Genomic DNA, 57,671 nt, shown 5'->3' with positions numbered 1-57,671 from the left:
ATGAAAAGCATCACCAAAGCCTTCGGGGCGGTGAAAGCAGTCGATAACGTAAGCCTGCGGCTGAATCCCGGCGAAGTGATGTCGCTGTGCGGCGAAAATGGCTCGGGAAAATCCACGCTGATGAAAGTGTTGTGCGGGATCTATCCGCACGGCAGCTACGAGGGCGAAATCGTCTTTGCCGGCGAGGTGCTCCAGGCCACGCACATTCGCGATACCGAACGTAAAGGCATCGCTATTATTCACCAGGAGCTGGCGCTGGTGAAGCACCTTACCGTGCTGGAAAATATTTTTCTCGGCGCCGAACTCTCACGCCACGGCGTACTGGATTACGACACCATGACGCTGCGCTGCGAAAAACTGCTGGCCCAGGTGAGCCTGGCTATCTCACCGGATACGCGCGTGGGCGACTTAGGTTTGGGCCAGCAGCAGCTGGTGGAGATCGCCAAGGCGCTGAACAAGCAGGTACGCCTGCTGATCCTCGACGAGCCAACCGCCTCGCTCACCGAACAGGAAACCGCCGTTCTGCTCAATATCATCCGCGACCTGCAAAACCACGGTATCGCCTGCATCTATATTTCGCACAAGCTCAATGAGGTGAAAGCTATTTCCGACACCATCTGCGTCATCCGCGACGGGCAGCACATTGGCACGCGTGAAGCAGAAGGCATGAGCGAAGATGACATCATCACCATGATGGTGGGTCGCGAACTCACCGCACTGTATCCCAACGAACCACACACCATAGGCGAAGAACTCCTGCGCGTGGAAAACCTGACGGCGTGGCATCCCGTTAACCGCCACATCAAGCGCGTGGATAACCTCTCCTTCTCGCTGCACCGCGGCGAAATTCTCGGTATTGCGGGTTTAGTGGGTGCCGGAAGAACCGAGGCCGTGCAGTGTCTGTTTGGCGTCTGGCCGGGGCGCTGGGAAGGCAAAATTTATATCGACGGTCAGCCGGTAAAAATCGACAACTGCCAGCAGGCCATTGCCAAAGGCATTGCTATGGTGCCCGAAGACCGCAAAAAAGACGGCATCGTGCCGGTCATGGCGGTGGGAAAAAATATCACGCTGGCGGCGCTCAGCCAGTTTTCCGGCGCGCTGAGCAGCCTGGATGATGCCGCAGAACAGCAGTGTATTCTTCAGTCACTTGCCAGGCTCAAGGTGAAAACCTCCTCGCCGGAACTGGCGATAGGTCGCCTGAGCGGCGGCAACCAGCAGAAAGCGATTCTGGCGCGCTGCCTGTTGCTTAATCCGCGCATTTTAATTCTGGACGAACCCACGCGCGGGATCGATATCGGCGCGAAGTATGAAATCTACAAGCTGATCAACCAGCTTGTGCAGCAAGGGATTGCCGTCATTGTTATCTCGTCCGAATTGCCTGAAGTGCTGGGGCTGAGCGACCGCGTGCTGGTCATGCATGAAGGGAAACTCAAAGCCAACCTGAACAACCAGAACCTGACGCAAGAGCAGGTGATGGAAGCTGCCTTAAGGAGCGAACGCCATGTCGAAAAGCAACCCGTCTGATATCAAAGTCGCTGTTCCGACGCCCGGTGCGTTCGCAGGACTTAAATCGCTGAATCTGCAAGTTTTTGTAATGATTGCCGCCATTATCGTGATCATGTTGTTCTTTACCTTGATGACCGATGGCTCCTATTTGAGCGCACGTAACGTTTCTAACCTGCTGCGTCAGACCGCCATCACCGGGATCCTGGCGGTGGGGATGGTCTTTGTGATTATCTCAGCGGAAATTGACCTGTCAGTAGGGTCGATGATGGGTCTGCTCGGCGGCGTGGCGGCAATTTTTGACGTCTGGCTCGGCTGGCCGCTGCCGCTGACGATTGCGGTCACGCTGGTACTGGGTCTGCTGCTCGGGGCGTGGAATGGCTGGTGGGTGGCCTACCGTAAGGTCCCGTCGTTTATCGTCACCTTAGCGGGGATGCTGGCCTTCCGCGGCATTCTGATTGGGATCACCAACGGCACTACCGTCTCCCCGACCAGCGCCTCGATGTCCCAGATTGGCCAAAGCTACCTCTCTGATGGCGTCGGTTTTACGATCGGCGTGGTTGGGCTGATGGCGTTTGTCGCGTGGCAATGGCGAGGACGCATGCGTCGCCAGGCGCTGGGGCTGGCCTCGCCTGCTTCAACCTCGGTTGTCGGCCGTCAGGCGCTTACTGCGGTGATTGTACTGGGCGCCATCTGGCTGTTAAACGATTATCGCGGCGTCCCAACGCCCGTTCTGCTGCTGGCGCTGTTGCTGTTAGGTGGGATGTTTATGGCCACGCGTACCGCATTCGGTCGCCGTATTTATGCCATCGGTGGCAATCTCGAAGCCGCGCGTTTGTCCGGCATTAACGTAGAACGCACCAAACTCGCCGTCTTTGCCATCAACGGCCTGATGGTGGCCATCGCGGGGCTGATCCTCAGCTCACGTTTGGGGGCGGGCTCCCCCTCTGCCGGTAATATTGCCGAGCTGGACGCCATCGCCGCCTGCGTGATTGGCGGGACCAGCCTCGCCGGGGGCATTGGCAGCGTGGCGGGGGCGGTGATGGGCGCATTTATTATGGCTTCGCTGGATAACGGGATGAGTATGATGGACGTGCCGACGTTTTGGCAGTATATCGTCAAGGGTGCCATTCTTTTGCTGGCAGTCTGGATGGACTCTGCCACCAAGCGGCGCGCCTGATAACAGTATCGTGACTAATTTGGGAAATAAGCCATGTTTGAAAAGCGTCACCGCATTACGTTGTTATTCAATGCCAACAAAGCCTATGACCGGCAGGTGGTTGAAGGGGTTGGCGAATATTTGCAGGCGTCGCAATCCGAATGGGATATTTTCATCGAAGAAGATTTCCGTACCCGTCTGGAGAACATCAAAGACTGGCTGGGCGACGGGGTCATCGCTGACTTTGACGACCCCGTGATTGAACAGTTGCTGAGTGGCGTTGACGTGCCTATCGTGGGCGTTGGCGGCTCTTATCATACACCGGAACATTATCCTCCCGTTCACTACATCGCCACGGATAACCATGCTCTGGTCGAGACTGCCTTCCTCCATTTAAAGGAGAAAGGCGTCCATCGTTTTGCGTTTTACGGATTGCCCGCCACGAGCGGAAAGCGCTGGGCGATGGAGCGTGAGTATGCCTTCTGCCAGCTGGTTGCCCAGGAGAAGTATCGCGGCGTCGTTTATCAGGGGCTGGAAACCGCGCCAGAAAACTGGCAGCACGCACAAAATCGTCTGGCTGACTGGCTGCAAACGCTGCCGCCCCAGACAGGGATTATCGCCGTGACGGACGCCCGCGCCCGCCACGTATTACAGGTGTGCGAACATTTGCATATTCCGGTGCCTGAAAAGCTGTGCGTGATTGGTATTGATAACGAAGAGCTTACGCGCTATCTGTCGCGCGTGGCGCTCTCATCCGTGGCTCAGGGTACCCGTCAGATGGGCTATCAGGCCGCAAAGCTGCTGCACAGACTGTTAGACAACGAATCCCTGCCGCTCCAGCGTCTGCTGGTTCCTCCCGTTCGCGTGGTCGAACGTCGCTCAACTGACTACCGCTCATTAAACGATCCGGCCGTGATTCAGGCGATGCACTACATTCGCAATCATGCCTGCAAAGGGATTAAGGTCGATCAGGTGCTCGATTCGGTCGGCATATCACGTTCGAATCTGGAGAAGCGGTTTAAAGAGGAAGTGGGTGAGACGATCCACGCCGTGATCCATGCGGAAAAGCTGGAGAAAGCGCGCAGTCTGCTGATCTCCACCTCGCTGTCGATCAACGAGATTTCACAGATGTGTGGCTATCCGTCGCTTCAGTATTTCTATTCGGTGTTCAGGAAAGAGTATGACACCACGCCGAAGGAGTACCGGGAACGGTACAGTGAAGTCCTGCTCTAGAAAAAAGAACGCCTTCCAGTGGAAGGCGTTTTTCATTACATATGTGCGGCAATCAGACGCTGGTTATCCTGGTACATGGAGAACAGGTAATTGTTATAACGCTGTCCCTGAGTGGAATAACCTTTCAGCTTATGGATCATCGCCGTGGCCGTCACTTCCTGATCCGCCTTACGCAGCTGAGCGCGTGACTTACGGAACGAGGAATAGGCCGGGTGGGTGTTCAGGTTCACCACGTAGGCATTCACGGAATCTTTCACCGATTCAAACTGTGAATAGCCCTTCACCTTGCCGGGCGCGTTAGTACAACGACCTTTTACGCATTTCATGCCAAACAGATTGTTGTTGTTGCGCGCCAGCTTCGAGGTGCCCCAACCGCTTTCGGCGGCGGCCATTGTCGCGACCATACTGCCTGGAATGATGTCCACACGTTCTAACAGTGAGTTCCAAGGCACGCGACGAGTGTTCCCGCTCCACTTCACTTTATAGCGTTTGGCGATATCTTTCAGGCGAGTGCGCTCAGACGGCGACCAGCGGCTGTCGTACTGTTTGGAGATCAGCCAGTTACGATCCGCAGTAATCGCGGCATTTTGGCTTTTAATGTAAGGCATTACCGTCCGGAGAAACGCTTTTTTCCTTGGTGTCCCGGAAGGGTATTTTCGCAAATCAGGAAGTGAACTACTCTTTGCACTATTGCGAGAATACTCTTGTTTACTGCTAACCTTACTGCTTGTCGTCTTTATTACGTGGGCTTTCTTACTCGTTGTATCCGTGTGCGTCTTTGCAAGCACCTCACCTGAAAATGCCATGGTGAGTAACATGAGTATCGCGGCCCCATATCGTCGAATGGGAGTCGATATCATTAGGTCTCCTGGTCGGATATAAACATTCCAACACCTTATTTTCTTCAAAAATTTGAGAGCGGAATCTCAAATCGTACCAAAAATAGTCTTCAAGAGCACGTCTATAAATAGTCCAATTCCGAAACTATGTCATCCGGAACATGCTCATTAAAGCATCAACGCTGGAAAAATGTGCGCGATATCGCAGATAACTGCCTAATTTTGCGCGGGATCACTCATCCCTTCGCGTCCTCCTTGCAGAAAGCCGTAGAGGAGGAGTTTTTCCCCTGAGCCGAATGGCACACTGGTCAAAAATGCCGCGACAGGAAAATGGAATGAAACGCACTGCATTAGCTGTTCTGATGTTACCCGCATTCGCGCATGCCGACTGGTCATCGCCGGGATTTAACGCGTTTAGCGCTGAAGGTACCGGCGTCTTTACCAGCCAGGCAACGCTTGCGAAGGGTACCCGCCCGCTGACGTTGAGTCTTGACAACGCGTGCTGGCAGCCGACAGGTGCCATTAAGCTCAACGAGATGCTGTCGCTCAAACCGTGCGAAGGCACCCCACCGCAGTGGCGGTTATTCCGTGACGGCGTTTATCAGATGCGTATTGATACGCGCTCGGGAACGCCGACGCTGATGTTGACGGTGCAAAGTGCGGCGCCACAGCCTGTCGCAAACGTTACCCGCCAGTGCCCGAAGTGGGACGGCAAACCGCTCACGATCGATGTCGTTAACACCTTTCCGGAAGGCACGGTGGTGCGTGATTTTTACAGCAAACAGACCGCGACCGTTCAAAACGGCAAAGTAACTCTTCAGCCAGCCGCCAACAGCAATGGCCTGCTGCTGCTTGAACGCGCCGAGACGGACAAACCCGCGCCGTTCAGCTGGCAAAACGCCACCGTCTATTTCGTGCTGACCGATCGCTTCGTAAATGGCGACCCCACCAACGACAACAGCTATGGCCGCCATAAAGACGGTATGCAGGAGATTGGTACTTTCCATGGCGGCGATCTGAAAGGGCTTACCAGCAAACTGGATTACCTTCAGCAACTGGGCGTGAATGCGCTCTGGATAAGCTCGCCGCTGGAACAGATCCACGGCTGGGTGGGCGGCGGCACCAAGGGGGATTTCCCTCACTACGCCTATCACGGCTATTACACTCAGGACTGGACGAAGCTCGACGCCAACATGGGCAGAGAAGATGATTTACGCCAGCTTGTCGACGACGCGCACAGGCGCGGTATCCGCGTCCTGTTTGACATTATCATGAACCACGCGGGTTATGCGACGCTTGCAGATATGCAGGAATATCAGTTTGGCGCGCTCTATTTACAGGGCGATGAGCTGAAAAAAACCCTCGGCGAGCGCTGGACTGACTGGAAGCCAGGCGCGGGTCAAAGCTGGCACAGCTTCAACGATTACATCAACTTCAGTGACAAAGCCGCATGGGAAAAATGGTGGGGTAAAAAATGGATCCGTACCGATATCGGTGATTATGACAACCCGGGCTTTGACGATCTGACCATGTCGCTGGCCTTCCTGCCGGATCTGAAAACGGAATCTAAGATCCCGTCAGGTTTGCCGAACTTTTATCAACACAAGCCCGACACCAACGCGAAAGTGATGACGAATTTCACGCCGCGAGATTACCTGACCCACTGGCTTAGCCAGTGGGTACGTGACTACGGCATCGACGGTTTCCGGGTCGATACCGCTAAGCACGTTGAGCCTGAAGCCTGGCAGCAACTGAAAAACCAGGCCAGCCAGGCGCTGGCCGCGTGGAAAGCCGCCAACCCGGACAAAAAACTCGACGATGCGCCGTTCTGGATGACCGGTGAATCCTGGGGCCACGGCGTGATGCAGAGCGATTATTACCGCCACGGCTTCGATGCGATGATCAATTTTGACTATCAGGAGCAGGCGGCAAAAGCGGTGGACTGCCTGGCCGATATGGATTTGACCTGGCAGCAAATGGCAGAAAAGCTGCAAAGTTTTAATGTGCTGAGCTATCTCTCCTCCCATGATACGCGTCTGTTCCGTGAAGGGGGCCAGCGCGCCGCTGAGTTACTGCTGCTGGCGCCGGGAAGCGTACAGATCTATTACGGCGATGAATCAGAGCGTCCATTCGGCCCTACGGGCTCCGATCCGCTACAGGGGACCCGTTCGGATATGAACTGGCAGGACGTCACGGGTAAACAGGCGTTAACTGTCGCCCACTGGCAGCTTCTGGGGCAGTTCCGCGCCCGTCATCCGGCGGTGGGTGAAGGCAAGCAAACAACGCTGTCAATGAAAGAAGGCTACGGCTTTGTGCGCGAGCACAAGGGCGATAAGGTGATGGTGGTTTGGGCGGGTAATCAATAGACCCCCCACCCTAACCCTCTCCCCAAAGGGGAGAGGGCCGGGGTGAGGGGTATTCACCAGAACAATTCACCACACAAATACAAACCCGCCACATAAAACAACAAATCCGACCACATTCGCCGATTTGCACCAACACGGTGCTGGCGTTATGGTTACTGCCTTTCATATTAAGCCCGACAGATCACCTGCTATGACGTTTTCACTTTTCGGCGACAAATTTACCCGCCATTCAGGCATTACCCGCCTGATGGAGGACCTCAACGACGGGCTGCGCACCCCAGGCGCTATCATGCTTGGCGGCGGAAACCCGGCTCAAATTCCGGAGATGAACACCTACTTCCAGACGCTGTTGGCAGAGATGCTGGAAAACGGTAAAGCAACCGATGCGCTATGTAATTACGACGGCCCTCAGGGTAAAACAGAACTACTGACGCTTCTGGCGGCAATGCTGCGGGAAGCGCTGGGTTGGGATATCGAACCACAGAATATTGCACTGACAAACGGCAGTCAGAGCGCGTTTTTCTACTTATTCAATCTGTTCGCCGGACGCCGCGCCGATGGCACCACGAAAAAAGTGCTGTTCCCGCTGGCACCGGAATATATTGGCTATGCCGATGCCGGCCTCGAAGAAGACCTGTTTGTTTCCGCACGTCCGAATATCGAGTTGCTGCCAGAGGGCCAGTTCAAATATCACGTCGATTTTGAACATCTGCATATCGGTGAAGAGACGGGCATGATCTGCGTATCACGTCCCACCAACCCGACGGGCAACGTGATCACCGACGACGAGCTGATGAAGCTGGATGCGCTGGCGAATCAGCACGGCATCCCGCTGGTGATCGATAACGCCTATGGCGTACCGTTCCCGGGGATCATTTTCAGCGAAGCGCGTCCGCTATGGAACCCGAATATCATCCTCTGCATGAGCCTCTCCAAGCTGGGCCTGCCGGGCAGCCGTTGCGGCATTATCATTGCTAACGAGAAAATCATCACCGCCATTACCAACATGAACGGCATTATCAGCCTTTCGCCTGGCGGCATCGGTCCGGCGATGATGTGCGAGATGATCAGGCGTAACGACCTGCTGCGCCTGTCGAATGAGGTGATTAAGCCGTTTTACTCTCAGCGTGTTCAGGAAACTATAGCCATCCTTCGCCGCTACTTACCGGAAGAACGCTGCCTGATCCATAAACCGGAAGGGGCAATTTTCCTGTGGCTGTGGTTTAAGGATCTGCCCATTACGACAGAGCTGCTTTATCAGCGTCTGAAAAAACGTGGCGTACTGATGGTGCCAGGGGATTACTTCTTCCCGGGGCTGGATAAGCCGTGGCCGCACACGCACCAGTGCATGCGTATGAACTACGTCCCGGACCCGGAAAAAATCGAAGCGGGTGTGAAAATTCTCGCCGAAGAGATTGAGAACGCCTGGCGCGAGGCCGGTTAATAAAACCTCAGGCCATATTACGCAGCCGTTCCGCGCGTAAGCTGGCGGGGTCTATGCAGCGCAGCGCGTGGGTGGGACAGGCTTCGACGCAGGCGGGACCGCCCTCGCGATGCGCGCACAAATCACATTTCAGCGCCTGAACGCGATCTTCCACGACCCGAACCTGCATTGCCCCGAACGGGCACGCCACCATACAGCTTTTGCAGCCGATACAGCGCGATTGCTTAACGAGCCAGGCTCCCGCAGCGCGGTGAATGGCCCCCGTCGGGCAGACATTCGCGCAGGGCGCATCTTCACACTGGTGGCAGCCCACTGCCGTGGTGAAGGTTTCCCCCTTAACCACGCGGATCCGTGACGTAAACGCTACTGGCGTGGCGCTGCTTTGATGCGACATCATGCACGCTACCTCACAGGTACGACACCCGATACATTTTTCAGGATCCGCCAGGATAAATTGGTTCATCAGTTACGCCTCGCGCACGTTAAACCCCAGTTCTTTCGAGATAGCTTCCGCCGTGTCACGCAGCGGTTTTAGCAAGTTTTTCTCACCCACCTGCTTCATGCGCGACGTCGACAGCGAAATGGAGATGGCATAGGGTACGCGCCCGTGAATATCAAAGACCGGCACGGCGATACATGACACACCCAGCTCGTTCTCTTCTTTATCCATCGCCATACTGTGATCGCGAATTTCCGCCAGCTCATCATACATCGCGCTCAGTTCGGTGATGGTGTTGCGGGTCAAAGGTTGGATCTGTTCCTGGTGGCTTTCCCAGTAGCTCGCCACGTAATCCTGATGACCAAACGCCATATAGATTTTGCCCATTGCAGAACAATAGAGCGGCATATGCTGGCCGATATATGCGCGCGTGCGCAGCATACCGGTTGTCGGCTCAAGCTTATAAATCAGGATCGCGTGATCATCTTCACGGCTGGAGAAGTTGACCGTTTCGCCGGTGGCAATGTTCAGCGCCTCGAGGTGCGGCGCCGCCACGTGAATAATATTGAGAGATGAAAGCGCCTTTTGCCCGACGGCGATAAATTTGGTGGTCAAACGATAGCTCCCTGCCGCCGGCGCTGGCGTCACGTACCCGCACGACTGCAACCCCTGCAATAACCGGTGCACGGTACTTTTATTCAGCCCCGCCAGTTCTGATAAATGCGCAAGAGGACACCCGTTCGGATAGTTACTGAGGATTTCAATCAGCATCAGGCCGCGAAACAAGCTCTGGCTACCTGCTGGCCTCTCTTTTTCTTGCGTCATTTCGCTCTCTTTTATGCTCATCAAATAGCTCCTGTTTATTGCGCCCTGATGGTAGCGCAAAGTGTGGTTTAGTTCACGATCTCAACAGAAAAAACACAACCATTTGATTTTAATCGATTTTGAAAAACGTGAATGTCGTTGATCTGACAAAATTTGATCGTTATATTTGAAATCAGATTTCGCATAGTGAAATTTAGTGATAAAAAAGCACTCGCACTTGCCCCTAAAAAAACAGGAGAACAGGGATGAAAGTGACCTTCCAAGAGTTGAAAGCGGCGTTCAATCGGGTTCTGCTCGATCGCGGTGTAAAAGCGGATACCGCTGACGCCTGCGCCGAGATGTTCGCCCGCACCACGGAGTCCGGCGTTTATTCACACGGCGTCAACCGCTTCCCGCGATTTATTCAGCAGCTTGACGCAGGCGACATCATCCCTGACGCCCAGCCGAAACGCGTAACGACATTAGGCGCCATCGAACAGTGGGATGCGCAGCGTTCCATCGGCAACCTGACGGCGAAGAAGATGATGGACCGTGCTACCGAGCTGGCGTCCGATCACGGGATCGGCCTGGTGGCGCTGCGTAACGCGAACCACTGGATGCGCGGCGGCAGCTACGGCTGGCAGGCGGCGGAGAAAGGCTATATCGGCATCTGCTGGACCAACTCTATTGCCGTGATGCCCGCGTGGGGATCAAAAGAATGCTGCATCGGCACAAACCCGCTGATCGTCGCTATCCCGTCGAATCCAATCACCATGGTCGATATGTCGATGTCGATGTTCTCCTACGGCATGCTGGAGGTGAATCGCCTGGCCGAACGCGAATTACCGGTCGACGGCGGCTTTGACGATGAAGGTAATCTGACCAGAGAGCCGGGCGTGATTGAGAAAAACCGTCGCATTCTGCCCATGGGCTACTGGAAAGGTTCTGGCTTATCGATTGTGCTCGACATGATCGCCACCCTGCTCTCTGACGGCGCGTCCGTTGCGGAAGTGACCCAGGACAATAGCGACGAATACGGCGTATCGCAGATCTTTATCGCCGTCGAAGTGGATCGCCTGATCGACGGTCCAACCCGCGATGCCAAACTACAGCGCATCATGGACTTCATCACCACCGCAGAACGCGCTGATGAAAATGTCGCCGTCCGTCTGCCTGGCCATGAATTTACTCGCCTGCTGGAAGAAAACCGCCGGGACGGCATCACCATCGACGACAGCGTGTGGGCGAAAATCCAGTCTCTGTAAGGAGTGGGTCATGATATTCGGACATATTGCACAGCCAAATCCATGTCGCCTGCCACTGGCGATAGAAAAGGCGCTTAATTTTCTGCGTACCACGGATTTCACCACCCTGGCACCGGGCGTGATCGAAATTGAAGGCCGCAACATTTTTGCCCAGGTTCTCGACCTCACCACAAAGGAGCAGCACGAGAACCGCCCTGAAGTCCATCGCCGCTATCTGGATATCCAGTTTCTGGCCTGGGGTGAAGAAAAAATCGGTATTGCTATTGATACCGGGAATAACAAAATCAGCGAATCATTGCTGGAGCAACGGGATATTATTTTTTATCACGACAGTGAACACGAGTCGTTTATCGAAATGATACCTGGCAGCTACGCCATATTTTTCCCGCAGGATGTTCACCGTCCTGCCTGTATTAAAAACAAGGGATCCGCAATTCGTAAAATTGTGGTGAAAGTGGCCATCAGCGAATTAGATTAATTTTCTGATAAATACAGGAATGCGAAATGACCAACACCGGTTTTATTATTGGTGCGTACCCCTGCGCACCCTCGTTTCACCAGAAAGGGGAGCAGGAAGAATACACCTTCTGGCGGGAACTTTCCGACACGCCAAATATTCGCGGGCTGGAACAACCTTGCCTTGAAAATCTCCATCCGTTTGGTGATGAATGGCTGTTTCGTCATACGCCGGGCAACTGGCAGATCGTTGTCACAGCCGTTATGGAAACCATGCGCCGCCGCGGCAGCAACGGCGCGTTTGGCCTGGCGTCCGCGGACGAAGAACAGCGTAAAGCGTGCATTGAATATTACCGCCATCTGCATCAAAAGATTGATGCCGTTCACACCCGCTTTCCCGGGAAAGTGGTCGCTCTGGAAATGCAGGCCGCACCGCAGGCGGGTAATGAATCTGTCGAGCAAGCGACAGAAGCATTCTCCCGCTCGGTACGGGAAATCGCGAGCTGGGACTGGGGCTGCGATCTGGTGCTGGAACACTGTGATGCGATGAATGGCCCGGCGCCGCGTAAAGGGTTCTTGCCCTTAGAGCAGGTGCTGGAGGTAGTGAAAGAGACCGATATCAGCGTCTGTATCAACTGGGCACGTTCGGCTATTGAAGGTCGCAACACCGCCCTTCCGCTGGAACATGTTCAGGCGGCACTCGCTGCCGGGAAACTGGGGGCGCTGATGTTTTCGGGCACGACCCCTCACGGTGAGTATGGAGAATGGCAGGATCTGCACGCGCCGTTTTCTTCGTTCTGCGCCGACAGTCTCATGTCCATTGAACATGTAAAAGCGCTGTTTACTGCGGCGAGCGCCGCAACATTGAAATTCTCCGGTATTAAATTACTGGAAATAAATGCTAATGCTGACGTCAGCCATCGCATCGCTATTTTGCGCGACGGCATTAGCGCTATGAATAAAGCATCACAATAAAAATAAAGAATACATTTTCCGGTTACCTTCACTGAGATATTAACTATGAATATTTCTTCTAATGCTCTACACGCGGACATTCCGCGTCAACGCTGGCTAAGGATCATTCCCCCTATTCTTATCGCCTGCATTATTTCCTATATGGACCGCGTAAATATAGCTTTTGCGATGCCCGGCGGTATGGATGAAGAGCTGGGCATTTCCGCCACGATGGCGGGCCTGGCGGGGGGGATCTTTTTTATCGGCTATTTGTTCCTGCAAGTTCCCGGCGGCAAAATTGCCGTGCACGGCAGCGGTAAGAAGTTTATCGGCTGGTCGCTGGTTGCCTGGGCGGTGATCTCGGTTCTGACCGGGCTTGTGACCAACCAGTATCAGCTGCTGGTGCTGCGCTTCTTACTCGGTGTGGCGGAAGGCGGGATGCTGCCCGTTGTGCTCACGATGATCAGTAACTGGTTCCCGGATGCCGAGCGCGGCCGCGCCAACGCGATTGTGATCATGTTCGTGCCCATCGCCGGGATCATCACCGCCCCGCTGTCGGGCTGGATTATTACCGCTCTCGACTGGCGCTGGCTGTTCATTATTGAAGGTCTGATGTCCGTTGTTGTGCTGGTGCTGTGGGCGTTCACCGTCTACGACCGGCCTCAGGAAGCGCGCTGGATCTCTGAGGCCGAGAAAAACTACCTGGTACAAACGCTGGCGGCAGAGCAGCAGGCCATTGCGGGTAAAGAGGTGAAAAACGCCTCGCTCAGCGCGGTGCTGTCTGACAAAACCATGTGGCAGCTGATCGCCCTCAACTTCTTCTACCAGACTGGCATTTACGGTTACACCCTCTGGCTGCCCACCATTCTGAAAGAACTGACGCACACCAGCATCGGCCAGGTGGGAATGCTCGCTATTCTGCCTTACATCGGCGCCATTGCCGGTATGTTCCTGTTCTCTTCACTCTCTGACCGCACCGGCAAGCGCAAGCTGTTTGTCTCCCTGCCATTGATTGGCTTTGCGCTCTGCATGTTCCTCTCCGTGGCGCTGAAAGAGCACACCTGGCTGGCCTATGCCGCACTGGTGGGCTGTGGCTTCTTCCTGCAATCCGCAGCGGGCGTGTTCTGGACTATCCCGGCGCGTCTGTTCAGCGCTGAGATGGCGGGTGGCGCTCGCGGCGTGATCAATGCCCTGGGCAACCTCGGCGGGTTCTGCGGTCCTTATGCGGTAGGCGTACTGATCACCCTGTACAGCAAAGACGCAGGCGTTTACTGCCTGGCGGTTTCGCTGGCGCTGGCATCGCTGCTGGCCCTGCTGTTACCGGCGAAATGCGATGCCGGAGCAGAGCCTAATCCCACGGTGACTCCACATAAACGTGCGGCCTGATGCCCTCACCCCAGCCCTCTCCCACGGGGAGAGGGAGAAAACCGAACCGTAGGCCGGGTAAGCGAAGCACCCGGCAATTAAGCGAGAAGAAGATGAGTGAAAAAGAGCCCTTCTGGCTGGGTATCGATTGTGGCGGTACTTATCTGAAAGCCGGTTTATACAACAGTCAGGGCAAAGAAGTCTGTATTGAACGCCGCTCAGTGGCCACGCTCAGCCCACGCGCCGGCTACGCCGAGCGGGATATGCACCAGCTCTGGCAGCACTGCCACATAACGGTCGCCCTGCTGCTCAAAAATTCAGGCGCTGACGGCGGTCAGATCAAAGGCGTTGGCATTTCAGCCCAGGGGAAGGGGCTGTTTTTGCTCGATAAACAGGATCGCCCCCTGGGTAACGCCATACTCTCCTCCGATCGCCGTGCGCTGGAGATCGTGCAACGCTGGCAGCAGGACGGTATACCCGAAAAGCTCTATCCGCATACTCGCCAGACGCTGTGGACGGGGCATCCGGCCTCGCTCCTGCGCTGGGTTAAAGAGAACGAGCCGCAGCGGTATCAGCAAATTGGCAGCGTGATGATGGCGCACGATTACCTGCGCTGGTGTCTGACCGGGGTCAAAGGCTGCGAAGAGAGCAACATCTCGGAATCCAATCTCTACAACATGAATACCGGGCAGTACGATCCGCAGCTCACGCGCTGGCTCGGCATCAGCGACATTGACGGTGCCCTGCCGTCCATTATCGGTTCAGCAGAAATTTGCGGGGAAATCACCGCTCAGGCAGCCGCACTGACCGGTCTCACGGCGGGTACTCCCGTCGTTGGTGGACTGTTTGATGTGGTTTCCACCGCGATCTGCGCCGGGCTGCATGACGAACATACGCTGAATGCCGTAATGGGGACCTGGGCCGTGACCAGTGGGATTGCCCACGGCATCCGCGACAACGAGCCGTTCCCCTACGTCTATGGCCGCTACGTCCATCCGCAGCAGTTCATCGTTCATGAAGCCAGCCCCACGTCGTCCGGCAACCTGGAATGGCTGACGGCCCAATGGGGCGATATGTCATTTGATGAGATTAACCACGCCGTGGCCAGCCTGCCAAAAGCTGAAAGCGATGTGTTCTTCCTGCCTTTCCTCTACGGCAGCAACGCCGGGCTGGAGATGACCAGCGGTTTCTATGGTTTGCAGGCGCTGCATACCCGCGCGCACCTCCTCCAGGCGGTTTATGAAGGGGTGGTATTCAGCCACATGACCCACCTCAACCGTATGCTCGAACGCTTTCCCCACGTGCAGGCCCTGCGCGTGACGGGCGGCCCAACCCATTCGGACGTGTGGATGCAGATGCTCGCGGACGTCAGCGGCCTGGCGATTGAACTCCCGCAGGTGGAAGAGACCGGCTGTTCCGGTGCGGCGCTGGCCGCGCTCGTCGGTACAGGTCTCTATCCTGATTTTTACGCCGCTCAGCGCGCCCTCAGGCATGACATCCGGATGATTGAACCTGACATGCGTGCCCATGCCGCCTACCAGCGCAAATATCACCGTTACCAGCTACTGATTTCAGCATTACAGGGCTATCACGCCCGCGTTAAGGAGTACGACCTATGAGCCGACCATTATTGCAGCTGGCGCTCGACCACACCTCGCTTCAGGCCGCGCAGCGCGATGTCGCGACGCTTTCCGAGCACGTCGACATCGTCGAAGCTGGCACCATTCTGTGCCTGACCGAAGGGCTAAACGCCGTTCGCGCCCTGCGTGCGCAGTGTCCGGATAAAATTATCGTGGCGGACTGGAAAGTCGCCGATGCCGGAGAAACGCTGGCTGAACAGGCGTTTGGCGCAGGCGCAAACTGGATGACCATCATCTGTGCCGCCCCGCTGGCCACCGTTGAACGTGGCCACGAGGTCGCACTGCGCGGCGGCGGCGAGATCCAGATGGAGCTGTTTGGCAACTGGACGCTGGACGACGCGCGCGCGTGGCACCGCATCGGGGTGAAGCAGGCGATATACCACCGCGGGCGCGACGCACAGGCCAGCGGCCAGCAGTGGGGCGAGGCGGATCTCAGCAAAATGAAGGCGCTGTCCGATATCGGGCTACAGCTTTCCATCACTGGCGGTATCACCCCCGCTGACCTGCCGCTGTTTAAGCAGATCAACGTCAAAGCCTTCATTGCCGGTCGCGCGCTGGCTGGCGCCGATAATCCGCCGCAGGTGGCACAGGCATTCCATTCGCAAATCCGCGACATCTGGGGAGAGTAACCATGCGTCAGCATCCGTTAGGCATTTACGAAAAAGCGCTGCCAAAAGATCTCTCCTGGCCGGAGCGCCTGGTTCTGGCAAAAAGCTGCGGCTTCGATTTTGTGGAGATGTCGGTGGATGAGACCGACGAGCGTTTATCGCGCCTTGAATGGAGTACCACGCAGCGCGCCTCTCTGGTGGAAGCGATGCTGGAGACCGGCGTGGCGATCCCGTCGATGTGCTTGTCTGCCCACCGTCGCTTCCCGTTTGGCAGCCGCGAAGAAATCGTGCGCGAACGTGCCCGCGAGATCATGACCAAAGCCATCCGGCTGGCCCGTGATTTGGGTATTCGCACCATCCAGCTTGCGGGTTATGACGTGTACTACGAGGAGCACGACGAGGGCACGCAACAGCGCTTTGCCGAAGGGCTGGCGTGGGCCGTAGAGCAGGCTGCCGCCGCGCAGGTAATGCTGGCGGTAGAGATCATGGACACTGCGTTTATGAACTCCATCAGCAAGTGGAAAAAGTGGGACGACATGCTCGCCTCGCCGTGGTTCAGCGTTTACCCGGACGTCGGCAACCTGAGCGCGTGGGGCAACGACGTCACCGCCGAGCTGACGCTGGGCATTGACCGCATCGCCGCTATCCACCTGAAAGATACCCGGCCCGTTACCGAGCAAAGCCCCGGACAGTTCCGCGACGTGCCGTTTGGCGAGGGCTGCGTCGATTTCGTTGGCGTGTTTAACACGCTGAATCAACTTAATTATCGCGGCGCATTTCTGATTGAAATGTGGACCGAGAAAGCCAAAGAGCCGGTGCTGGAGATCATCCAGGCGCGCCGCTGGATTGAAGCCCGAATGCAGGAAGGAGGCATGACATGTTAGAACAACTCAAAGCCGAGGTGCTGGCGGCAAATCTCGCCCTGCCCGCCCACCAGCTGGTGACGTTCACCTGGGGCAACGTCAGCGCGGTTGACCGTGCCAGCGGCATGATGGTGATCAAACCATCCGGCGTGGAGTACGACGTGATGACCGCAGAAGATATGGTGGTGGTAAATATCGCGACGGGTAAAGTGGTCGAGGGGAGTAAAAAGCCCTCCTCCGACACCCCGACCCATCTCGCGCTGTATCGTCGTTACCCGGAAATTGGCGGCGTTGTGCATACCCATTCCCGCCACGCCACCATCTGGTCGCAGGCGGGGCAGGATTTACCCGCGTGGGGAACGACGCACGCGGACTATTTTTACGGTGCGATCCCCTGCACGCGGCTGATGACCACGGCTGAAATCGCGGGTGAATATGAATACCAGACGGGGGTAGTCATTATCAAAACCTTCGAGGAGCGCGACATAAGCCCGATGCAGGTCCCGGCGGTGCTGGTTCATTCTCACGGCCCGTTTGCCTGGGGCAAAGACGCTGCCGATGCGGTACACAATGCCGTGGTGCTGGAAGAGTGCGCCTATATGGGGCTTTTCTCGCGCCAGCTTGCACCTCAGCTTCCGGTTATGCAGCAGGAATTGCTGGATAAGCATTACCTGCGCAAGCATGGCGCAAATGCCTATTACGGCCAGTGATCATCCAGAATTAATATGCTCTTTACAGTACCGCCGTTTCCAGACGGCGGGCGTTAACCCGGTATGTTTCGAGAATATTTGCCGGAAATAACCCACGTCATTAAAACCGCACCGGGCGGCCACTTCAGTTAATGAGGCCGCATCGTTCAGCAGCAGTTTTTCAGCGGCCCTGACGCGCTGGCGGTGAATTGCCTCCGTCAGGGTTAAATGAAACGTCCGGCGAAATACTCGCCCCAGATAATCGGCGTTGCAGTGCAGCTCTTTCGCCAGCTGTGAAGTGGACAGGGGCAAATGAAAGTGCGTGCGGATAAGCTGCTTGGCCTTCCACGCCATTGCTGCGCCCGCATCATCCGCTTTATCTTCATATCCCGGCGAGAGCGATATCTGCTGCAAAATTAACAGCAAAATTATCTCCAGCGCCTGGCTACGCTGTAATTTTTCCTGCTCGCTTAAAAACTGACGGAATAACGCAATAACATATTGCGGATCCCGCACGCTACAGTGTTGCTCAATCGACAGCGGCGTCGCGCCTGGCAACACCGGCAAGCGTTCATCCACCTCAAAATGCAGCCAGTAAAATTTGAGATCGTCCGGAAAATCTTCCACGCCGACATGCCGTCGCTTCGGCCAAAGTAATAAACTCTCGCCAGCGTTTACCTCAAACAGCGTATTTTCCTCCTGGATCGTTAATGTCCCTTTTTCGACAAAAATTATCTCCCACGAAGATAATTTTCGTGCGGGATGACGGCCCACGCCCCGGGAGATAAATAACCCGCCATTTTGAACCCTGATCGGAAGTGCTATGGATAATTCAAGCATGGATATTCATTTTTCCGCTTTTATGGTGGCTAATATTGTCTTTATCCCTTGATTATTAATAAATATCAGCAGAACGGCTCGATCAAACTCACAGTTTTATCATCAGGTCGGAATTGTCACCTTTTTATACTTTTCCCTTCCCTTGTTGGTCTGCCCGTTGAATGCAGAATAAATGGGGTACCTTGCACAAATACGATAAAAAAATCGTTTATCGAGGAGTTACCCCATGACTTCCACACCGATTACAGACGCAGAAGTTGCAAAACAGGCAGCCGATGAACGGCTGTCAGTCCGCGAGAAAATTGGCTACGGCCTGGGCGACGCGGGCGGCACGGTAATTACCTGCCTGATCATGAACTTCCTGACCTTTTTCTATACCGATGTATTTGGCCTGACGCCCGCGCTGGTGGGCACGCTGTTTATTGCCCTTCGGGTATTTGACGCGATTTCCGATCCGGTGATGGGCGTGATTGCCGACCGCACGCAGAGCCGCTGGGGGCGTTTTCGTCCGTGGCAGCTGTGGGTCGCGCTTCCTATCGGGATCGTCGGCGTGCTGACCTTCACCGTCCCGGACGCCAGCATGGGCGTGAAAATCGCCTGGGCGTTCGGCACCTATCTGTTGCTTTCAGTGGGCTATACCGCCATCAACGTGCCGTATTGCGCGCTGATCAACACCATGACCACCCGCCACAACGAGGTTATATCCTGCCAGTCCTGGCGCTTCGTACTGTGCGGCGTGGCGGGCTTTCTGGTCTCCGTTGGCCTGCCGTGGCTGGTGTCAGAGCTGGGACAGGGCAATACCGCCCGGGGTTATCAGTTGGGCGTTGGCGTGCTGTGCGCCATCGCTGTGGTGATGTTCCTGTGCTGCTTCTTCTGGGTGCGCGAGCGCGTCCCGCTTGCGCTGATGGGTAAATTCACCCTGCGCGAGCACCTGGCTGGCCTGCGGAAAAACGATCAGCTGCTGCTGATGCTGGTGATGTCGTTTCTGCTGATCAACGTCTTCAACATTCGCGGCGGCGGATACATGTATTTCATCACCTACGTGCTTCAGGGCAGCACGGCGTACACCTCGCTGTTTTTCACCATGGTGACCTTTGCTGCCATTCTGGGCGCGGTGATCGTCAGCCCGCTGTCGCGGCGGATTGATACCGTCAAACTCTACTACTACACCAACCTGGTACTTGCTGCGCTTGCGGTGGGAATGTGGTTCCTGCCGGGTGGCCCGGCGCACCAGACGCTCTGGCTGATCGTGATTTTAAGTAACGGCGTGATCCTGGGCTTCACCCTGCCGCTGCACTTCTCACTGATGGCCTTTGCCGATGATTACGGCGAATGGAAAACCGGCGTGCGCTCCTCGGGGATGAACTTCGCCTTCAATCTGTTTTTCATCAAGCTCGCGTGGGCATCCAGCGCCGGGATCATCAGCCTGGTGTTTATTGCCGTGGCCTATCAGCCAGGCGCGGGTAACCAGACGCCCGCCTCATTGCAGGGCATCACCGCCATGGAGACGCTGCTCCCTGCCCTTTTCCACCTGCTGCTGGCGGTCGCTATCCGCTGGTGCAGGCTTAACAATCCCGTGATGTCGCGCATTGCCACCGATTTGCGCCAGCGTCATGTACAGTCCTGAGGAGAACGATATGACCATAATGGAAGCCGACCTGCATCAGCTGAAAATCAACGACCCGTTTCTTGGTCAGTACCAACGGCTGGTCCGCGATGTGGTGATCCCCTACCAGTGGGATGCGCTTAACGATCGCGTGGCAGAGGCCGAACCCAGCCACGCCATCGCCAACTTCCGCATCGCGGCCGGTCTGGAACAGGGGGAGTTCTACGGGATGGTCTTTCAGGACAGCGACGTGGCGAAATGGCTCGAAGCCGTGGCGTGGTCGCTGTGCCAGAAGCCGGATGCTGAACTGGAAAAAACCGCCGACGAGGTGATCGAGCTGGTCGCAGCGGCGCAGTGTGAAGATGGCTATCTCAATACCTATTTCACGGTGAAAGCACCGGCCGAGCGCTGGACCAATCTGGCCGAATGCCACGAACTGTACTGCGCCGGGCATATGATTGAAGCGGGTGTGGCGTATTTCCAGGGAACCGGAAAGCGCCGCCTGCTGGACGTGGTGTGCAGGCTGGCGGATCATATCGACAGCGTGTTTGGCCCGGGCGAAAACCAGCTGCACGGCTATCCGGGCCACCCGGAAATCGAGCTGGCGCTGATGCGGCTGTACGACGTCACGCAGGAGCCACGCTATCTCAATCTGGTGAAATACTTTATTGAGGAACGCGGCGCGCAGCCTCACTTCTACGATATCGAATACGAGAAGCGCGGCAGAACGTCATACTGGAACACCTATGGCCCGGCGTGGATGGTCAAGGACAAAGCCTACAGCCAGGCGCATCTGCCCCTTGCCGCACAACAAACGGCCATCGGCCACGCCGTGCGTTTTGTCTATCTGATGGCGGGCATGGCGCATCTGGCGCGCCTGAGCAACGACGAGGGGAAACGTCAGGATTGCCTGCGGCTGTGGAACAACATGGCACAGCGCCAGCTGTACATCACCGGCGGGATTGGCTCCCAAAGCAGCGGCGAGGCGTTCAGCAGCGATTACGATCTGCCCAACGATACGGTCTACGCCGAAAGCTGCGCCTCCATCGGCCTGATGATGTTTGCCCGCCGGATGCTGGAGATGGAGGCGGACGGCCACTACGCCGACGTGATGGAGCGCGCGCTGTACAACACGGTGCTGGGCGGCATGGCGCTGGACGGTAAGCATTTCTTTTATGTGAATCCGCTGGAAGTGCACCCGAAAACCCTGGCCTTTAACCATATCTATGACCACGTCAAACCGGTGCGCCAGCGCTGGTTCGGCTGCGCCTGTTGCCCGCCGAATATTGCGCGCGTGCTGACCTCGCTGGGGCACTACATTTATACCGTTCGCCCGGACGCGCTGTTGATCAACCTGTACGTGGGGAACGACGTCGCCATTCCGGTTGGGGATAACATCCTCCAGCTGCGGATTAGCGGGAACTATCCGTGGCATGAGCAGGTGAAAATCGAGATTACCTCACCAGTTCCGGTGACTCACACGCTGGCCCTGAGGCTGCCGGACTGGTGTGCGGAACCGGCTGTTTCGCTCAATGGTCAGGCCATTACAGGCGAGGTCTCCCGTGGATACTTATACCTCAACCGCAGCTGGCAGGAAGGCGACACGCTGACGCTGACGTTACCGATGCCGGTCCGCCGCGTGTACGGCAACCCGCAGGTGCGCCAGCAGGCGGGGAAAGTCGCATTGCAGCGTGGGCCGCTGATTTACTGCCTGGAAGAAGCCGATAACGGCGCAAATCTGCATAACCTTTCTTTGCCCCAGGACAGCGCGTTTCGGGTATTTGAAGGCAAAGGCATTTTCGCGCACAAGATGCTGATACAGGCAGAAGGGATCGGGTGTCAGGCGAAGGACACTGATGCCCTGTGGCAGTACGACCACTCACCGGTAGAACGTCAGCCCCGGACGCTGACCTTTATTCCGTGGTTCAGCTGGGCAAACCGGGGGGAAGGGGAAATGCGGATATGGGTGGATGAAAGCTGAATAACTGCGGCCTGTTGCCCTCACCCCAGCCCTCTCCCACGGGAGAGGGAGTAAAAAGTAGGCCGGGTAAGGCGAAGCCGCCACCCGGCTTTAACCCGGCTCAGGCCACCCCACTCGGGACGGCCTGAGCCCGGAGATTAAAACAACCCCAGCGGTTTATCGGAGTAGCTGACCAACAGACATTTCGTTTGCTGGTAGTGCTCCAGCATCATCTTATGGGTTTCACGCCCGATGCCCGACTGCTTGTAGCCGCCAAACGCCGCATGAGCCGGATAGGCGTGATAGCAGTTTGTCCATACGCGTCCGGCCTGAATGCCCCGGCCCATTTTATAGGCCAGATTACCGTTACGGCTCCAGACGCCCGCCCCCAGGCCATACTGCGTGTCGTTGGCGAGCTCCAGCGCCTCGTCCATGGTTTTAAACGTGGTGACGGCCAGCACCGGTCCAAAAATTTCCTCCTGGAAAACGCGCATATTGTTCTTACCGAACAGGATGGTCGGCTCAAGGTAGTAGCCCTCCTGCAAATCGCCGCCCAGCACCTTACGACGACCGCCGGTCAACACATCGGCCCCCTCTTTTTTACCGATATCAATATAGTTGAGGATGGTTTCCAGCTGGCCATGCGATACCTGCGCCCCCATCTGGGTAACGTTATCCAGCGGATTACCGCTGCGAATCGACTCCACGCGCCGGATCGCCCGCTCCATAAAGCGCTCATAAATGGATTCCTGCACCAGCGCGCGGCTCGGACAGGTGCAGACTTCGCCCTGGTTAAACGCGAACAGCGCAAACCCTTCCAGCGCTTTGTCGAAGAAGGCGTCCTCTTCGTCCATCACGTCGGCAAAGAAGATGTTCGGCGATTTGCCGCCCAGCTCGAGCGTGACCGGAATGATGTTCTGGGTCGCGTACTGCATGATCTGCTGGCCCACTTCCGTTGAGCCGGTGAACGCCACTTTGGCGATACGTTTTGAGGTAGCCAGATATTCGCCGATCTCTCCCCCGGCCCCGTTGACCACGTTAATGACCCCCGGCGGCAACAGGTCGCCAATCACCTCCATCAGCAGCAGTACCGAAAGCGGCGTTAAGCGAGCGGGTTTCAGCACAACGCAGTTACCCGCCGCCAGCGCGGGCGCCATTTTCCAGCTAGCCATCAGCAGCGGGAAGTTCCACGGAATAATTTGCCCCACCACGCCGAGCGGCTCGTGGAAGTGATACGCCACGGTATCTTTGTCAACTTCACTTATTCCCCCCTCCTGGGCACGAATGCAGGACGCAAAATAGCGGAAATGGTCAATCGCCAGCGGCACGTCCGCCGCCATGGTTTCCCGGATCGGCTTGCCGTTGTCCCACGTTTCTGCGGTCGCCAGCAGCTCCAGATTCTGCTCTATCCGATCGGCGATTTTGAACAAAATGGCCGCTCTGTCCTGAACGGACGTTTGTCCCCACTTATCTTTCGCCTTATGCGCCGCATCCAGCGCTAAATCTATATCCCGCTTGCCCGAACTGGCAATTTCACACAGCGGCTGGCCGGTAACGGGCGTCAGGTTGGAATAGTATTCACCGTCGACGGGCGCCACCCAGTCGCCGCCGATAAAGTTGTCATAGCGGGGCTTCAGCTTAAGGGGAAAACCATACTCGCCTGGCTGGATACGCGATGAGGGAGGATTGTTTGTCATGACCGTCTCCTTGCAGTAGGTGTACAACAAGGGTAGTTCCGGCTGGTGGTTTTCTCGCCAGTCGGTAACGGGTTTACGAGCCGTATCACGGATTACCGTACTTTACGTTTCGTTTCTGCCGCCAGAGCCATACTTAATAGCTCAGGGGCTCATGAGGAACGATGCAATGCAGCTATTTATCGGCTTTGACGTGGGCGGAACCCACATCAAACACGGCGTGATTAACGAAAACGGCGAAGAACTGACATCCGATGAATATGATACGCCTGACGATGAAAGCACCTTCAAACAGAAGTGGAAAGCGGTGGTGGATAAGTACCGCCAGGAGCATGAGATCGTCGGCATCGGCGTGAGTTTTCCGGGCCACATCAATCACCATACCGGCGAAGCGGCCAAGGCCGGGGCGCTGGATTACCTTGACGGTGAAAACCTGTGCGAGCTTTTCGCACAGCTGACCGATCTTCCCGTAACAACCGAAAATGACGCCAACTGCGCGGCGCTGGGCGAACGCTGGCAGGGTGCCGGTAAGGACTATGAGCATTTTGTCTGCATCACCATAGGCACCGGCATCGGCGGCGGTATCGTCATGGAGGGCGATCTCTACCGTGGATCGCACTACCGGGCGGGTGAGTTTGGCGTGCTGCCCGTTGGCAACAACGGCGAGCCGATGCACGAAGTGGCGTCAGCCAGCGGCCTGATGAAAGCCTGCCGCCGCGCGCTGGCCGTGTCGGAAGATGAGATGCCTGATGGTGAGGAGCTGTTTAGACGCATGGACAGCGACGTGCATCTGCGTGAGGCCATAGAAGAGTGGGCGCATTTCCTCTCGCGCGGCATCTACAGCGTGATCTCCATGTTTGATCCGCAGGCGGTGCTGATTGGCGGCGGCATTAGCGAGCAGGAGAAAATCTATCTCCTGCTGGATAAATACCTACAGCGATTCGAGGAGTGGGAGGCGCTCCGGGTGCCCATCCTTCCCTGCGAGCTGGGTAACCAGGCGGGAAGGCTGGGCGCGGTCTGGCTGGCTAAGCAGAAGCAGGCGCGCAGCGCTTAACGCTTACGGAAATAACTGCGCGTCGCGTAGCACATGGTCATTGCCACGACGACGCGTAAACCCGATGCGGTTGAAATACTCCAGGATCTGAATCGCCAGTTTGCGTCCCACATTCAGCCGATCGCGGAAGTCTGCGGCGCAGGTTGATCCGCGCGCCTGATCCAGCTCCCGGATCAGGTTCGCAAACGCCACGATCCGATCGTTGCGGTAATAACGATCTTTCACGATCGCCACAATCATCCCCTGCTGTGCCGCATGGCGCAGTACCTGACGCATCAGCTGCTCATCGGTATTGGTTTCACGCGCCAGATCGCGCACCCACCACGGTTCATCGCCAAACAGCGCCGCCACTTTTTGCCAGACCGCGTCCTGCTCAGCGGTAAAACCGGCCTTGTGTTCCGGCAGGTGTAGCCAGCCGTGATGACTTGCAATCACGCCGCTTTCACGCATGTTTTCAATCAGCAACAGCACCAGCGCGTCGTCTTCCATGGGCAACGCCATGCGCCGCAGACGTTCACGACCCGGACCGGGCTCATCCTGATGCTGTTCATGGTAGGTCGCCAGCGTGCTCAGCACTTTGCGCTGCCAGCGCGCCGCCACCGGCGCGTTCAGCAGGCTGTTTCCGGCCTGAATAAAACCTGGCTCCTGCGTCAGAAGACGCAATCCTTCGCCGCTGAGCTGGCGCGCCCAGGCGAACGCCGCCAGATCCACCGCGCCACGCTCAAGGTGGATATCTAACGCAGACTTATCATCGCGGGTCTGGGCCAGCGCGGCCAGCCACTGTAAATACTCGGGCTTACGCTTGCCGCGACGGGGCGGATCCAGCATGACCACGCGCGCGCCCGCCAGCGTTTCCCGCGCCGAAATATCGCGCAGAACCAGGCGGTCGTTATCCGCCAGCCAGAGCGGGGAGTCGAACACCAGTTCGGCGAGATCGTTTTCCAGCAGCGACACGCGTCCGGTGATGTGGCTGGCCGCGTGGTGGATATGCAGCGGCTGCCACTGGGTCAGCGGCGTATGGGTCTGGAGAGAAACGATAATCCGTTCAGAGGGCTCCGGCGGCGCGTCGGCCAGCAGCCAGTCGCCGCGGTTAAGCTGGTCTTTTTCGGCATCACCGGCAATATTCAGCGCGATACGCTGCCCGGCGTGGGCCTGTTCCACCGGCTGGTTTTGCGCATGAAGCCCGCGCACGCGCATCGGTTTGTTCACGCCCGTCAGCCACAGGGTATCGCCCACGTTCACTTCCCCGCTCAGCGCGGTACCGGTCACCACCAGCCCAGCCCCTTTCACGGTAAACGCCCTGTCGATCGCCAGACGGAAGCGGTGATGGCTGGCCTGTTCACGAGACGGGATCTGCTGCAAATGGTTGCGAAGAGCATCGATACCGCGGCCTTCTGTCGCTACGGTGACAAACAGTGCGACATCCTTAAAACCGTATTCACTCAGCGCCGCCAGCACCTCTTGACGCACCTCGTCGATACGCGCCTCCTCCACACGGTCCGCTTTGGTGAGGGCGACGGTCAACTGCGGGTTTCCCGTCAGCTGGAGGATCGCCAGATGCTCGCGCGTTTGCGCCATCACCCCGTCATCGCACGCGACCACCAGCAGGGCGTGATCGATCCCGCCCACGCCCGCGAGCATATTGGAAAGAAACTTCTCGTGGCCGGGCACGTCGATAAAGCCCAGCACGCGACCGTCGGGCTGCGGCCAGTAGGCGTAACCCAGGTCAATGGTCATGCCGCGCTTTTTCTCTTCCGGCAGGCGATCGGCATTCACGCCCGTAATGGCCTGCAATAACGTGGTTTTGCCGTGGTCAACGTGACCGGCGGTGGCAATAATCATTTCAACATCATCTCCAGAAACCGCACTTCATCTTCCAGACAGCGTAAATCCAGCCACATGCGCCCGTCACCGATCCGGCCAATCACCGGCGTCGGTAATGCGCGCCAGCGCGCCGACAGCGCCTCAAGCTGGCTTCCGCGTCCGTCGCGCGGGGTGAACGTCAGCGCTTCGCTCGGTAACCTGTCCACCGGCAGCGAGCCGCTGCCAATTTGCGACAGGCAAGGCTCGATACGAACTTCAAACTCAGGGTAATGAGGAGCAACCTGCGGCAGTAGCGCTTCCGCCTGCGCGCGAACAGAGGCCGCATCACGGCTCAGCAAACGCAACGTGGGCAGGCGGTCAGCCAGTTTCTCCGGGTGGAGATAGAGCCGCAGCGTGGCTTCCAGCGCGGCCAGCGTCATTTTATCGGCACGCAGGGCGCGCTTCAGCGGATGCTGCTGTAGCTGCGCAATCAGCTCGCGCCTGCCGACGATAATACCCGCCTGCGGCCCGCCCAGCAGTTTATCGCCAGAGAAACTGACCAGGCTTACGCCCGCGGCAACCATTTCCTGCACCATTGGCTCTTTTGGCAGACCATACTGGCGCATATCCACCAGCGACCCACTGCCAAGATCGGCAATCACCGGCACGTTTAGCTCGCGCCCGATGGCGGCCAGTTCAGCCTCTTCCACCGTTTTGGTGAAACCCTCAATGTGGTAATTGCTGGTATGCACTTTCATCAGCAGGGCGGTGTTTTCATTCACCGCCGTGCGATAATCTTTTGCATGGGTACGGTTGGTTGTGCCCACTTCATGCAGCGTGCAGCCCGCCTGGCGCATGACATCCGGAATACGAAACGCCCCGCCGATCTCCACCAGCTCGCCGCGAGAGACGACAACCTCTTTTCCGCTCGCGGTGGCCGCCAGCATTAATAGCACCGCCGCCGCGTTGTTATTCACAATGCAGGCATCTTCCGCGCCGGTGATCTGGCAGAGAAGATCCGCCAGCGCGCGATCGCGATGTCCGCGCCCGGCGCCGTCCAGATCGTACTCCAGCGTCACCGGCGAGCGCATGGCCCGGGTGACGGCCTCTATTGCCTCTTCTGCCTGCTGTGCCCGGCCCAGATTGGTATGCAAAACCGTGCCTGTCAGGTTAATAACCGGGCGCAACGCGCTTTGCGCGTGCTTGCTCAACCTCCTTTCAACTTCCTGCGCCCATGCCTCGCACCAGCCGGGTATCGCGTTCTCAGCCTGAATATGGCGACGCGCATCGTCCTGAAGCTGGCGTAGCATGTCGACCGTTGCAGTATGGCCAAACTGCTCCAGCACCGCAGTGATGCGCGGGTCACGAAGCAGACGATCGGTAGCGGGGATCTGGCTGTAGAGGGAATGATGAGTAGTCATGAATGCGCCTGGCGAGTAAATATCTTCCCCCCTCCCGACGGGAGAGGGAGTTAACATGTGGGGGGATTGTACCGCCTCCCGCCAGGAAGTGTTATAACCCGCATCAAGCCTTTGGTGGTTCAGTCCGGGCGAAACTTTCGCGCTGGAAGAGCGTCTCCGCCAGTTTGACCAGCAGCGGACGATCCACGCACCAGCCCGGCGAGACGCGGCGGAAATTGAGGTAGCCGATGGCGCAGGCGATGGCGATCGTCGCCAGATTCAGGCTATCGCTCTGAATTTTCCCGTCGCGGATCAGCTGTTCGCACATATCCAGGCTGCGGCTGATTTTTTCGCGCTGGCGCAGCAGCTCATTTTCTGACTGCTGGGCGGCGGGCCTTGCCTGCTCGCGTACGGACGTTAATGCCGCATCCATAATGCCATCCGCCAGGGCTTCAATTTGCTTCATCGCCAGCGCTGCTTTTGGATCCGCCGGCAGCATGGCTGGCGCAACGCCAAGCAGCTCGATGTACTCCGCAATGATCGGGGAATCAAACCAGTAGTCGCCCTCGTCCGTTACCAGCGCCGGGACTTTCCCCAGCGGGTTGTACTGCGCAACGCCGTTCTCTGCGTTGTAGGGTTGTTCATTTACGAATTCAAATTCAATCCCTTTCTCCAGCAGGAGAATCGAAATCTTACGCACGAAAGGACTTGTATAACTGCCGATGAGTTTCATTGCCTATCCTTAATGCCCACAAAGAGGTCAGTATGGATCAAGCCGTGGTAAAAGGCAGGTGTGCGTATCGCATTCCTGTCGTGAGGGGATACGGGAGAAATCTGCATAAAAATATTTTGTGAATCAAATCACAATCTGAAAACAAACAGCCAACTTAACATTGTGATATTAATCACAAAAACCCGCCCATTTTGGCGTAATTCTGAACGATGTATTTTTTTTACACACTCATTATGTGATCGCGATCACTTCATTAATGTCCTCACCCCCTACATTCATGTGATTCAGATCACACAAAATTTCGCTGTCTGGACAGTTGAACGATTCAGTGCCAGATTTCACAGCATCAGAACAGGGCCCGGCTACCTCTGCCGCCGCACATTAACGATAAACCTCGGGCCACAAGCCTAAGCGTAAACATAAGAAGGGGTGTTTTATGTCATCCGATTTCAAGATCAAAGTGCAAAGCTTTGGTCGTTTCCTCAGCAACATGGTGATGCCAAATATCGGCGCGTTTATCGCGTGGGGTATTATCACCGCATTATTTATTCCGACAGGGTGGTTGCCTAACGAAACGCTGGCGAAACTTGTTGGCCCAATGATTACGTACCTGCTGCCGCTGCTCATCGGTTATACCGGTGGTCGTCTGGTGGGCGGTGACCGTGGTGGCGTCGTGGGTGCCATCACAACCATGGGGGTGATCGTCGGTGCGGATATGCCGATGTTCCTCGGTGCGATGATTGCCGGTCCTCTGGGCGGCTGGGCGATCAAGAAATTTGACGTCTGGGTTGATGGCAAGATCAAATCCGGCTTCGAAATGCTGGTGAACAACTTCTCTGCGGGCATCATCGGGATGATCCTCGCGATTCTGGCGTTCCTCGGCATTGGCCCTGCGGTTGAAGTGCTCTCCAAGCTGCTGGCGGCGGGCGTTAACTTCATGGTGGCGCATGACATGCTGCCGCTGGCGTCAATCTTCGTTGAACCGGCGAAAATCCTGTTCCTGAACAACGCCATCAACCACGGTATCTTCTCGCCGCTGGGTATTCAGCAGTCTCACGATCTCGGCAAGTCCATCTTCTTCCTGATTGAAGCCAACCCGGGTCCGGGTATGGGCGTTCTGCTGGCATATATGTTCTTCGGTCGCGGCAGCGCGAAGCAGTCTGCTGGCGGCGCGGCAATCATCCACTTCCTGGGCGGTATTCACGAAATTTACTTCCCGTACGTGCTGATGAACCCACGCCTGATCCTGGCCGTTATCCTCGGCGGTATGACCGGCGTGTTCACCCTGAGCGTACTGGGCGGCGGTCTGGTCTCTCCTGCTTCTCCGGGCTCTATCCTGGCGGTGCTGGCGATGACCCCGAAAGGCGCCTACTTCGCGAACATCGCGGCGATCTGTGCGGCCATGGCGGTCTCCTTCGTGGCCTCCGCTATCCTGCTGAAAACCAGCAAGGTGAAAGAAGACGACGATATCGAAGCGGCAACCCGTCGTATGCATGACATGAAAGCCGAATCCAAAGGCGCAACGCCGCTGGCGGCAGGCGATGTCTCTAACGACCTGAGCCACGTTCGTAAAATCATCGTGGCCTGTGATGCCGGTATGGGCTCCAGCGCAATGGGTGCGGGCGTGCTGCGTAAGAAAGTGCAGGATGCGGGTCTGACCAACATCTCCGTCACCAACAGCGCGATTAACAACCTGCCGCCGGACGTTGACCTGGTGATCACGCACCGCGATCTGACCGAACGCGCCATGCGTCAGGTGCCGCAGGCGCAGCACATTTCCCTGACCAACTTCCTCGACAGCGGCCTGTACACGAGCCTGACCGAACGTCTGGTGGCGGCGCAGCGCCATGAAGATAACGAAGTGAAAGTACGTACCAGCCTGCAAGACAGCTTCGACGAGAGCAACGCGCATCTGTTCAAACTGGGCGCAGAAAACATCTTCCTTGGCCGCACGGCGACCAATAAAGAAGAGGCCATTCGCTTCGCCGGTGAGCAGCTGGTGAAAGGTGGCTACGTTCAGCCGGAATACGTTGAGGCGATGCTGGAGCGTGAAAAGCTGACCCCAACCTACCTGGGTGAATCCATCGCGGTTCCACACGGTACGGTGGAAGCCAAAGACCGCGTGCTGAAAACCGGCGTCGTGTTCTGTCAGTATCCTGATGGCGTGCGCTTCGGTGAAGAAGAGGACGACATCGCCCGTCTGGTGATTGGTATCGCCGCTCGCAACAACGAGCATATCCAGGTGATTACCAGCCTGACCAACGCGCTGGATGACGAAACGGTTATTGAGCGTCTGGCCAACACCACCAGCGTTGAAGAAGTTCTGGCCCTGCTTAACAAATAACGGTACTCCTCCCTCTCCCCCCCGGGGAGAGGGCTAGGGTGAGGGGAAAACGTTCCTCACCCCAGCCCTCTCGGGTAAAAACATTGATGAAGGTTAACACTATGAAAGCATTACATTTTGGCGCAGGTAATATTGGTCGTGGCTTTATCGGTAAACTGCTGGCAGACGCGGGCATTACCCTGACATTCGCCGATGTGAATCAGGTGGTTCTGGATGCCCTGAATGCCCGTCATAGCTATCAGGTTCACGTGGTGGGTGAAAACGAACAGGTTGAAACGGTCTCTGGCGTCAACGCGGTAAGCAGCATTGGCGACGATGTTATCGATCTTATTGCCAGCGTTGATCTGGTCACCACAGCCGTGGGTCCGGTGGTGCTTGAGCGTATCGCCCCGGCGGTCGCGAAAGGCCTGGCGAAGCGTAAAGCACAGGGCGTTGAAACGCCGCTGAACATCATCGCCTGTGAAAACATGGTGCGCGGCACCACGCAGCTGAAAGGCCACGTTCTTGCGGCCGTCGCCGACGAAGATAAAGCCTGGGTTGAAGCGCACGTAGGTTTTGTTGATTCCGCCGTGGATCGCATCGTTCCGCCGTCAGCATCCGCCACCAACGACCCGCTGGAAGTGACCGTGGAAACCTTCAGCGAGTGGATCGTTGATAAAACCCAGTTTAAGGGCGCGCTGCCGACCATTCCGGGAATGGAATTAACCGATAACCTGATGGCATTTGTCGAACGTAAACTCTTCACGCTGAACACCGGGCATGCTATAACCGCGTACCTCGGAAAATTGGCCGGTCATCAGACCATTCGTGACGCGATCCTCGATGAGAACATCCGTGCGGTGGTCAAAGGGGCAATGGAAGAGAGCGGCGCGGTGCTGATCAAACGCTACGGTTTTGATGCTGATAAACACGCAGCATACATCCAGAAAATCCTCGGTCGTTTTGAAAACCCGTATCTGAAAGATGACGTTGAGCGCGTGGGTCGTCAGCCGCTGCGTAAACTGAGCGCGGGCGATCGCCTGATTAAACCGCTGCTGGGCACGCTGGAATACGGCCTGCCGCACGCTAACCTGGTGAAGGGAATCGCTGCCGCCATGCACTACCGCAGCGAGCAGGACCCGCAGGCGATTGAGCTGGCTCAGCTGATTGATGACAAAGGCGCGCAGGCTGCGCTGGCGCAGATCTCCGGTCTGGATGCCAACAGTGACGTAGTTGCGGAGGCGGTCAGCGCATACAACGCAACCAAATGATGCAGAGTCCGGCGCAGGTGAGCCTGCGCCCGAATAACAGATTGTCAGATATGCAGGCAATAATGGAACAAACCCAGGCCTTTGAAAATCGTGTGCTTGAGCGTCTGAATGCTGGCAAAACCGTACGAAGTTTCCTGATTGCCGCCGTCGAGCTGTTAACCGAGGCGGTAAACATTCTGGTGCTTCAGGTGTTTCGCAAAGACGACTACGCGGTAAAGTACGCTGTAGAACCGTTACTGGACGGAGACGGACCGCTGGGCGATTTATCGGTACGGCTGAAGCTGATTTACGGTCTCGGCGTGCTGAACCGTCAGGAGTATGAAGACGCCGAGCTGTTAATGGCGCTGCGCGAAGAGCTCAATCATGACGGCAATGAGTACACCTTTACCGATGATGAGATACTGGGTCCCTTCGGCGAACTGCACTGCGTATCCGCGCTCCCTCCCGCACCTCAGTTTGATAACAGCGACCCAGAGCTGTACGCGATGCAAAAGCTGCGTTATCAACAGGTTGTGCGCTCCACCATGGTGCTTTCCCTGACTGAGCTGATTTCTAAAATCAGCTTAAAAAAAGCGTTTCAGAAGTAAGCCCGCACACATTGGTGTATCCTTCCCTGTAAATTCCCCGTTTTCAGAGTTATTTGTCATGAAAGAAGTCGAAAAGAACGAAATTAAACGCCTGAGCGACCGTCTGGATCTGATCCGCCATCAGATGGCTGGCCTCTCCCTGGTCGATTCCGCCGAGAAATATGCCGAGCTGGAAAAAGAGTCCGTGAAGCTGGAGGCGGAAATTGAACGCCTGCGCGAAGTGAAAGGCCAGAAGCTGAGTAAAGAAGCGCAGAAGCTGATGAACATGCCGCATCGCCGCGCGATCACCAAAAAAGAGCAGGCCGACATGGGCAAGCTGAAGAAAAGCGTCCGTGGCCTGGTGGTGGTGCACCCGATGACTGAGCTTGGTCGCGAAATGGGCCTGAAAGAGATGACGGGTTTTTGTAAGACCGCGTTCTGATCGTCCTCCCCTGCCGCTGCGGCAGGGGAAACTCAGTTGTAAATCAGGTTAAACGTGGCCATCGCATCCGCTTTTCCCGCCGTCACGTTCGCTTCCGTCTGAATGTAATGCGCATCAAACCAGAAGGTTTGCGTCTGGTTATCCCCTACTTGCCCAAGCGCTGATACCTGCGGGGTGTTCCACGGTACCACCTGCCCCTGAACCGAACCGGTATTGTCACCGTAAAGCAGTTCGATCCCGACACCGCTGGCGCTATCCTCCTGCTTCGTCAACGCCAGCGCCCGATCGTTGCCCGGCGTGGTATCGCCAAAGAAACCCATCTTAACCGCCGTGTTATTTTCGCAAGTCACCGGAATGCTGAAGCGTCCGCCCCCGGCGCGGGAGCCGATGCCGTGAAATTCACGCTGGCTCACGCTCCCCATGGGAACAAGAATGCTGCGAGAGCCCACTGAACAGCTGGTACGCCTGACGGTGAAGCTGGCGAGATGAATCTGTACTGGTGTCGCCACGTTGGTGGCGCTGGCTTGATTTTCTCCCGCCTGCAATATCAGCGATCCGACATTTTGCTCCTGGGAGTTGGCGTTATCGTCAGGCATGGGGCTGGTCGTCGGGATTTTGTAAAACACCACCCAGAACTGCAATTTATACGTTGGGGCGCTGGCAAAGGCAGGATTCTGTGAGGCATCACAGATACGCCGGGACTCTTTGCCATTCACCTGACTTGTGCCGTCAATATAGCGTACCGCATCGGCGCCGCAGTACTGCTGTTCCCGGAACCCCAGCGCGTAGCCGATGCCGTCAATTTGGGTTTTGTAGACGTGCCGCGACGCACCGTCTTCCCCCACCACGGTGCCGACGGGGTTATCCAGCTCGACAAATCCGATACTACGCCAGGGGTCATTCCCGCCATCACAGCTGTAGAAATCCGCCCCGGTAGACTGTATCGGCGCAGATATCGGCGTCCAGTCAGACGTGCCGGGCGCATACCCAATGGCATAAGGCACCTGAACGACCCACTGATCGCGCGTGGTGCGGCAGGTTGAAGTCTGGGCATGGGCATGAAAACTCAGCATGCCAAAAAGCGAAAGCAGACTGAGATAGAAAAACCAGTGAATAAAACGACGCATGATATTCCTCTAGTGGCACTCAAGAGACAGCGTAGCGATGCCGGGGGCCATATGAGCTTTCCCCAATCTGAAAGGTGTCTGGCATTGCTGCTGCTCCCCGTTTTCATACCAGGTGACGCGCAGGGTGCCGCGCTCGGGTACTCCGCTCAGGTAGGCCTGACCGCCGTCAGCGACCATGCTTCGGTTTGCAGAATGGCGGTTCTGCTCCACCACTTCAGCCTGCGCGCCAAACGGCAACGGTTCACCGTGGTAGCGCAGGGAAAACAGAACGCGATAACCAATGTGGGTTTTGTAATTGGCCAGCACCACCGCGCCGCTGGTGGGAATGAGCGTCAGACCGCTCTGCTCAACGTCGACGTTCTCACCCAGCGTCGCCGTATCAAGGCTGACGGTATTTTTGCGATACGCCGAGAGCGTTGGCATGACCGCATAGCCGCGGCTGTCGGTATGGATCCCGTTGTAACCCTCCGGCTCAACGTTCGCCGCACCGGGCACGCGCAGCAGGGCGACGGTATCGCCCAGCGGCTCGCTAAGCGTGACGCCATACTGCGTGGCGATAACGCCTCCGGCGAGTCCGAGGCTCGCGTTGCTACCGCTTCGGCTGTGGTCATAACCGAGGCTGACGTTGCCGTAGCCACCGTTGTATTGCAGCGCCAGGCTGGTACTGTCGGCTTGTCCCTCGCTGGCCTTACTCTGCTGAACGCTGTAATTAAGGTTGCGATTCGCCAGCGCGCTGCCGTTGAGAGACATCTGCTGCGTGGTCATTCCACGATTGTTGTGGTTGATGAAGTAACTGACCGAGCTGTCCGGTAACCAGTGGCCAAGCGGAACATTGACGTTAAACGACACGGTGCGATCGGGATGCTGCTCACGCGCTGAGTCGGTGTAGTCATATCCCGCGCCCCAGGAAATGCCCCGCCAGCTGGTGTACCAGCCAATGTGGATGGTTTTATCCTGCCCGGACGTATGCCAGTAATCCTGCATCCATGCCGAGACGCTGAGGCTGCCGAACTGACCCAGCGTCTGTGAAAAGGTGACCTGCGAGCGGCTACGGCGATTATTGAGTTGCAGCTGTTGGCTGTCAGACTGATTCAGTTCACTAAATTCAAAGTAATTGCGCGAGGCATAGCGATAACTCGCCAGGTTGAAGGCGGTGCCGGTAGCGCTGAAATCTTTCTGATACTGAATGCGCCACGCCTGCCCTATCGCGTTTTTGCCGTCGGGTAAATGGCTTTTTGCCAGCGTATCGTCAATGCCCAGCGAGCCAAATGCGCCAAACCCTCTGCCTATGCCAATTGCACCGGCCTGGTAGTTGCTCGCCGTACGAAAGCCGCCATACACCGTCATCCTGGAGAGCAGACCGTAGAAAAAAGCGCCTTCAACAAACTCAGGCGAACGCGCATCGCCGGAACCGGAGTGAAATCGTCCTGCATTGAGACTGTATTTCAGGCTGCCCTGGCGTCGCATAAACGGCACCGCAGAATAGGGTTGGGTAAAGACGCGCGTTGAGCCGTCACTTTCCGTGACCGTAACCTGTAGATCGCCGCTTTGTGCGCCGGGGAACAGATCGTTAATGATAAATGGCCCGGCGGCCACCCAGGTTTCATAGATCACATAGCCATTTTGCGAAACGGAGACTTTAGCGAAGCTGTGTGCAACGCCGCGGATGGTTGGTGCGAAGCCGCGCTGGCTGTCGGGTAACATGCTCTCGCTGGACGAGAGCTGAACCCCGCGAAACGCCACGCTATCGAAGACGTCGCCTGCGGTCCAGGCATCGCCGATCCGTAGCTGGCTGTTAAGACGGCGAATATCCCGGCTCAGCCAGCTACTTTGCGACTGAAAATGGTTGCCGCCCGCGTCGCTGTGGCTCCAGGCCGAAGTGTTGCGCAACCGCCACGCCCCCAGATTGATGCCGTTACGCAGGCTCAGATAGCTGGATGTCGTGACCCCGCTCTGATGACGGGCCTGACCGCCCGACAGACTGTAATCAGTAAATGCCGCCGGGATACCATCGTCCCACTGCGACTGCGGCACGTAGCCACGGCTGCGGTGTTTCATCGCCGCCTGCGGCAGGTTGAGAAAAAGGCGCTGTTGGTTGAAATCATAGGAGGTTCGCGCTGCCGGAATAAAATCCTCGAGGTGCGTGAACGTTTCTCCCTCCTGCAACCGGGAGAATGCAGGAATGGCCCCTACATTTACTCCAAGCGCTTCCAGCAGCGATACGCTAAAAACGGGTTGCAGGCTGCCTTTCTCATTGACGAAGGTGATCTCCTGATGCCGCTCCTCGCGTCCGTTAATCTCCAGCGTCACGAGCCAGGTGCCTGGCATCTGCCCGCCCTTTTCAGAGAAATAGTGCAGATCCGCCGTTTTCTGTTCAGTAGAGGAAAGCTCCAGCGCGGCGGGATCAAAGTAATCCTCGGCCATCCCCGCACGGCTGAAGCTAAGCAGCAACACTGAAAGCGGCGCGTAACGAAACAGGCGAAAAGGCATGATCTTAAAGAGGCTGGGTGTGGGTGGCGGTGATGGCACCAAAATCATTAATAGCCGACCAGCTTACGCCCCCGGAGGCGGACACAGACCATTCACGGGTTTCCCCTGGACCGATCATGCCCGGCTGCTCAATTTTATGCCCGCCAACGGTCAGCCGATAAAAAGAGACGTAGTATGGCGTCGGGTTAGCGGCCTTAAGCCCTTTTCCCGTCCGCGAAAACGTTATTTTCTGCCAGGCAGTTGCAGCGTCCCCTTTCAGATTGTCCGGGCGGTAGAAAATTTTAAATTTCGATTTAACGTTAACTTGTAATTCGTTGCTGCTCTCTTTTGGCTTTGGCGCAATCGCTTTAATATCGAGCCAGAATACAGATTCACGATCTGTGGGCAGCGGAGCGCCGGTATATTGAATACGCAGCGTGTTGGTCTGCTCCGGATCAAGTCTGAACAGAGGTGGCGTGACAATAAATGGCGCAGCGTTATTTTTACCCTGCCCATCCCCTTCAACCCACGACTGAATAAGATAGGGAACCGCACTTTCCATATTAGAAACAGAAAATGCCACCTCCTTGCTGTGTTGTGGGTATACGATCCGTGTTCCCCCCATTACAACGCCAGCGGAAACTGACGCAGAACTAACCATTAATGCAGTGAGCATAATATACGATAAACGTTTCATCATTATTATCTCTGGAGGTGGCTGACAGTGAAATCAGTTATAAACCATCAGGAAGTTGGATACGGCGTTAACATCGCCGGCGTTGATTTCCGTGCCATCTTTGTCAAGTGCGGCATAGAAAGTTAATTCAGCATTGCCTTCATCATCCGGTGCGGTTGTTTCAGATACCGTACCCGGTTTAATCGCCGTGCTGCGATCGCTGTTATAAAGCTTCACGCCGACACCCGTCGCCATACCTTCACCTGGCGTAACCTGAAGCAGTGTGTCATTCACCGTATCTTTGGTTCCGTCGAACAGTACCGCAACCGATTCAACCGTCTCCGGGCAGTTTTCCACGTTGATTTTGAACTCGCGCGGCGTCGTTTCGTTGTGATCGTCAAAGTAGCTTTTTGCCCACGCCCCAAGGTCTACCGTTTTGTTTTTAGAGGCCGGAGTAATATCACAGGAAATAAGGGTAATCTTCCCTGTAAAATTGATCACCCCGCCCGTACTTTGCGAACCCGCACCGGTATCCAGAGAAGCATTAACGCCAGAATCACTGCTTGCCAGTACCGATTGAGAAGATAACAGCAGCCCCGCCGCGGCAATCGCCAGCGCCACATTTTTGATTTTCATTTGGAACACTTTCCCCTCTGTAAATTAAACAGATATAGACTTGTTGTACCAGGTACAATAACCGCTATAAGGATTTAAAAACGCCACCGAAAGGGTTTTAGCAGAATGGGTGACGCGACCTTATAGAATAAAGCAGGGTCCATCCCATGGTGATAATCCGTATATTTTCAGAAGGCCATACACAGATATCCTTCAACTGAGGAATGACTTCTGGCCGAAAATAACACTGAATACGTTGTGGTTAGTAATAAATTTAAAATCTTCTGTTACGTTGCTTCTGAATAAATAGTAAATCAAATGCCTTTTAACGTCTACGTATTGAAAAGTAATACGCCGCGCTTGTAAACATTCTGAAATTAACACTCAACTAACAAATTTAACCCCTTTCCATTGCCCTAATAATTATTAATCTGCTTTTAATACCGCAACTAAATTACAAGAGAGTTAACTGATCATTGTTTGATCAATTTATTTCAGAATATTATTAGCCAAAAAATGTCACTTCAGCAAAAAATTATTTCACTTTATCCTGAAAAATCACGGTTAAACAGGATATTTCCTTATCGATCAGCAATTGATCGTTTGTAATACACTGTTAAAATCTATATGTGAAATTTACCTTAATTAAAATTTTTTGCTACAGCTTCGATTTCGCATTTTTAACCAAAAAAAATTTTTATTTATAAGAAATATATCACTCTGATCACACATATACAGATTTTCAAAAACATAAATAAAACAAACAAACCTCATTTGATTCACGCAATATTATCACATACCCATTTTATTCAACCTCTTTTACGCGCCGTATCTGCTCAAAAGGCGAATGTAATGCCCTCCACCTGACTACCGCTCCCAACGCACGCGGTGAGTTGAACTTGCGGTTTTGGTCCTACCAATCATGCGTAAAGCTATCCATCGTTCACAGTTTCGATGCTCCACTTCACAAAAGCATTGCTGAATAGCAACACTTGGTTAACCATTTATTGCCATTAACCCTACATCACAATATTGGAAGGACCACTTTTACACTAAGTGTGACGCTGAGATGAGCAGAGACTCACCCGACGAACACCCGTGTGGTCCTCAGGAGACCTGCATGAGCCTCTGGCAACAAAACTACGATCCGGCCGGGAATATCTGGCTGTCGAGCCTGATCGCATCGCTACCGATCCTGTTCTTCTTCTTTGCGCTGATAAAGCTCAAGCTGAAGGGCTACCTTGCCGCAACGTACACCGTTGCCATCGCCCTGCTGGTGGCGCTGTTCTTCTATAAAATGCCGGTCGATCGCGCGCTGGCCTCCGTGGTGTATGGTTTCTTCTACGGCCTGTGGCCGATTGCGTGGATCATTATCGCCGCCGTCTTTGTCTACAAAATCTCGGTGAAAACCGGGCAGTTCGACATTATTCGCTCGTCGATTCTCTCTATTACACCGGACCAGCGTTTACAGATGCTGATTGTCGGTTTCTCCTTCGGGGCGTTCCTTGAAGGGGCGGCAGGATTTGGCGCGCCGGTGGCGATCACCGCCGCTCTGCTGGTCGGGCTGGGCTTTAATCCGCTGTATGCCGCTGGCCTGTGCCTGATTGTGAACACCGCCCCGGTGGCGTTTGGCGCGATGGGCATTCCGATTCTGGTGGCGGGTCAGGTGACCGGGCTGGACAGCTTCGAGATCGGCCAGATGGTGGGCCGCCAGCTGCCGTTCCTGACCATTATCGTGCTGTTCTGGATCATGGCGATTATGGACGGCTGGCGCGGCGTGAAGGAGACCTGGCCTGCGGTGATGGTAGCGGGCGGTTCGTTCGCCATTGCCCAGTATCTCAGCTCCAACTTCCTCGGCCCGGAACTGCCGGACATCATCTCTTCCCTGGTGTCGCTGGTCTGCCTGACGCTGTTCCTGAAACGCTGGCAGCCGGTACGTATCTTCCGCTTTGCTGACATGGGCGCATCGCACGTGGATCAGACGCTGGCGCGCACCGGCTATACCGCCGGACAGATTGTGCGTGCGTGGTCACCGTTCCTGTTCCTGACCGCCACCGTGACGCTGTGGAGCATTCCGCCGTTTAAAGCCCTGTTCGCCCCGGGCGGCGCGCTGTACGACATGGTGATTAATATCTCCGTGCCGTTCCTCGACAAAATGGTCGCCCGTATGCCGCCGGTGGTGCACGACGCCACGCCGTATGCGGCAGTGTTTAAGTTCGACTGGTTCTCAGCCACCGGCACGGCCATCCTGTTTGCCGCTATCCTTTCCGTTGTGTGGCTGCGCATGAAGCCTGCCGCCGCGGTACAGACCTTTGCGGCGACGATTAAAGAGCTGATGCTGCCGATTTACTCCATCGGCATGGTGCTGGCGTTCGCGTTTATTTCGAATTACTCCGGCCTGTCGTCGACGCTGGCGTTAGCGCTGGCGCATACCGGCCACGCGTTTACCTTCTTCTCGCCGTTCCTCGGCTGGCTGGGGGTGTTCCTGACCGGTTCAGATACGTCATCTAACGCCCTGTTTGCTGCCCTACAGGCCACGGCCGCGCAGCAGATTGGCGTCTCGGACGTGCTGCTGGTCGCCGCGAACACCACCGGCGGCGTGACCGGGAAGATGATCTCGCCGCAGTCCATCGCCATTGCCTGTGCTGCGGTGGGGCTGGTAGGCAAAGAGTCGGATCTGTTCCGCTTTACCGTTAAACACAGCCTGATATTTACCTGCATGGTGGGCGTGATCACCACATTGCAGGCCTATGTCTTAACCTGGATGATTCCATGATAGTGATGCCCAGACGCCTGTCCGACGAGATTGCCACTCGCGTACGGGCGCTGATAGAAGAACAACAGCTGGAAGCGGGCATGAGATTGCCCGCCGAGCGTCAGCTTGCCGCTCAGCTTGGCGTGTCGCGCAACTCACTGCGCGAGGCGCTGGCGACGCTGGTTAGTGAAGGGGTGCTGCTGAGCCGTCGCGGCGGCGGCACCTTCGTGCGCTGGCAGCATGACGACTGGTCCGAACAAAACATCGTGCAGCCGCTGAAGACGCTGATGGAAAACGACCCGGACTACAGCTTCGACATCCTCGAAGCGCGTCACGCCATCGAAACCAGCACCGCGTGGCACGCGGCGATGCGGGCAACCGACGCCGACAAAGAGAAGCTCAAAGCCTGTTTTGAAGCCACGCAAAGCAGCGACCCGGACATCGCCTCCCAGGCGGACGTGCGGTTCCATCTGGCGATTGCCGAGGCCTCGCACAACGTGGTGCTGCTGCAAACCATGCGCGGGTTCTTCGACCTGCTGCAATCCTCCGTCAAGCAGAGCCGCCAGCGCATGTATCTGGTGCCGCCGGTGTTTGCCCAGCTGACCGAACAGCACGAGGCGGTGCTCAACGCCATTCTGGCCGGAGATGCCGAGGCCGCGCGCAAGGCGATGATGGCGCATCTCGGCTTCGTGCATACCACCATTAAACGATTCGATGAAGATCAGGCCCGACAGGCGCGTATTACCCGTCTGCCTGGCGAGAGTGATATTTCCAGGGAGAACAAAGCATGATTATTTCAGCAGCCAGTGACTATCGCGCCGCGGCGCAGCGCATTTTGCCCCCGTTCCTGTTCCACTATATCGACGGCGGGGCGTATGCCGAATATACCCTGCGCCGTAACGTGGAGGATCTGTCGGAAGTGGCCCTGCGCCAGCGCGTGCTGAAAAATATGTCTGACCTGAGCCTTGAGACGAAGCTGTTTAACGAGACGCTCTCCATGCCGGTAGCGCTCGCACCTGTCGGTTTATGTGGCATGTATGCCCGTCGCGGTGAAGTGCAGGCCGCCGCCGCCGCAGATGCCAAAGGCATTCCGTTTACCCTTTCCACCGTGTCCGTCTGCCCGATTGAAGAAGTCGCCCCGACCATCAAGCGCCCGATGTGGTTCCAGCTGTACGTCCTGCGCGATCGCGGTTTTATGCGCAACGCGCTGGAGCGCGCCAAAGCGGCGGGCTGCTCAACGCTGGTCTTTACCGTCGACATGCCGACCCCCGGCGCGCGCTACCGCGACGCCCACTCCGGCATGAGCGGCCCTAACGCGGCCCTGCGCCGTTACTGGCAGGCGGTGACGCACCCGCAGTGGGCGTGGGATGTCGGGTTGAACGGCCGTCCGCACGATCTGGGCAATATTTCGGCCTACCTGGGTAAACCGACCGGGCTGGAGGATTACATCGGCTGGCTGGCAAACAATTTCGATCCGTCGATCTCCTGGAAAGACCTGGAGTGGATCCGCGAATTCTGGGACGGCCCGATGGTGATCAAAGGGATCCTCGACCCGGAAGATGCCCGTGACGCGGTGCGTTTTGGCGCCGATGGGATCGTGGTCTCTAACCATGGTGGCCGCCAGCTTGATGGGGTGCTCTCTTCTGCCCGCGCGCTGCCGGCCATTGCCGATGCGGTGAAAGGCGATATTGCGATCCTGGCCGATAGCGGCATCCGTAACGGGCTGGACGTGGTGCGCATGATTGCGCTCGGCGCCGACAGCGTGCTGCTGGGCCGTGCTTACCTGTACGCGCTGGCCACCAGCGGCCAGGCGGGCGTGGCGAATCTGCTGAACCTGATCGAGAAAGAGATGAAAGTAGCGATGACCCTGACCGGGGCGAAGTCGATTAGCGAAATCAGCAAAGACTCGCTGGTGCAGGAGCTCAGTAAGCTGCCTGCGGCGCTGGCCCCTCTTTCTCAGGGAAACGCGGCCTGATCTCCCCCGGTTAGCCTCCCCTTCTTCCGCGCCCGACTTTCCCCTCGGGCGCTTTTTTTGTCGAAAATAACACCTGCGTAACATTCTTGATAAGAAAATTTGACACACCCCGCCCCTCCGCAATTGTATAGACAAGCAAATACAAGAACACAAAAACAACATCACATCGGAGGGTAACGTATGACGTATTCAGGTCGGGTGGATATTCAGCAGGTGATCGATGAAAGTCCTTTTTCAGGGTTTCACTGGCTTCTTATTGTGCTGGGCTTTCTGGTGCTGGCGATCGATGGGTTTGATACCGCAGCGATGGGTTACATTGCGCCTACGCTGTCGACGGAGTGGGGAATACATAAACAGGATCTGGGGCCGGTGCTGAGTGCGGCGCTGCTGGGGCTGTCGCTGGGAGCACTGATTGCAGGTCCGGTATCGGACCGGATGGGACGCAAGCGCGTGCTGGTCTTTTCGTGTCTGTTCTTCGGCCTGGCGAGCCTGGGCACGGCCTGGGCGCAAAGTCTGAATACCCTGACGCTATGGCGATTTCTGACCGGTCTCGGGCTGGGCGCCGCGATGCCTAACGCCATCACGCTGATCTCAGAGTTTGCCCCCCAGCGCTGCCGCGCCATGGCAATTAACACCATGTACTGCGGCTTTCCGCTGGGTGCGGCGGGCGGCGGGGCGATCTCGTCCTGGCTTATCCCTCACCATGGCTGGCGAAGCGTGCTGCTGACCGGCGCGATTGCGCCGCTGATTTTAACGGTGCTGCTGGCGCTGCTGTTGCCGGAGTCGGTGAAGTTTCTGGTGCAGCGCGGGAAAGACATCGCCCAGGTTCGCCGCATCGCCAGCCGGTTCGCCCGCAGCACGCTGGATAGCGTCACGGGCTTTTTCCTGACAGAGGAGAAAGTCGCGTCGAAAAAAGGCAGCGTGTCGCAGCTGTTTTCCATGCCCTGGCTGCCCGGCACCCTGATGCTGTGGGTCACCTACTTTATGGGACTGGTGATTTATTACGTCCTGCTGAGCTGGATGCCGACGCTGATGCAGGGGATGGGGTATGCGCTGGCGGAATCCGCCTGGCTCACCTCGCTGTTCACCTTCGGCGGCACCGCTGGCATTTTGCTCGCGGGCTGGATGATGGATCGCTGGGAAGCGCACAAGGTGGTCGCGTGTGGTTTCGTGCTGACGATGGGCCTGATTCTTTTACTCGGCATTGAGCATAACCATATCGCCCTGTTTGGCGGGTTAATTTTCCTGATGGGGATCGCGATGAACGGCGCGCAGTCGGGCATGCAGACCCTGGCCGCCACCTTTTACCCTACCGAGTGCCGCGCGACGGGTATCGCCTGGATGCAGGGGATCGGCCGCTTCGGCGGCGTGGCGGGCACCATGACCAGCGCCCAGCTTCTTTCCATGCAGTGGCAGGCAGACAGTATTTTAATGATCCTCAGCGTGCCTGCTCTCGTGGCCGCGGCGGCAACCGTCTACAAAATGCTGTATAGCCGCGCGCAGGAGCCGGGCGTCGCCTAGTCCCTCTCTTTTCTGCTATTCTGCCCCCGCAATTAAGGGGGCAGCATGCTTAACATCGTCTTATTCGAACCAGAAATTCCGCCGAACACCGGCAATATTATCCGCCTGTGCGCCAACACCGGTTTTCGTCTGCACATCATTGAGCCGATGGGCTTTACGTGGGACGACAAACGTCTGCGCCGCGCGGGGCTGGACTACCATGAGTTTACCGCCGTCGTTCGTCATCACGATTACGCCGCGTTTCTGGGATCCGAAAAACCACAGCGCATGTTCGCCCTGACCACCAAAGGCACGCCAGCGCACAGCGCCGTAAGCTATCAGGACGGGGATTATCTGATGTTTGGTCCGGAAACCCGCGGCCTGCCGGCCACCATTCTGGATGCCCTGCCAGCCGAGCAGAAAATTCGTATTCCGATGATGCCGGACAGCCGCAGCATGAACCTGTCGAATGCGGTGTCGGTGGTGGTGTATGAGGCGTGGCGCCAGCTGGGTTATCCCGGCGCGATACTGCGTAGCTAAAACAGTTCGGGTGGCTTGCGCCACCCGATTCATCGTGTTTAGCCTGCTACCGCGATACGTTTCATATCGGTCATGTAGCCACGCAGTTTCTGGCCCACTTTCTCGATTTCGTGGCTGCGGATCGCTTCGTTAACGTCACGCAGCTGCGCGTTATCAACCGCACCTTCCGCAATCGCCTGGCCCAGATCGCCCGCTTGCAGGGTGGTCATGAACTCTTTCAGAAGCGGTACGCAGGCGTAAGAGAACAGGTAGTTACCGTACTCGGCGGTATCGGAGATCACCACGTTCATCTCATACAGACGCTTACGGGCGATGGTGTTTGCGATCAGCGGCAGCTCGTGCAGCGATTCGTAGTACGCAGACTCTTCAATGATGCCGGAATCCACCATAGTTTCGAACGCCAGCTCAACGCCTGCTTTCACCATCGCAATCATCAGGACGCCTTTATCGAAGTACTCCTGCTCGGTGATCTTGCCGTCGTACTGTGGTGCGGTTTCGAACGCGGTTTTACCGGTCTCTTCACGCCAGGTCAGCAGTTTCTTATCGTCGTTCGCCCAGTCTGCCATCATGCCGGAGGAGAACTCGCCGGAGATGATGTCGTCCATATGTTTCTGGAACAGCGGCGCCATGATGGTTTTCAGCTGTTCAGAGAGTGCGAACGCGCGCAGTTTTGCCGGGTTGGACAGACGGTCCATCATCAGCGTAATGCCGCCCTGCTTCAGCGCTTCGGTGATGGTTTCCCAGCCGAACTGAATCAGTTTTTCCGCGTATGCCGGATCGGTGCCTTCCTCCACCAGCTTGTCGAAGCACAGCAGAGAGCCAGCCTGGAGCATGCCGCACAGGATAGTCTGCTCGCCCATCAGGTCAGATTTCACTTCCGCAACGAAGGAAGATTCCAGTACGCCCGCACGATGGCCGCCGGTGGCCGCTGCCCAGGCTTTGGCAATCGCCATGCCTTCGCCTTTCGGATCGTTTTCCGGGTGAACGGCGATCAGCGTCGGTACGCCGAAGCCACGTTTGTACTCTTCACGCACTTCGGTGCCCGGGCACTTCGGCGCCACCATCACCACGGTGATGTCTTTACGGATCTGCTCGCCCACTTCAACGATGTTGAAGCCGTGGGAGTAACCCAGCGCGGCGCCGTCTTTCATCAGCGGCTGTACGGAACGCACAACGTCAGAGTGCTGCTTGTCCGGCGTCAGGTTCACCACCAGATCCGCCTGCGGGATCAGCTCTTCGTAGGTGCCCACTTTGAAGCCGTTTTCGGTCGCTTTACGCCATGAAGCGCGCTTCTCGGCAATCGCTTCTTTGCGCAGGGCGTAGGAGATATCCAGCCCGGAGTCACGCATGTTCAGGCCCTGGTTCAGACCCTGTGCGCCACAGCCGACAATGACCACTTTTTTACCCTGAAGGTAGCTCGCGCCATCAGCAAATTCATCGCGCGCCATGAAGCGGCATTTGCCCAGCTGCGCCAGCTGCTGGCGCAAGTTCAGTGTATTAAAGTAGTTAGCCATGGGTGATACCTCGTGATGTTGTGTTGTTTATTACTCTATGGATTTCACGTTTTAGGAAGGCGTCAAGTCTGCGAACCCCCAGGAGCTTACTCTGGTAAGTGACTGGGGTGAGTTGACGCAGACAACGCACCTACAACGTGAAAGACGACGAGTAATTTATTGTTCGGTTCGCCTTTCAGCGACAATGTACCCACATTACAACAGGAAATTTATTGCGGAAATTGATATATTCACAACGTCACATTGCAATTTATGCAATGTAAAAAGAGGGAGTGGAATCGGTGGATTTACGCGATCTGAAAATGTTCCTGCACCTGGCGGAAAGCCGTCACTTTGGCCGCAGCGCCCGGGCGATGCACGTCAGCCCGTCCACGCTTTCGCGCCAGATCCAGCGCCTTGAGGAAGACCTCGGCCAGCCGCTGTTCGTGCGCGATAACCGCACCGTCACCCTCACGGAAGCCGGCGAAGAGCTGCGCATCTTTGCCCAGCAAACCTTGTTGCAGTATCAGCAGCTGCGGCACACCATCGACCAGCAGGGGCCGTCGCTTTCCGGCGAGCTGCATATTTTCTGTTCCGTGACCGCTGCCTACAGCCATCTTCCCCCCATTCTTGACCGCTTCCGCGCGGAACATCCGTCGGTTGAAATTAAGCTCACCACCGGCGATGCCGCCGACGCGATGGAAAAAGTGGTCACGGGCGAAGCGGATCTCGCGATTGCCGGGAAACCGGAAACCCTGCCGGGGGCGGTGGCGTTCTCGATGCTGGAGAATCTGGCGGTGGTGCTGATTGCCCCGGCGCTGCCCTGCCCGGTGCGCAACCAGGTCTCGGTGGAGAAACCGGACTGGTCGACGGTGCCGTTTATCATGGCCGATCAGGGGCCGGTGCGCCGCCGCATCGAGCTGTGGTTCCGCCGTCAGAAAATCAGCAACCCGTCGATTTACGCTACCGTCAGCGGCCATGAGGCGATGGTGTCGATGGTGGCGCTTGGCTGCGGCGTGGCGCTGCTGCCGGAAGTGGTGCTGGAAAACAGCCCGGAACCGGTGCGCAACCGCGTGATGATTCTGGAGCGCAGCGACGAGAAGACGCCGTTTGAGCTGGGCGTGTGCGCACAAAAAAAGCGGCTGCATGAGCCGCTTATTGATGCGTTCTGGACGATATTGCCGAACCACTAGCCAGCCAGAAAGAACCTGAAAGCCGGGTTATGGGTTTCGTCATGACATTCATAGCCCAGTTCGTTCAGGCGCGTTTCGAAATCCGGCTCGTGCTCGCCCAGTTCGAACGCCGCCAGCACGCGCCCGTAGTCGGTGCCGTGGCTGCGGTAGTGGAACAGGGAGATGTTCCAGTGCGTGCCGAGCGTGTGCAGGAACTTGAGCAGCGCGCCCGGTGATTCCGGGAACTCGAAGCTGAACAGGCGTTCCTTCAGCGGCTTGGAAGGACGGCCGCCGACCATGTAACGCACGTGCAGCTTCGCCATCTCATCGTCAGAGAGATCGACCACGCTGTAGCCGCCGTCGTGCAGCAGGCTGAGGATCTCTTTGCGCTCCTCCACGCCACGGCTCAGACGCACGCCGACAAAAATGCAGGCATCTTTGGCGTCGGCAAAGCGGTAGTTGAACTCCGTTACCGAACGGCCGCCCAGCAGCTGGCAGAACTTCAGGAAGCTGCCCTTCTCTTCCGGAATGGTCACCGCCAGCAGGGCTTCACGCTGCTCGCCCAGCTCACAGCGTTCGGACACGTAACGCAGGCCGTGGAAGTTCACATTGGCACCGGAAAGCACGTGCGCCAGACGCTCGCCGCGGATATTGTGCTGGGCGATGTATTTCTTCATCCCCGCCAGCGCCAGCGCGCCGGAGGGTTCCGCCACCGCACGCACGTCTTCGAACAGATCTTTCATCGCCGCGCAGATAGCGTCGCTGTCGACGGTGACGATATCGTCGAGATACTCCTGGCACAGGCGGAACGTTTCGTCGCCAATGCGCTTCACCGCCACGCCCTCGGCGAACAGCCCGACGCGCGGCAGATCTACCGGATGTCCCGCGTCCAGCGCCGCCTTCAGGCAGGCAGAGTCTTCCGCTTCAACCGCAATCACTTTGATCTGCGGCATCAGCTGTTTGATCAGCACCGCCACACCTGCGGCTAAGCCACCGCCGCCCACCGGGACGAAAACGCGGTCGAGATGGGCGTCCTGCTGCAACAGTTCCAGCGCCAGCGTACCCTGCCCGGCAATCACCATCGGGTGATCGAACGGCGGCACCCAGGTGAAGCCCTGCTGCTGCGCCAGCTCAATCGCTTTGGCTTTGGCTTCGTCAAAGTTAGCGCCGTGAAGCAGCACTTCTCCGCCGAACCCGCGCACCGCGTCGACCTTGATATCGGCGGTGGCGACCGGCATCACGATCAGCGCCTTCAGCCCCAGACGCGCCGAGGAGAACGCCACGCCCTGCGCGTGATTGCCCGCCGAGGCGGTAATCACCCCGCGTGCTTTCTGCTCGTCCGTCAGCCCGGCCATCATCGCGTAGGCGCCGCGCAGCTTGAAGCTGTGCACCGGCTGCCTGTCTTCACGCTTCACCAGAATGACGTTGTCGAGACGCGAAGAGAGTTTGTCCATTTTTTGCAGGGGCGTGACCTGCACCGCTTCATAGACCGGCGCGCGTAGTACCGCTCTCAGGTATTCCGCCCCCTCCGGGGCGGCGGATAAGGGTTGTGACTCGGCCATCATTAGCCCCCCAGTTTAGATTTATCGCGCACCGCGCCTTTATCTGCACTGGTGGCAAGACTCGCGTAAGCGCGCAGGGCGAAGGAGACTTCACGCTGACGATCTTTCGGCGTCCAGGCTTTGTCGCCGCGGGCTTCCTGCGCCTCACGACGGGCCGCAATCTCCTGGTCACTCAGCTTCAGCTGAATGTCGCGGTTCGGAATGTCGATTTCGATCAGGTCGCCATCTTCGATGATCGCGATATTGCCGCCGCTTGCCGCTTCTGGCGAGACGTGGCCAATGGAGAGGCCTGACGTGCCGCCAGAGAAACGACCATCGGTGATCAGCGCGCAGGCTTTGCCGAGGCCCATCGATTTCAGGAAGGTGGTCGGGTAGAGCATCTCCTGCATGCCCGGACCGCCTTTCGGCCCTTCGTAGCGAATGACCACCACGTCGCCTTCCACCACTTTGCCGCCGAGGATAGCGTCTACCGCTTCGTCCTGGCTTTCATACACTTTTGCCGGGCCGGTAAATTTCAGGATGCTGTCGTCCACGCCTGCGGTTTTCACAATGCAGCCATTTTCTGCGAAGTTACCGTACAGCACGGCCAAACCGCCGTCTTTGCTGTAGGCATGTTCCAGCGAGCGAATGCAGCCTTCGGCGCGATCGTCATCCAGCGTGTCCCAGCGGCAATCCTGCGAGAACGCCTGGGTGGTACGGATGCCCGCCGGACCGGCGCGATACATGTTTTTCACCGCGTCGTCTTTGGTCAGCATCACGTCGTACTGCTCCAGCGACTCCGGCAGCGTCAGGCCGAGCACGTTTTTCACGTCGCGGTTCAGCAGCCCGGCGCGATCCAGCTCGCCGAGAATACCAATCACGCCACCCGCACGGTGGACATCTTCCATGTGGTACTTCTGGGTACTCGGCGCGACTTTACACAGCTGCGGCACTTTGCGGGAGAGCTTGTCGATGTCGCTCATGGTGAAGTCGATTTCAGCTTCCTGCGCGGCGGCCAGCAGGTGCAGAACGGTGTTGGTGGAACCGCCCATGGCGATATCCAGCGTCATGGCGTTTTCGAACGCCGCTTTACTGGCGATGTTACGCGGCAGCGCGCTGGCGTCGTCCTGCTCGTAGTAGCGTTTGGTCAGCTCAACGATGCGCTTGCCCGCGTTAAGGAACAGCTGCTTACGGTCGGCGTGGGTCGCCAGCAGCGAGCCGTTGCCCGGCTGAGACAGGCCCAGCGCTTCGGTCAGGCAGTTCATGGAGTTGGCGGTGAACATCCCGGAACAGGAGCCGCAGGTCGGGCACGCGGAGCGTTCCACCTGGTCGCTCTGCTCGTCAGAGACTTTCGGGTCCGCGCCCTGGATCATCGCATCGACCAGGTCGAGCTTGATGATTTTGTCGGAAAGCTTGGTTTTCCCCGCTTCCATCGGGCCGCCGGAAACGAAGATCACCGGAATGTTCAGACGCAGGGAGGCCATCAGCATCCCCGGGGTGATTTTGTCGCAGTTGGAGATACAGACCATCGCATCGGCGCAGTGGGCGTTAACCATATACTCCACCGAGTCGGCGATCAGCTCGCGCGACGGCAGCGAATAGAGCATCCCTCCGTGGCCCATTGCGATACCGTCATCCACCGCAATGGTGTTGAACTCTTTCGCCACGCCGCCGGAGGCTTCGATTTGCTCGGCAACCAGCTTACCGAGATCGCGCAGGTGCACGTGGCCCGGCACAAACTGGGTGAAGGAGTTCACCACGGCGATAATTGGCTTGCCGAAATCGGCGTCGGTCATTCCGGTGGCGCGCCACAGTGCGCGGGCACCCGCCATATTACGGCCGTGGGTGGTGGTGGCTGAACGATACTTAGGCATGCTTTATTTACTCCCGTCTGACTATTTAATGGGACGGTGCGTGCCGTCCCAAATTTATATTTAGTGATTAACCTGATCCAACCAGCCGTATTTATCTTCTGTCTCGCCGGTGAAGAGGCCAAAGAACGCTTGCTGAATGCGTTTGGTCACCGGGCCACAGCGGCCTTCGCCCACCTGAATGCCATCGACGCTACGCACCGGCGTAATTTCAGCCGCGGTACCGGACATAAACACTTCGTCAGCCAGGTACAGGGATTCGCGGGACAGCACCTGCTCGCGCACTTCGATACCCAGATCTTTTGCCAGCTTGATGATGGCGTCACGGGTGATGCCTGGCAGCGCGGACGAGGTAAACGGCGGGGTGAACAGAATTCCGTCTTTTACTTCAAACAGGTTTTCGCCCGCACCTTCGGAGATGTAGCCATTCACATCCAGCGCGATACCTTCCTGGTAACCGTGACGGCGCGCTTCGCTGCCGACCAGCAGTGAGGACAGGTAGTTACCGCCCGCTTTAGCCGCAGTCGGGATAGTGTTTGGCGCCACGCGGTTCCAGGAAGAAACCATTGCGTCGATCCCCTGATCCAGTGCTTCCGCGCCCAGGTAGGCGCCCCACGGGAACGCAGCAATAATCACATCGGTGTTATAGCCAGCGGGCGGGTTGACGCCCATGCCGACATCACCCACGAAGACCAGCGGACGAATATAGGCGCTGGTCAGTTTGTTCTGGCGAATCACCTCGCGGCAGGCTTCCATCAACTCATCAACGCTTTGGGAGACCGGGAAACGATAAATTTTGGCTGAGTCATGCAGACGCTGCATGTGTTCACGGTGGCGGAACACCACTGGTCCTTTGTGAGAGTCGTAGCAACGGATCCCTTCAAACACGGAGGTGCCGTAGTGCAGCGCGTGGGACATCACGTGAACTTTCGCGTCTTCCCAGCGAACCATCTCACCATTGAACCAAATGTAATCAGCTTTTTTTGTCGTCATTTTTTCGTCCTGTCACGCTTAAGCGCGGATTTGTTGTGATGTGGTTGTGCTCTGGCAGATGGCAACATGGGCAACGTCTACCAGTTTTGATAACTGACTAAACAGTAAGTCGACCGGCCGCGGGCTGGCAACGGTTAATTCGATACTGATGTTCTGTGCGTCGGTAGCCGTTTCCATATTCATAGAGCAAATCTGAAAGCCACGGTGGCGAACCACGCGCAAAACGCGTTCTAACGTTTCCGGGTTGAAGCGAGCCTGCACGGCGACCTGATGTTGCATCATGATAATTTCTCCAGCATTTGTGAGTTACTGGCACCGGGCGGTACCAACGGCCAGACGTTCTCAAGCTCATCGATTGAGACATGAAGCAGGTATGGCCCTTCGCTTGACAGCATGGTGTCGAGTGCCGCTTCAACCTGGTCTTTACGGGTGATGTGCTGGCCAGGAATGCCGAAGGCGCTGGCCAGGGTGAGGAAATCGGGGTTATCGGTCAGGGTGGTTTCACTGTAACGTTCCTGGAAGAACAGCTGTTGCCACTGGCGAACCATCCCTAAACGCTGGTTATCGAGCAACACGATCTTCAACGGTAACTGCTTGCGCTTCACGGTGCCGAGCTCCTGAACGTTCATCATGAAGGAGCCGTCACCGGAGATACAGATAACGGTATCGTTCGGGCGGGCAACCTGTGCACCAACGGCGGCTGGCAGACCGAAGCCCATCGTCCCTAACCCGCTGGACGTGATGAAGTTTTCCGGACGGGTGTAGGTCATGTGCTGGGCAGACCACATCTGATGCTGGCCGACATCGGTCGTCACCACGCTGTCGGCGGGCTTACGGTCGGACAACTGCTTCAACAGCAGCGGCGCGTAGATGGCCTCGCCGGGGTGGTCGTAACGCCAGGCGTGTTCAGCGCGCATATCGGCGGTGTGCTGACGCCATGGGTTAATATCCAGCGGCTGCTCCAGGGCCGGTAACAGCGCGTTAAGATCGCCCTGCAACGCGACATGCGCCTGACGCAGTTTGCTCATCTCCGCCGGGTCGATGTCCATATGGATCACTTTGGCGTTCGGCGCGAAGGTATTCAGCTTGCCGGTAACGCGGTCGTCAAAACGCGCGCCGACGGCGATGAGCAGGTCGCATTCCTGCACCGCCAGGTTTGCCGCTTTGGTACCATGCATCCCCAGCATGCCCAGATAGTAGGGGTAATCAGCATCTACCGCACCCAACCCTTTCAGCGTGCAGGTGGCAGGCATTTGCGTTGCCGCGATAAATTCGCGCAGTGCAGGAACCGCCTGCGCCATACCTACGCCACCACCAACGTACAGCATCGGTTGTTTGGCCTGCGCTATCATCTGACGCGCCTCTTCCACCTCTGCATGCGGGAATGCATCATCGCTTTTCACGGTAGAGAAATGCGGTTCCAGATCGCCGAGTGCAACCTGGATATCTTTCGGGATATCAACCAGAACCGGGCCAGGACGGCCAGAGCTGGCAACCTCGAACGCTTCGGCCATCACCCGCGGCAGCTCTTCAAGAGACTGAACGAGGAAGCTGTGTTTGGTGCAGGCCAGCGATAAACCGAGCACATCCACTTCCTGGAAGGCATCGGTGCCGATGAACGGAGAGGCAACCTGTCCGGTGATCGCCACCACGGGTACGGAGTCGAGCAGCGCGTCAGCCAGGCCGGTGATCAGGTTCGTTGCGCCGGGACCTGAGGTGGCCATACAGACACCGGTTTTACCGGTCGCACGGGCATAACCGATGGCGGCCATCGCTGCGCCCTGCTCGTGTCGGCACAAGAGGTGTTCCACGCCGCCGTCATACAGTGCATCGTAAATCGGCATAATTGCGCCACCCGGATAACCGAATACGGTTTCGACTCCCTGCGCGCGCAACGCATGTACTACCCATTGTGCCCCATTCATAGTTAGTTCCCCGTCATAAATCGGGAGAAACAGAATTTTGTGCTACTTGTCATTCTCTGCTCCTCATTTCCGTTTTTTAGTCATAAAAAAACCCCCGGACCTTTCGGTGCGGGGGTCTTAGTTCGTTAAGGCTTGATTTCTAAGCCTTTCCTCGTCCAAGTGCAGCCCCGCACGGTGGGATAATAATCACCACCACGCTAATCACGACCAGGCTAATCACTCGTAGAAGGGCTGTCATTTTCAGTTCTTTTTGCATCTTGTTCGAAGGAATACCTAAAGAGTTACCACAGATATTTCATCTGACACAAGATTTTTTTATGACCTGTTTCTGTAGCAGGCGAACTATTTCTTTCAAAATCGTTGTTTTATATAGGAAAAAAATAGAAATGAAGATTTTTCATTTTTTTTGTCCTGTTTCATCAGGCAAGGCGCGCATGATTCCTTTTCTGCGAGGCCGATTCCACCGACATGTAATGATTACATTTAGGCGCTAAAAGGCTGGAACGAGCGCCGTAATTCAGTGAATGAGCGCTAAACAGGAAAAAATGATGCTGGCATAGTCACCGCCAAGGAGGGCTTATGTCACTGTCAGTTGTTTATACACGCGCGGCCATCGGCGTGAAGGCACCGCTTATTTCTGTAGAGGTTCATTTAAGTAATGGACTGCCCGGACTGACGCTGGTCGGCTTACCAGAAACGACCGTTAAAGAGGCGAGGGATCGCGTGCGCAGCGCAATTATTAATAGCGGTTATGCTTTTCCGGCGAAGAAGATCACCATCAACCTTGCGCCCGCCGATTTGCCAAAGGAGGGAGGGCGATATGATTTACCTATTGCTATAGCGCTTCTCGCGGCTTCTGAACAGCTCAATACGCCAGGGCTAAGCTCGTGCGAGTTCGTGGGTGAATTAGCGCTTACAGGCGCGTTAAGAGGCGTTCCCGGAGCAATCTCGGGTGCGCTTGAAGCCATACGCGCGGGAAGACAAATCATTGTGGCCAATGAAAATGCCTCTGAAGTAAGCCTTATCGCCGAAAAGGGATGTCTTGTCGCGGGACATTTGCAGGAGGTTTGCGCCTGGCTGGAAGGCCGACACGAGCTTGCCGAGCCGCAGGAGAATGACGAGGTGGCGCCAGATTCGCCCGAGGATCTCAGCGATATTATGGGTCAGGAACAGGGTAAACGAGCGTTAGAGATAACGGCCGCGGGTGGGCATAACCTGTTACTGATAGGTCCGCCAGGCACGGGGAAAACGATGCTGGCGAGCAGATTGAGCGGCCTGTTGCCACCCCTCAATAATCACGAAGCGCTGGAAAGCGCCGCGATATTTAGCCTGGTCAGTTCTACGTCGCTGCATAAACAGTGGCGCCGCCGTCCCTTCCGCTCTCCACACCACAGTGCGTCTCTTACCGCGATGGTGGGCGGGGGTTCGATCCCCGGGCCGGGTGAAATCTCACTGGCGCACAACGGCATTCTGTTTCTGGATGAATTGCCAGAGTTTGAACGCCGCGTGCTGGATGCATTGCGGGAGCCGATTGAATCCGGCGAAATCCATTTGTCTCGTACACGGGCCAAATTAAGCTACCCTGCGCAGTTTCAGCTGGTCGCCGCGATGAACCCTAGCCCTACGGGTCATTATCAGGGCAATCATAACCGCTGTACGCCGGAGCAGACACTGCGCTATCTGAGTAAGCTGTCCGGCCCCTTCCTCGACCGTTTTGATTTATCTCTCGAGATCCCCCTGCCCCCGCCCGGTCTGCTGAGGCAAACCGGTATTAAGGGCGAAAGCTCAGCAACTGTGCGTGAACGGGTTATTGCGGCGCAGGCGCGGCAGTATGTTCGTCAGAACAGGCTGAATGCCCGGCTGGATAACAGCGGGATCCGACAGTTTTGTTCTCTCAACGCTGAAGATGCGGGCTGGCTGGAAGAGACACTGACGCGGTTTGGGCTATCCATTCGCGCGTGGCAGCGTTTGTTGAAAGTTGCGCGCACGGTCGCCGACGTGGAAGGCTGCCCCGGAATAGAGAGGCGGCATTTGCAGGAGGCATTAAGTTACCGTGCGATCGATCGGCTGCTGTTGCATCTGCAAAAAATGCTGGCGTAAAAAAAAAAGGGGCCGTAGCCCCTTCTCTTCTTAATCGTCAGACTCGGTGTAGTCTTCTGCACCTTCCATCTGCGGCTTGCCGCCAGACAGCGTATGGAAACGCTTAGGACGCTTAATGCGAGCCATATACTTGATCCATACACGTTCTGCATCAGACTGCGGCTCACGCTCACCACGGCAAACAGAGACAAACTGTTTTTCATCTTCGGTTGCCGGTTCACGTTTACCCAGATCCAGCTCGTTAAAGGCATAACCATGGCGCTCAAGAAGTTGAGCTTCTTTGATAGTGAAATCGCCGTGACGAGAGAACCCGCGCGGATAATGTTTATTGTCGAAAAAACGATTAGTCGTCGTAAAGCTTTCCGCCATCCTACACGCTCCTAATTCTTTGGCCGAGCTATTTATGGCGCGGAGTATTAGTTACGCTTGACAGAGTGTAAAACAAAACATTTAAATCATAACGACAAATAATTTTGCGGAGAAAGATGTGGATACGGAATTGCTAAAAACTTTCCTCGAAGTGAGCAGAACGCGACACTTTGGGCGAGCAGCTGAAGCCCTCTACCTGACGCAGTCAGCAGTCAGTTTTCGTATTCGACAGCTGGAAAATCAACTGGGTGTGAACCTTTTTACCCGCCATCGCAACAATATTCGTTTAACCCCGGCCGGTGAAAAGCTATTGCCTTATGCAGAAACCCTGATGAATACCTGGCAGGCAGCGCGGAAGGAGGTTGCGCACACCTCCCGGCATAATGAATTCTCGATCGGTGCCAGCGCTTCACTATGGGAATGCATGCTCAGCCAGTGGCTTATGCGGCTATATCGCTCACACAACCATCTGCAATTTGAGGCGAGGATTGCGCAACGCCAGTCGCTGGTTAAGCAACTCCACGAGCGGCAGCTTGATCTCCTGATCACCACAGAAGCGCCCAAGATGGACGAATTTAGCAGCCAGATTGTTGGACAGTTTAGCCTGGCGCTCTATGCATCCGAGCCTGCAATGATGAAGGCCGACCTGAATTATTTACGCCTGGAATGGGGGCCTGATTTTCAGCAGCACGAGACGGGGTTAATTGCCAGCGATGATATCCCGCAACTCACGACAAGCTCTGCGGAGATCGCATGCCAGCATCTTCCCGCATTGAAAGGCTGTACATGGTTACCTGTTCGCTGGGCGGATAATAAACCCGCACTCCATGTTGTCACCGATTCGACAACTCTCTCCAGGCCGCTGTATGCCATTTGGCTGCAAAACAGCGATAAGCAGTCGCAGATAAAAGATCTGTTAAAAACCAGCATACTGGATTAACGCAAAAGCCTGCGGAAACGCAGGCTGCTTATTCTTCAGGAAGGTGTTGAGCTGTTTTGCAGGCAAAAAAAAATCCTTTGCCGAAGCAAAGGATTCTATATGGCAGGGGCGGAGAGACTCGAACTCGCGACACCCGGTTTTGGAGACCGGTGCTCTACCAACTGAGCTACGCCCCTAAAGTTTTTGCCATTAAGCCTGCCGAAAGGGCAGGCTTAATGTCTTAATAAGTGGCGGAACGGACGGGACTCGAACCCGCGACCCCCTGCGTGACAGGCAGGTATTCTAACCGAC

General features: G+C 56.6%; 49 protein-coding genes and 1 tRNA gene (1 of these 50 running past the window's edge). 28 read left to right on the top strand and 22 right to left on the bottom strand.

Annotated elements, in window-relative coordinates:
* The 3 genes in view from ACOTZD_RS21835 to xylR are tightly spaced (at most 33 nt apart) and all read left to right on the top strand, a layout consistent with a single transcriptional unit that may run on beyond the window.
* A protein-coding gene (locus ACOTZD_RS21835; protein WP_015572746.1) for a xylose ABC transporter ATP-binding protein crosses the window boundary here: on the top strand, positions 1–1,524 show its 3' portion. It extends 18 nt beyond the left edge of the window; the window shows 1,524 of its 1,542 coding nt (coding positions 19–1,542); its start codon lies beyond the left edge, outside the window; the stop codon is at positions 1,522–1,524.
* Entirely contained in the window at positions 1,502–2,683 is a 1,182-nt protein-coding gene (xylH, locus tag ACOTZD_RS21830; RefSeq protein WP_058658521.1) for a xylose ABC transporter permease XylH, read from the top strand. Before ACOTZD_RS21835 ends, xylH begins: the two co-directional genes overlap by 23 nt.
* Positions 2,684–2,716: 33 nt before the next feature.
* A complete protein-coding gene (xylR, locus tag ACOTZD_RS21825; RefSeq protein WP_003860152.1) occupies positions 2,717–3,895 on the top strand; it encodes a D-xylose utilization transcriptional activator XylR in 1,179 nt (392 codons plus the stop codon).
* A gap of 35 nt (positions 3,896–3,930) precedes the next feature.
* Here xylR and ACOTZD_RS21820 read toward each other — a convergent pair whose 3' ends face one another.
* Entirely contained in the window at positions 3,931–4,755 is an 825-nt protein-coding gene (locus ACOTZD_RS21820; RefSeq protein ID WP_022652025.1) for a protein bax, read from the bottom strand.
* 314 nt (positions 4,756–5,069) lie between these two features.
* Here ACOTZD_RS21820 and ACOTZD_RS21815 point away from each other — a divergent pair, with 314 nt between their 5' ends.
* Together ACOTZD_RS21815 and avtA are read left to right on the top strand one after the other, a co-directional pair.
* Positions 5,070–7,100: an alpha-amylase gene (locus ACOTZD_RS21815; RefSeq protein ID WP_174402425.1), complete on the top strand. Its 2,031-nt coding sequence runs from the start codon at positions 5,070–5,072 to the stop codon at positions 7,098–7,100.
* A 190-nt stretch (positions 7,101–7,290) separates the two neighbouring features.
* The gene (gene avtA, locus ACOTZD_RS21810; RefSeq protein ID WP_015572749.1) at positions 7,291–8,544 is read left to right on the top strand and encodes a valine--pyruvate transaminase; all 1,254 of its coding nucleotides are present in this window, start codon (positions 7,291–7,293) and stop codon (positions 8,542–8,544) included.
* A gap of 7 nt (positions 8,545–8,551) precedes the next feature.
* Here the strand turns inward: avtA and ACOTZD_RS21805 are convergent, their stop codons facing one another.
* Together ACOTZD_RS21805 and yiaJ are read right to left on the bottom strand one after the other, a co-directional pair.
* Positions 8,552–9,007 carry a 4Fe-4S dicluster domain-containing protein gene (locus ACOTZD_RS21805; protein ID WP_022652027.1) on the bottom strand — a complete coding sequence of 152 codons (456 nt, stop codon included), beginning with the start codon at positions 9,005–9,007 and terminating at the stop codon, positions 8,552–8,554.
* Between the two features lie 3 nt (positions 9,008–9,010).
* Entirely contained in the window at positions 9,011–9,829 is an 819-nt protein-coding gene (gene yiaJ, locus ACOTZD_RS21800; RefSeq protein ID WP_015572751.1) for an IclR family transcriptional regulator YiaJ, read from the bottom strand.
* A gap of 224 nt (positions 9,830–10,053) precedes the next feature.
* Between yiaJ and yiaK the strand changes: the two genes are divergently transcribed.
* The 8 genes from yiaK (at position 10,054) to araD (ending at position 17,648) form a co-directional block, all read left to right on the top strand.
* A complete protein-coding gene (gene yiaK / locus ACOTZD_RS21795; protein WP_063159192.1) occupies positions 10,054–11,052 on the top strand; it encodes a 3-dehydro-L-gulonate 2-dehydrogenase in 999 nt (332 codons plus the stop codon).
* A gap of 10 nt (positions 11,053–11,062) precedes the next feature.
* A complete protein-coding gene (locus ACOTZD_RS21790) occupies positions 11,063–11,530 on the top strand; it encodes a YhcH/YjgK/YiaL family protein (protein ID WP_015572753.1) in 468 nt (155 codons plus the stop codon).
* Positions 11,531–11,556: 26 nt separating this feature from the next.
* Positions 11,557–12,483, top strand: coding sequence for a DUF4862 family protein (locus ACOTZD_RS21785; protein ID WP_045350932.1), 927 nt, complete (start codon positions 11,557–11,559; stop codon positions 12,481–12,483).
* Positions 12,484–12,528: 45 nt separating this feature from the next.
* On the top strand, positions 12,529–13,848 hold the full coding sequence (locus ACOTZD_RS21780) for an MFS transporter (RefSeq protein WP_022652031.1): 1,320 nt from the start codon (positions 12,529–12,531) through the stop codon (positions 13,846–13,848).
* 92 nt (positions 13,849–13,940) lie between these two features.
* Positions 13,941–15,446 (top strand): FGGY-family carbohydrate kinase, encoded by a 1,506-nt coding sequence (locus ACOTZD_RS21775; protein ID WP_045331999.1) that lies wholly within the window; start codon positions 13,941–13,943, stop codon positions 15,444–15,446.
* Positions 15,443–16,096, top strand: coding sequence for a 3-keto-L-gulonate-6-phosphate decarboxylase UlaD (ulaD, locus tag ACOTZD_RS21770; protein WP_022652033.1), 654 nt, complete (start codon positions 15,443–15,445; stop codon positions 16,094–16,096). Before ACOTZD_RS21775 ends, ulaD begins: the two co-directional genes overlap by 4 nt.
* Before the next feature lie 2 nt (positions 16,097–16,098).
* Positions 16,099–16,959: an L-ribulose-5-phosphate 3-epimerase gene (locus tag ACOTZD_RS21765; protein WP_059294274.1), complete on the top strand. Its 861-nt coding sequence runs from the start codon at positions 16,099–16,101 to the stop codon at positions 16,957–16,959.
* Positions 16,953–17,648, top strand: coding sequence for an L-ribulose-5-phosphate 4-epimerase (gene araD, locus ACOTZD_RS21760; protein ID WP_059294275.1), 696 nt, complete (start codon positions 16,953–16,955; stop codon positions 17,646–17,648). The genes ACOTZD_RS21765 and araD overlap by 7 nt, the downstream gene beginning before the upstream one ends.
* Here the strand turns inward: araD and ACOTZD_RS21755 are convergent, their stop codons facing one another.
* A complete protein-coding gene (locus ACOTZD_RS21755; protein WP_022652035.1) occupies positions 17,649–18,467 on the bottom strand; it encodes an AraC family transcriptional regulator in 819 nt (272 codons plus the stop codon).
* 226 nt (positions 18,468–18,693) lie between these two features.
* Between ACOTZD_RS21755 and ACOTZD_RS21750 the strand changes: the two genes are divergently transcribed.
* Positions 18,694–20,094, top strand: coding sequence for an MFS transporter (locus tag ACOTZD_RS21750; protein ID WP_045331993.1), 1,401 nt, complete (start codon positions 18,694–18,696; stop codon positions 20,092–20,094).
* A gap of 10 nt (positions 20,095–20,104) precedes the next feature.
* Positions 20,105–22,054 (top strand): glycoside hydrolase family 127 protein, encoded by a 1,950-nt coding sequence (locus ACOTZD_RS21745; protein ID WP_109948957.1) that lies wholly within the window; start codon positions 20,105–20,107, stop codon positions 22,052–22,054.
* 137 nt (positions 22,055–22,191) lie between these two features.
* Here ACOTZD_RS21745 and aldB read toward each other — a convergent pair whose 3' ends face one another.
* Positions 22,192–23,730, bottom strand: a complete 1,539-nt coding sequence (gene aldB / locus ACOTZD_RS21740; RefSeq protein ID WP_058659606.1) for an aldehyde dehydrogenase AldB — start codon at positions 23,728–23,730, stop codon at positions 22,192–22,194.
* 166 nt (positions 23,731–23,896) lie between these two features.
* Here aldB and ACOTZD_RS21735 point away from each other — a divergent pair, with 166 nt between their 5' ends.
* The gene (locus ACOTZD_RS21735; RefSeq protein ID WP_015572761.1) at positions 23,897–24,781 is read left to right on the top strand and encodes an ROK family protein; all 885 of its coding nucleotides are present in this window, start codon (positions 23,897–23,899) and stop codon (positions 24,779–24,781) included.
* A gap of 3 nt (positions 24,782–24,784) precedes the next feature.
* Here the strand turns inward: ACOTZD_RS21735 and selB are convergent, their stop codons facing one another.
* The 3 genes from selB to ACOTZD_RS21720 form a co-directional block, all read right to left on the bottom strand.
* Positions 24,785–26,623: a selenocysteine-specific translation elongation factor gene (gene selB, locus ACOTZD_RS21730; protein WP_045350928.1), complete on the bottom strand. Its 1,839-nt coding sequence runs from the start codon at positions 26,621–26,623 to the stop codon at positions 24,785–24,787.
* On the bottom strand, positions 26,620–28,005 hold the full coding sequence (gene selA, locus ACOTZD_RS21725) for an L-seryl-tRNA(Sec) selenium transferase (RefSeq protein WP_174402424.1): 1,386 nt from the start codon (positions 28,003–28,005) through the stop codon (positions 26,620–26,622). The genes selB and selA overlap by 4 nt, the downstream gene beginning before the upstream one ends.
* Before the next feature lie 103 nt (positions 28,006–28,108).
* Positions 28,109–28,717, bottom strand: coding sequence for a glutathione S-transferase (locus tag ACOTZD_RS21720; RefSeq protein WP_015572763.1), 609 nt, complete (start codon positions 28,715–28,717; stop codon positions 28,109–28,111).
* Positions 28,718–29,153: 436 nt separating this feature from the next.
* Between ACOTZD_RS21720 and ACOTZD_RS21715 the strand changes: the two genes are divergently transcribed.
* From ACOTZD_RS21715 to ACOTZD_RS21700, 4 genes are all read left to right on the top strand, one after another.
* Positions 29,154–31,061, top strand: coding sequence for a PTS mannitol transporter subunit IICBA (locus ACOTZD_RS21715; RefSeq protein ID WP_072140046.1), 1,908 nt, complete (start codon positions 29,154–29,156; stop codon positions 31,059–31,061).
* A gap of 101 nt (positions 31,062–31,162) precedes the next feature.
* A complete protein-coding gene (gene mtlD, locus ACOTZD_RS21710; protein WP_017382581.1) occupies positions 31,163–32,311 on the top strand; it encodes a mannitol-1-phosphate 5-dehydrogenase in 1,149 nt (382 codons plus the stop codon).
* Positions 32,308–32,898 carry a mannitol operon repressor MtlR gene (mtlR, locus tag ACOTZD_RS21705; RefSeq protein WP_015572766.1) on the top strand — a complete coding sequence of 197 codons (591 nt, stop codon included), beginning with the start codon at positions 32,308–32,310 and terminating at the stop codon, positions 32,896–32,898. The genes mtlD and mtlR overlap by 4 nt, the downstream gene beginning before the upstream one ends.
* A 58-nt stretch (positions 32,899–32,956) precedes the next feature.
* On the top strand, positions 32,957–33,319 hold the full coding sequence (locus ACOTZD_RS21700) for a YibL family ribosome-associated protein (RefSeq protein ID WP_015572767.1): 363 nt from the start codon (positions 32,957–32,959) through the stop codon (positions 33,317–33,319).
* 32 nt (positions 33,320–33,351) lie between these two features.
* On the opposite strand, the gene ACOTZD_RS21695 is transcribed toward ACOTZD_RS21700, so the two are convergent.
* From ACOTZD_RS21695 to ACOTZD_RS21680, 4 genes are read right to left on the bottom strand one after another with little or no spacing between them, the layout of a single operon-like run.
* Complete coding sequence (locus ACOTZD_RS21695; protein WP_174402423.1) at positions 33,352–34,446, bottom strand: fimbrial protein; 1,095 nt, start codon at positions 34,444–34,446, stop codon at positions 33,352–33,354.
* A gap of 9 nt (positions 34,447–34,455) precedes the next feature.
* On the bottom strand, positions 34,456–36,936 hold the full coding sequence (locus ACOTZD_RS21690; RefSeq protein ID WP_052699618.1) for a fimbria/pilus outer membrane usher protein: 2,481 nt from the start codon (positions 36,934–36,936) through the stop codon (positions 34,456–34,458).
* Between the two features lie 4 nt (positions 36,937–36,940).
* On the bottom strand, positions 36,941–37,615 hold the full coding sequence (locus tag ACOTZD_RS21685) for a fimbrial biogenesis chaperone (protein WP_071957449.1): 675 nt from the start codon (positions 37,613–37,615) through the stop codon (positions 36,941–36,943).
* Positions 37,616–37,645: 30 nt separating this feature from the next.
* Positions 37,646–38,227 (bottom strand): fimbrial protein, encoded by a 582-nt coding sequence (locus ACOTZD_RS21680; protein ID WP_003860173.1) that lies wholly within the window; start codon positions 38,225–38,227, stop codon positions 37,646–37,648.
* A 1,099-nt stretch (positions 38,228–39,326) separates the two neighbouring features.
* Here ACOTZD_RS21680 and lldP point away from each other — a divergent pair.
* The 5 genes from lldP to trmL all read left to right on the top strand — a co-directional run bounded on the left by lldP (position 39,327) and on the right by trmL (position 44,976).
* Entirely contained in the window at positions 39,327–40,982 is a 1,656-nt protein-coding gene (gene lldP, locus ACOTZD_RS21675) for an L-lactate permease (RefSeq protein ID WP_003860175.1), read from the top strand.
* Positions 40,979–41,752: a transcriptional regulator LldR gene (gene lldR, locus ACOTZD_RS21670; RefSeq protein WP_006808630.1), complete on the top strand. Its 774-nt coding sequence runs from the start codon at positions 40,979–40,981 to the stop codon at positions 41,750–41,752. Before lldP ends, lldR begins: the two co-directional genes overlap by 4 nt.
* Positions 41,749–42,936 (top strand): quinone-dependent L-lactate dehydrogenase, encoded by a 1,188-nt coding sequence (gene lldD / locus ACOTZD_RS21665; RefSeq protein ID WP_006808631.1) that lies wholly within the window; start codon positions 41,749–41,751, stop codon positions 42,934–42,936. Before lldR ends, lldD begins: the two co-directional genes overlap by 4 nt.
* Positions 42,937–43,116: 180 nt before the next feature.
* A complete protein-coding gene (locus ACOTZD_RS21660; RefSeq protein ID WP_022652049.1) occupies positions 43,117–44,457 on the top strand; it encodes an MFS transporter in 1,341 nt (446 codons plus the stop codon).
* Positions 44,458–44,502: 45 nt separating this feature from the next.
* The gene (gene trmL / locus ACOTZD_RS21655) at positions 44,503–44,976 is read left to right on the top strand and encodes a tRNA (uridine(34)/cytosine(34)/5-carboxymethylaminomethyluridine(34)-2'-O)-methyltransferase TrmL (protein WP_003860178.1); all 474 of its coding nucleotides are present in this window, start codon (positions 44,503–44,505) and stop codon (positions 44,974–44,976) included.
* 38 nt (positions 44,977–45,014) lie between these two features.
* Here trmL and ilvC read toward each other — a convergent pair whose 3' ends face one another.
* Complete coding sequence (ilvC, locus tag ACOTZD_RS21650; RefSeq protein WP_006808634.1) at positions 45,015–46,490, bottom strand: ketol-acid reductoisomerase; 1,476 nt, start codon at positions 46,488–46,490, stop codon at positions 45,015–45,017.
* A 281-nt stretch (positions 46,491–46,771) separates the two neighbouring features.
* On the opposite strand from ilvC, the gene ilvY reads away from it, so the two are divergent.
* Complete coding sequence (gene ilvY / locus ACOTZD_RS21645) at positions 46,772–47,662, top strand: HTH-type transcriptional activator IlvY (RefSeq protein WP_022652050.1); 891 nt, start codon at positions 46,772–46,774, stop codon at positions 47,660–47,662.
* On the opposite strand, the gene ilvA is transcribed toward ilvY, so the two are convergent.
* The 7 genes from ilvA to ilvL all read right to left on the bottom strand — a co-directional run bounded on the left by ilvA (position 47,659) and on the right by ilvL (position 54,209).
* Positions 47,659–49,203: a threonine ammonia-lyase, biosynthetic gene (gene ilvA, locus ACOTZD_RS21640; RefSeq protein ID WP_026094330.1), complete on the bottom strand. Its 1,545-nt coding sequence runs from the start codon at positions 49,201–49,203 to the stop codon at positions 47,659–47,661. The two genes, ilvY and ilvA, sit on opposite strands and share 4 nt — an antisense overlap.
* Positions 49,204–49,205: 2 nt before the next feature.
* The gene (gene ilvD / locus ACOTZD_RS21635; protein ID WP_174402482.1) at positions 49,206–51,056 is read right to left on the bottom strand and encodes a dihydroxy-acid dehydratase; all 1,851 of its coding nucleotides are present in this window, start codon (positions 51,054–51,056) and stop codon (positions 49,206–49,208) included.
* A 60-nt stretch (positions 51,057–51,116) separates the two neighbouring features.
* Positions 51,117–52,046 (bottom strand): branched-chain-amino-acid transaminase, encoded by a 930-nt coding sequence (gene ilvE / locus ACOTZD_RS21630; RefSeq protein WP_003860182.1) that lies wholly within the window; start codon positions 52,044–52,046, stop codon positions 51,117–51,119.
* A gap of 18 nt (positions 52,047–52,064) precedes the next feature.
* Positions 52,065–52,328 (bottom strand): acetolactate synthase 2 small subunit, encoded by a 264-nt coding sequence (gene ilvM, locus ACOTZD_RS21625; RefSeq protein ID WP_003860184.1) that lies wholly within the window; start codon positions 52,326–52,328, stop codon positions 52,065–52,067.
* Entirely contained in the window at positions 52,325–53,971 is a 1,647-nt protein-coding gene (gene ilvG / locus ACOTZD_RS21620) for an acetolactate synthase 2 catalytic subunit (RefSeq protein WP_127675593.1), read from the bottom strand. Before ilvG ends, ilvM begins: the two co-directional genes overlap by 4 nt.
* Before the next feature lie 2 nt (positions 53,972–53,973).
* Complete coding sequence (gene ilvX / locus ACOTZD_RS21615) at positions 53,974–54,024, bottom strand: peptide IlvX (RefSeq protein ID WP_192930497.1); 51 nt, start codon at positions 54,022–54,024, stop codon at positions 53,974–53,976.
* Positions 54,025–54,110: 86 nt separating this feature from the next.
* Positions 54,111–54,209 carry an ilv operon leader peptide gene (gene ilvL / locus ACOTZD_RS21610; RefSeq protein ID WP_001311244.1) on the bottom strand — a complete coding sequence of 33 codons (99 nt, stop codon included), beginning with the start codon at positions 54,207–54,209 and terminating at the stop codon, positions 54,111–54,113.
* A gap of 341 nt (positions 54,210–54,550) precedes the next feature.
* Here ilvL and ACOTZD_RS21605 point away from each other — a divergent pair, with 341 nt between their 5' ends.
* Positions 54,551–56,071, top strand: a complete 1,521-nt coding sequence (locus ACOTZD_RS21605; RefSeq protein ID WP_022652053.1) for a YifB family Mg chelatase-like AAA ATPase — start codon at positions 54,551–54,553, stop codon at positions 56,069–56,071.
* Between the two features lie 30 nt (positions 56,072–56,101).
* Here the strand turns inward: ACOTZD_RS21605 and ACOTZD_RS21600 are convergent, their stop codons facing one another.
* Positions 56,102–56,440: a DUF413 domain-containing protein gene (locus ACOTZD_RS21600; protein WP_006808641.1), complete on the bottom strand. Its 339-nt coding sequence runs from the start codon at positions 56,438–56,440 to the stop codon at positions 56,102–56,104.
* A 118-nt stretch (positions 56,441–56,558) separates the two neighbouring features.
* Here ACOTZD_RS21600 and hdfR point away from each other — a divergent pair, with 118 nt between their 5' ends.
* The gene (hdfR, locus tag ACOTZD_RS21595; protein WP_003860190.1) at positions 56,559–57,380 is read left to right on the top strand and encodes an HTH-type transcriptional regulator HdfR; all 822 of its coding nucleotides are present in this window, start codon (positions 56,559–56,561) and stop codon (positions 57,378–57,380) included.
* A gap of 100 nt (positions 57,381–57,480) precedes the next feature.
* On the opposite strand, the gene ACOTZD_RS21590 is transcribed toward hdfR, so the two are convergent.
* Positions 57,481–57,556: transfer RNA gene (locus ACOTZD_RS21590), tRNA-Trp, on the bottom strand.
* Positions 57,557–57,671 lie beyond the last annotated feature (115 nt).

It is taken from the genome of Enterobacter cloacae complex sp. SHL022, from assembly GCF_049237785.1.
GTDB lineage: Bacteria > Pseudomonadota > Gammaproteobacteria > Enterobacterales > Enterobacteriaceae > Enterobacter > Enterobacter hormaechei_C.
This window is presented reverse-complemented; position numbering and strand designations above follow the sequence as displayed.

What these genes read in the sequence shown, in the direction of transcription:
- ACOTZD_RS21780 (WP_022652031.1), top strand. Translation starts at nt 12,529, where the DNA reads ATGAATATTTCTTCTAATGCTCTACACGCGGACATTCCGCGTCAACGC.
- yiaK (WP_063159192.1), top strand. Translation starts at nt 10,054, where the DNA reads ATGAAAGTGACCTTCCAAGAGTTGAAAGCGGCGTTCAATCGGGTTCTG.
- ACOTZD_RS21785 (WP_045350932.1), top strand. Translation starts at nt 11,557, where the DNA reads ATGACCAACACCGGTTTTATTATTGGTGCGTACCCCTGCGCACCCTCG.
- ACOTZD_RS21715 (WP_072140046.1), top strand. Translation starts at nt 29,154, where the DNA reads ATGTCATCCGATTTCAAGATCAAAGTGCAAAGCTTTGGTCGTTTCCTC.
- ACOTZD_RS21745 (WP_109948957.1), top strand. Translation starts at nt 20,105, where the DNA reads ATGACCATAATGGAAGCCGACCTGCATCAGCTGAAAATCAACGACCCG.
- xylR (WP_003860152.1), top strand. Translation starts at nt 2,717, where the DNA reads ATGTTTGAAAAGCGTCACCGCATTACGTTGTTATTCAATGCCAACAAA.
- ACOTZD_RS21755 (WP_022652035.1), bottom strand. Translation starts at nt 18,467, where the DNA reads ATGCTTGAATTATCCATAGCACTTCCGATCAGGGTTCAAAATGGCGGG.
- ilvM (WP_003860184.1), bottom strand. Translation starts at nt 52,328, where the DNA reads ATGATGCAACATCAGGTCGCCGTGCAGGCTCGCTTCAACCCGGAAACG.
- ilvE (WP_003860182.1), bottom strand. Translation starts at nt 52,046, where the DNA reads ATGACGACAAAAAAAGCTGATTACATTTGGTTCAATGGTGAGATGGTT.
- ilvA (WP_026094330.1), bottom strand. Translation starts at nt 49,203, where the DNA reads ATGGCCGAGTCACAACCCTTATCCGCCGCCCCGGAGGGGGCGGAATAC.
- ACOTZD_RS21815 (WP_174402425.1), top strand. Translation starts at nt 5,070, where the DNA reads ATGAAACGCACTGCATTAGCTGTTCTGATGTTACCCGCATTCGCGCAT.
- ACOTZD_RS21765 (WP_059294274.1), top strand. Translation starts at nt 16,099, where the DNA reads ATGCGTCAGCATCCGTTAGGCATTTACGAAAAAGCGCTGCCAAAAGAT.
- ACOTZD_RS21750 (WP_045331993.1), top strand. Translation starts at nt 18,694, where the DNA reads ATGACTTCCACACCGATTACAGACGCAGAAGTTGCAAAACAGGCAGCC.
- ACOTZD_RS21685 (WP_071957449.1), bottom strand. Translation starts at nt 37,615, where the DNA reads ATGATGAAACGTTTATCGTATATTATGCTCACTGCATTAATGGTTAGT.
- ACOTZD_RS21660 (WP_022652049.1), top strand. Translation starts at nt 43,117, where the DNA reads ATGACGTATTCAGGTCGGGTGGATATTCAGCAGGTGATCGATGAAAGT.
- ACOTZD_RS21605 (WP_022652053.1), top strand. Translation starts at nt 54,551, where the DNA reads ATGTCACTGTCAGTTGTTTATACACGCGCGGCCATCGGCGTGAAGGCA.
- ACOTZD_RS21805 (WP_022652027.1), bottom strand. Translation starts at nt 9,007, where the DNA reads ATGAACCAATTTATCCTGGCGGATCCTGAAAAATGTATCGGGTGTCGT.
- selA (WP_174402424.1), bottom strand. Translation starts at nt 28,005, where the DNA reads ATGACTACTCATCATTCCCTCTACAGCCAGATCCCCGCTACCGATCGT.
- xylH (WP_058658521.1), top strand. Translation starts at nt 1,502, where the DNA reads ATGTCGAAAAGCAACCCGTCTGATATCAAAGTCGCTGTTCCGACGCCC.
- ACOTZD_RS21700 (WP_015572767.1), top strand. Translation starts at nt 32,957, where the DNA reads ATGAAAGAAGTCGAAAAGAACGAAATTAAACGCCTGAGCGACCGTCTG.
- yiaJ (WP_015572751.1), bottom strand. Translation starts at nt 9,829, where the DNA reads ATGAGCATAAAAGAGAGCGAAATGACGCAAGAAAAAGAGAGGCCAGCA.
- ACOTZD_RS21690 (WP_052699618.1), bottom strand. Translation starts at nt 36,936, where the DNA reads ATGCCTTTTCGCCTGTTTCGTTACGCGCCGCTTTCAGTGTTGCTGCTT.
- ulaD (WP_022652033.1), top strand. Translation starts at nt 15,443, where the DNA reads ATGAGCCGACCATTATTGCAGCTGGCGCTCGACCACACCTCGCTTCAG.
- aldB (WP_058659606.1), bottom strand. Translation starts at nt 23,730, where the DNA reads ATGACAAACAATCCTCCCTCATCGCGTATCCAGCCAGGCGAGTATGGT.
- lldR (WP_006808630.1), top strand. Translation starts at nt 40,979, where the DNA reads ATGATAGTGATGCCCAGACGCCTGTCCGACGAGATTGCCACTCGCGTA.
- ACOTZD_RS21695 (WP_174402423.1), bottom strand. Translation starts at nt 34,446, where the DNA reads ATGCGTCGTTTTATTCACTGGTTTTTCTATCTCAGTCTGCTTTCGCTT.
- ACOTZD_RS21720 (WP_015572763.1), bottom strand. Translation starts at nt 28,717, where the DNA reads ATGAAACTCATCGGCAGTTATACAAGTCCTTTCGTGCGTAAGATTTCG.
- avtA (WP_015572749.1), top strand. Translation starts at nt 7,291, where the DNA reads ATGACGTTTTCACTTTTCGGCGACAAATTTACCCGCCATTCAGGCATT.
- ilvC (WP_006808634.1), bottom strand. Translation starts at nt 46,490, where the DNA reads ATGGCTAACTACTTTAATACACTGAACTTGCGCCAGCAGCTGGCGCAG.
- ilvG (WP_127675593.1), bottom strand. Translation starts at nt 53,971, where the DNA reads ATGAATGGGGCACAATGGGTAGTACATGCGTTGCGCGCGCAGGGAGTC.
- ACOTZD_RS21790 (WP_015572753.1), top strand. Translation starts at nt 11,063, where the DNA reads ATGATATTCGGACATATTGCACAGCCAAATCCATGTCGCCTGCCACTG.
- araD (WP_059294275.1), top strand. Translation starts at nt 16,953, where the DNA reads ATGTTAGAACAACTCAAAGCCGAGGTGCTGGCGGCAAATCTCGCCCTG.
- ACOTZD_RS21680 (WP_003860173.1), bottom strand. Translation starts at nt 38,227, where the DNA reads ATGAAAATCAAAAATGTGGCGCTGGCGATTGCCGCGGCGGGGCTGCTG.
- selB (WP_045350928.1), bottom strand. Translation starts at nt 26,623, where the DNA reads ATGATTATTGCCACCGCCGGTCACGTTGACCACGGCAAAACCACGTTA.
- mtlD (WP_017382581.1), top strand. Translation starts at nt 31,163, where the DNA reads ATGAAAGCATTACATTTTGGCGCAGGTAATATTGGTCGTGGCTTTATC.
- ACOTZD_RS21600 (WP_006808641.1), bottom strand. Translation starts at nt 56,440, where the DNA reads ATGGCGGAAAGCTTTACGACGACTAATCGTTTTTTCGACAATAAACAT.
- ACOTZD_RS21775 (WP_045331999.1), top strand. Translation starts at nt 13,941, where the DNA reads ATGAGTGAAAAAGAGCCCTTCTGGCTGGGTATCGATTGTGGCGGTACT.
- ilvD (WP_174402482.1), bottom strand. Translation starts at nt 51,056, where the DNA reads ATGCCTAAGTATCGTTCAGCCACCACCACCCACGGCCGTAATATGGCG.
- ACOTZD_RS21820 (WP_022652025.1), bottom strand. Translation starts at nt 4,755, where the DNA reads ATGATATCGACTCCCATTCGACGATATGGGGCCGCGATACTCATGTTA.
- mtlR (WP_015572766.1), top strand. Translation starts at nt 32,308, where the DNA reads ATGATGCAGAGTCCGGCGCAGGTGAGCCTGCGCCCGAATAACAGATTG.
- ACOTZD_RS21735 (WP_015572761.1), top strand. Translation starts at nt 23,897, where the DNA reads ATGCAGCTATTTATCGGCTTTGACGTGGGCGGAACCCACATCAAACAC.
- ilvL (WP_001311244.1), bottom strand. Translation starts at nt 54,209, where the DNA reads ATGACAGCCCTTCTACGAGTGATTAGCCTGGTCGTGATTAGCGTGGTG.
- lldP (WP_003860175.1), top strand. Translation starts at nt 39,327, where the DNA reads ATGAGCCTCTGGCAACAAAACTACGATCCGGCCGGGAATATCTGGCTG.
- lldD (WP_006808631.1), top strand. Translation starts at nt 41,749, where the DNA reads ATGATTATTTCAGCAGCCAGTGACTATCGCGCCGCGGCGCAGCGCATT.
- trmL (WP_003860178.1), top strand. Translation starts at nt 44,503, where the DNA reads ATGCTTAACATCGTCTTATTCGAACCAGAAATTCCGCCGAACACCGGC.